Source organism: Bradyrhizobium sp. UFLA05-108 (assembly GCF_059803455.1).
Map to the genome: position 1 here is coordinate 57,672 of NZ_JBANAZ010000018.1, position 54,430 is coordinate 112,101.

60 protein-coding genes and 1 pseudogene (2 of these 61 only partly in view) are annotated in these 54,430 nt (G+C 63.7%); 29 read left to right on the forward strand and 32 right to left on the reverse strand.

Annotated features, from left to right (window positions below; translation table 11 throughout):
- Positions 1-238: the beginning of a transglutaminase-like domain-containing protein gene (locus SO140_RS15545; protein WP_474798491.1), read on the reverse strand. 578 nt of this gene lie to the left of the window's left edge; only the first 238 of its 816 coding nucleotides appear in the window; it begins with the start codon at positions 236-238; its stop codon lies off the left edge, out of view.
- Positions 239-1,150, reverse strand: a complete 912-nt coding sequence (locus SO140_RS15550; protein WP_474798489.1) for a transglutaminase family protein — start codon at positions 1,148-1,150, stop codon at positions 239-241.
- Between the two features lie 92 nt (positions 1,151-1,242).
- Here SO140_RS15550 and SO140_RS15555 point away from each other — a divergent pair, with 92 nt between their 5' ends.
- Positions 1,243-2,046, forward strand: a complete 804-nt coding sequence (locus SO140_RS15555; protein ID WP_474798487.1) for an N-formylglutamate amidohydrolase — start codon at positions 1,243-1,245, stop codon at positions 2,044-2,046.
- 3 nt (positions 2,047-2,049) lie between these two features.
- Here SO140_RS15555 and SO140_RS15560 read toward each other — a convergent pair whose 3' ends face one another.
- The 3 genes from SO140_RS15560 to SO140_RS15570 all read right to left on the reverse strand — a co-directional run bounded on the left by SO140_RS15560 (position 2,050) and on the right by SO140_RS15570 (position 4,896).
- Entirely contained in the window at positions 2,050-2,670 is a 621-nt protein-coding gene (locus tag SO140_RS15560) for a LysE family translocator (protein ID WP_084801570.1), read from the reverse strand.
- Positions 2,671-2,905: 235 nt separating this feature from the next.
- A complete protein-coding gene (locus tag SO140_RS15565) occupies positions 2,906-3,448 on the reverse strand; it encodes a hypothetical protein (RefSeq protein WP_474798485.1) in 543 nt (180 codons plus the stop codon).
- Positions 3,449-3,450: 2 nt separating this feature from the next.
- Positions 3,451-4,896 (reverse strand): LVIVD repeat-containing protein, encoded by a 1,446-nt coding sequence (locus tag SO140_RS15570; RefSeq protein ID WP_449377434.1) that lies wholly within the window; start codon positions 4,894-4,896, stop codon positions 3,451-3,453.
- A gap of 203 nt (positions 4,897-5,099) precedes the next feature.
- On the opposite strand from SO140_RS15570, the gene SO140_RS15575 reads away from it, so the two are divergent.
- From SO140_RS15575 to SO140_RS15585, 3 genes are all read left to right on the forward strand, one after another.
- Positions 5,100-5,414: an ArsR/SmtB family transcription factor gene (locus SO140_RS15575; protein WP_449377578.1), complete on the forward strand. Its 315-nt coding sequence runs from the start codon at positions 5,100-5,102 to the stop codon at positions 5,412-5,414.
- A complete protein-coding gene (locus tag SO140_RS15580; RefSeq protein WP_474798482.1) occupies positions 5,407-5,871 on the forward strand; it encodes an SRPBCC family protein in 465 nt (154 codons plus the stop codon). Before SO140_RS15575 ends, SO140_RS15580 begins: the two co-directional genes overlap by 8 nt.
- A gap of 73 nt (positions 5,872-5,944) precedes the next feature.
- Positions 5,945-6,457: an SRPBCC family protein gene (locus tag SO140_RS15585; RefSeq protein ID WP_449377436.1), complete on the forward strand. Its 513-nt coding sequence runs from the start codon at positions 5,945-5,947 to the stop codon at positions 6,455-6,457.
- A gap of 163 nt (positions 6,458-6,620) precedes the next feature.
- Here the strand turns inward: SO140_RS15585 and SO140_RS15590 are convergent, their stop codons facing one another.
- The 5 genes from SO140_RS15590 to SO140_RS15610 form a co-directional block, all read right to left on the reverse strand.
- Complete coding sequence (locus tag SO140_RS15590) at positions 6,621-7,394, reverse strand: DUF2189 domain-containing protein (RefSeq protein ID WP_449377437.1); 774 nt, start codon at positions 7,392-7,394, stop codon at positions 6,621-6,623.
- 160 nt (positions 7,395-7,554) lie between these two features.
- Positions 7,555-7,995, reverse strand: a complete 441-nt coding sequence (locus SO140_RS15595) for a hypothetical protein (RefSeq protein ID WP_449377438.1) — start codon at positions 7,993-7,995, stop codon at positions 7,555-7,557.
- Positions 7,996-8,149: 154 nt separating this feature from the next.
- Positions 8,150-8,617 (reverse strand): MarR family winged helix-turn-helix transcriptional regulator, encoded by a 468-nt coding sequence (locus SO140_RS15600; RefSeq protein WP_474798479.1) that lies wholly within the window; start codon positions 8,615-8,617, stop codon positions 8,150-8,152.
- Positions 8,618-8,643: 26 nt separating this feature from the next.
- Positions 8,644-9,789, reverse strand: coding sequence for an epoxide hydrolase family protein (locus SO140_RS15605; protein WP_498542772.1), 1,146 nt, complete (start codon positions 9,787-9,789; stop codon positions 8,644-8,646).
- A 135-nt stretch (positions 9,790-9,924) separates the two neighbouring features.
- Positions 9,925-10,380 carry a GatB/YqeY domain-containing protein gene (locus SO140_RS15610; RefSeq protein ID WP_449377439.1) on the reverse strand — a complete coding sequence of 152 codons (456 nt, stop codon included), beginning with the start codon at positions 10,378-10,380 and terminating at the stop codon, positions 9,925-9,927.
- Positions 10,381-10,615: 235 nt separating this feature from the next.
- Between SO140_RS15610 and carA the strand changes: the two genes are divergently transcribed.
- From carA to SO140_RS15630, 4 genes are all read left to right on the forward strand, one after another.
- On the forward strand, positions 10,616-11,806 hold the full coding sequence (carA, locus tag SO140_RS15615) for a glutamine-hydrolyzing carbamoyl-phosphate synthase small subunit (protein WP_474798477.1): 1,191 nt from the start codon (positions 10,616-10,618) through the stop codon (positions 11,804-11,806).
- 158 nt (positions 11,807-11,964) lie between these two features.
- Positions 11,965-12,489 carry a hypothetical protein gene (locus SO140_RS15620; RefSeq protein WP_474798475.1) on the forward strand — a complete coding sequence of 175 codons (525 nt, stop codon included), beginning with the start codon at positions 11,965-11,967 and terminating at the stop codon, positions 12,487-12,489.
- A 55-nt stretch (positions 12,490-12,544) separates the two neighbouring features.
- Positions 12,545-12,970, forward strand: coding sequence for a YeeE/YedE family protein (locus SO140_RS15625; protein WP_449377442.1), 426 nt, complete (start codon positions 12,545-12,547; stop codon positions 12,968-12,970).
- A 9-nt stretch (positions 12,971-12,979) separates the two neighbouring features.
- Positions 12,980-13,432: a DUF6691 family protein gene (locus tag SO140_RS15630; protein WP_449377443.1), complete on the forward strand. Its 453-nt coding sequence runs from the start codon at positions 12,980-12,982 to the stop codon at positions 13,430-13,432.
- A gap of 58 nt (positions 13,433-13,490) precedes the next feature.
- Here the strand turns inward: SO140_RS15630 and SO140_RS15635 are convergent, their stop codons facing one another.
- Entirely contained in the window at positions 13,491-13,802 is a 312-nt protein-coding gene (locus SO140_RS15635) for a helix-turn-helix transcriptional regulator (RefSeq protein ID WP_474798472.1), read from the reverse strand.
- 23 nt (positions 13,803-13,825) lie between these two features.
- Positions 13,826-14,482, reverse strand: coding sequence for an AraC-like ligand-binding domain-containing protein (locus tag SO140_RS15640; RefSeq protein WP_474798470.1), 657 nt, complete (start codon positions 14,480-14,482; stop codon positions 13,826-13,828).
- Between the two features lie 176 nt (positions 14,483-14,658).
- Between SO140_RS15640 and SO140_RS15645 the strand changes: the two genes are divergently transcribed.
- Complete coding sequence (locus SO140_RS15645) at positions 14,659-15,435, forward strand: outer membrane protein (protein ID WP_474798468.1); 777 nt, start codon at positions 14,659-14,661, stop codon at positions 15,433-15,435.
- A gap of 7 nt (positions 15,436-15,442) precedes the next feature.
- Here SO140_RS15645 and SO140_RS15650 read toward each other — a convergent pair whose 3' ends face one another.
- Positions 15,443-15,973 carry a Dps family protein gene (locus SO140_RS15650; RefSeq protein ID WP_449377446.1) on the reverse strand — a complete coding sequence of 177 codons (531 nt, stop codon included), beginning with the start codon at positions 15,971-15,973 and terminating at the stop codon, positions 15,443-15,445.
- Between the two features lie 114 nt (positions 15,974-16,087).
- Here SO140_RS15650 and SO140_RS15655 point away from each other — a divergent pair, with 114 nt between their 5' ends.
- Positions 16,088-16,792 carry a class I SAM-dependent methyltransferase gene (locus tag SO140_RS15655; RefSeq protein WP_474798466.1) on the forward strand — a complete coding sequence of 235 codons (705 nt, stop codon included), beginning with the start codon at positions 16,088-16,090 and terminating at the stop codon, positions 16,790-16,792.
- Between the two features lie 356 nt (positions 16,793-17,148).
- Here the strand turns inward: SO140_RS15655 and SO140_RS15660 are convergent, their stop codons facing one another.
- Positions 17,149-17,526, reverse strand: a complete 378-nt coding sequence (locus SO140_RS15660; RefSeq protein ID WP_474798464.1) for an ArsR/SmtB family transcription factor — start codon at positions 17,524-17,526, stop codon at positions 17,149-17,151.
- Between the two features lie 122 nt (positions 17,527-17,648).
- Here SO140_RS15660 and SO140_RS15665 point away from each other — a divergent pair, with 122 nt between their 5' ends.
- From SO140_RS15665 to SO140_RS15680, 4 genes are all read left to right on the forward strand, one after another.
- Entirely contained in the window at positions 17,649-18,818 is a 1,170-nt protein-coding gene (locus tag SO140_RS15665) for an MFS transporter (RefSeq protein ID WP_474798462.1), read from the forward strand.
- 140 nt (positions 18,819-18,958) lie between these two features.
- Entirely contained in the window at positions 18,959-22,423 is a 3,465-nt protein-coding gene (gene carB / locus SO140_RS15670; protein WP_449377450.1) for a carbamoyl-phosphate synthase large subunit, read from the forward strand.
- A gap of 208 nt (positions 22,424-22,631) precedes the next feature.
- Entirely contained in the window at positions 22,632-23,105 is a 474-nt protein-coding gene (gene greA / locus SO140_RS15675; protein ID WP_027525218.1) for a transcription elongation factor GreA, read from the forward strand.
- 146 nt (positions 23,106-23,251) lie between these two features.
- Positions 23,252-23,650 (forward strand): DoxX family protein, encoded by a 399-nt coding sequence (locus tag SO140_RS15680; RefSeq protein ID WP_449377451.1) that lies wholly within the window; start codon positions 23,252-23,254, stop codon positions 23,648-23,650.
- 8 nt (positions 23,651-23,658) lie between these two features.
- On the opposite strand, the gene SO140_RS15685 is transcribed toward SO140_RS15680, so the two are convergent.
- Positions 23,659-24,138: an Lrp/AsnC family transcriptional regulator gene (locus SO140_RS15685; protein ID WP_027525216.1), complete on the reverse strand. Its 480-nt coding sequence runs from the start codon at positions 24,136-24,138 to the stop codon at positions 23,659-23,661.
- Between the two features lie 270 nt (positions 24,139-24,408).
- Between SO140_RS15685 and trxB the strand changes: the two genes are divergently transcribed.
- The 3 genes from trxB (at position 24,409) to dapA (ending at position 27,730) form a co-directional block, all read left to right on the forward strand.
- Complete coding sequence (trxB, locus tag SO140_RS15690; RefSeq protein ID WP_449377452.1) at positions 24,409-25,374, forward strand: thioredoxin-disulfide reductase; 966 nt, start codon at positions 24,409-24,411, stop codon at positions 25,372-25,374.
- A 5-nt stretch (positions 25,375-25,379) separates the two neighbouring features.
- On the forward strand, positions 25,380-26,303 hold the full coding sequence (locus SO140_RS15695) for a LysR family transcriptional regulator (protein ID WP_449377453.1): 924 nt from the start codon (positions 25,380-25,382) through the stop codon (positions 26,301-26,303).
- A gap of 455 nt (positions 26,304-26,758) precedes the next feature.
- A complete protein-coding gene (gene dapA, locus SO140_RS15700) occupies positions 26,759-27,730 on the forward strand; it encodes a 4-hydroxy-tetrahydrodipicolinate synthase (protein ID WP_449377454.1) in 972 nt (323 codons plus the stop codon).
- 239 nt (positions 27,731-27,969) lie between these two features.
- On the opposite strand, the gene SO140_RS15705 is transcribed toward dapA, so the two are convergent.
- On the reverse strand, positions 27,970-28,491 hold the full coding sequence (locus tag SO140_RS15705) for a hypothetical protein (protein ID WP_449377455.1): 522 nt from the start codon (positions 28,489-28,491) through the stop codon (positions 27,970-27,972).
- A 342-nt stretch (positions 28,492-28,833) separates the two neighbouring features.
- Here SO140_RS15705 and SO140_RS15710 point away from each other — a divergent pair, with 342 nt between their 5' ends.
- The 3 genes from SO140_RS15710 to SO140_RS15720 all read left to right on the forward strand — a co-directional run bounded on the left by SO140_RS15710 (position 28,834) and on the right by SO140_RS15720 (position 32,274).
- Positions 28,834-29,130: a co-chaperone GroES gene (locus SO140_RS15710; protein ID WP_449377456.1), complete on the forward strand. Its 297-nt coding sequence runs from the start codon at positions 28,834-28,836 to the stop codon at positions 29,128-29,130.
- Between the two features lie 161 nt (positions 29,131-29,291).
- A complete protein-coding gene (gene groL, locus SO140_RS15715) occupies positions 29,292-30,920 on the forward strand; it encodes a chaperonin GroEL (protein WP_449377457.1) in 1,629 nt (542 codons plus the stop codon).
- A gap of 142 nt (positions 30,921-31,062) precedes the next feature.
- Complete coding sequence (locus tag SO140_RS15720) at positions 31,063-32,274, forward strand: hypothetical protein (RefSeq protein WP_449377458.1); 1,212 nt, start codon at positions 31,063-31,065, stop codon at positions 32,272-32,274.
- A 131-nt stretch (positions 32,275-32,405) separates the two neighbouring features.
- On the opposite strand, the gene SO140_RS15725 is transcribed toward SO140_RS15720, so the two are convergent.
- Together SO140_RS15725 and SO140_RS15730 are read right to left on the reverse strand one after the other, a co-directional pair.
- Positions 32,406-32,804 carry an META domain-containing protein gene (locus tag SO140_RS15725; protein WP_449377459.1) on the reverse strand — a complete coding sequence of 133 codons (399 nt, stop codon included), beginning with the start codon at positions 32,802-32,804 and terminating at the stop codon, positions 32,406-32,408.
- Between the two features lie 133 nt (positions 32,805-32,937).
- A complete protein-coding gene (locus SO140_RS15730) occupies positions 32,938-34,602 on the reverse strand; it encodes an L-lactate permease (protein ID WP_449377460.1) in 1,665 nt (554 codons plus the stop codon).
- Positions 34,603-34,896: 294 nt separating this feature from the next.
- Between SO140_RS15730 and SO140_RS15735 the strand changes: the two genes are divergently transcribed.
- Positions 34,897-36,660 carry an ABC transporter ATP-binding protein/permease gene (locus tag SO140_RS15735; RefSeq protein ID WP_449377461.1) on the forward strand — a complete coding sequence of 588 codons (1,764 nt, stop codon included), beginning with the start codon at positions 34,897-34,899 and terminating at the stop codon, positions 36,658-36,660.
- A gap of 317 nt (positions 36,661-36,977) precedes the next feature.
- On the opposite strand, the gene SO140_RS15740 is transcribed toward SO140_RS15735, so the two are convergent.
- The 4 genes from SO140_RS15740 to SO140_RS15755 all read right to left on the reverse strand — a co-directional run bounded on the left by SO140_RS15740 (position 36,978) and on the right by SO140_RS15755 (position 41,427).
- Positions 36,978-37,988, reverse strand: a complete 1,011-nt coding sequence (locus SO140_RS15740) for a TorF family putative porin (protein WP_449377462.1) — start codon at positions 37,986-37,988, stop codon at positions 36,978-36,980.
- Positions 37,989-38,373: 385 nt separating this feature from the next.
- Positions 38,374-38,721, reverse strand: coding sequence for a hypothetical protein (locus SO140_RS15745; RefSeq protein ID WP_449377463.1), 348 nt, complete (start codon positions 38,719-38,721; stop codon positions 38,374-38,376).
- Positions 38,722-38,809: 88 nt separating this feature from the next.
- A complete protein-coding gene (gene glcF, locus SO140_RS15750; protein WP_449377464.1) occupies positions 38,810-40,123 on the reverse strand; it encodes a glycolate oxidase subunit GlcF in 1,314 nt (437 codons plus the stop codon).
- Positions 40,120-41,427, reverse strand: coding sequence for an FAD-binding protein (locus SO140_RS15755; protein ID WP_449377465.1), 1,308 nt, complete (start codon positions 41,425-41,427; stop codon positions 40,120-40,122). The genes glcF and SO140_RS15755 overlap by 4 nt, the downstream gene beginning before the upstream one ends.
- 210 nt (positions 41,428-41,637) lie before the next feature.
- On the opposite strand from SO140_RS15755, the gene SO140_RS15760 reads away from it, so the two are divergent.
- Positions 41,638-41,976 (forward strand): putative quinol monooxygenase, encoded by a 339-nt coding sequence (locus SO140_RS15760; protein WP_449377466.1) that lies wholly within the window; start codon positions 41,638-41,640, stop codon positions 41,974-41,976.
- A gap of 25 nt (positions 41,977-42,001) precedes the next feature.
- Here the strand turns inward: SO140_RS15760 and SO140_RS15765 are convergent, their stop codons facing one another.
- Positions 42,002-43,165: an acyltransferase family protein gene (locus SO140_RS15765; RefSeq protein WP_449377467.1), complete on the reverse strand. Its 1,164-nt coding sequence runs from the start codon at positions 43,163-43,165 to the stop codon at positions 42,002-42,004.
- A 29-nt stretch (positions 43,166-43,194) separates the two neighbouring features.
- Entirely contained in the window at positions 43,195-44,688 is a 1,494-nt protein-coding gene (locus SO140_RS15770) for an FAD-linked oxidase C-terminal domain-containing protein (protein WP_449377468.1), read from the reverse strand.
- 228 nt (positions 44,689-44,916) lie between these two features.
- Here SO140_RS15770 and cycA point away from each other — a divergent pair, with 228 nt between their 5' ends.
- Positions 44,917-45,327, forward strand: coding sequence for a cytochrome c-550 CycA (gene cycA / locus SO140_RS15775; protein ID WP_449377469.1), 411 nt, complete (start codon positions 44,917-44,919; stop codon positions 45,325-45,327).
- 21 nt (positions 45,328-45,348) lie between these two features.
- Here the strand turns inward: cycA and SO140_RS15780 are convergent, their stop codons facing one another.
- A complete protein-coding gene (locus tag SO140_RS15780; RefSeq protein WP_449377470.1) occupies positions 45,349-46,305 on the reverse strand; it encodes an alpha/beta fold hydrolase in 957 nt (318 codons plus the stop codon).
- A gap of 317 nt (positions 46,306-46,622) precedes the next feature.
- Here SO140_RS15780 and SO140_RS15785 point away from each other — a divergent pair, with 317 nt between their 5' ends.
- Entirely contained in the window at positions 46,623-46,805 is a 183-nt protein-coding gene (locus SO140_RS15785) for a hypothetical protein (RefSeq protein WP_449377471.1), read from the forward strand.
- 6 nt (positions 46,806-46,811) lie between these two features.
- Here SO140_RS15785 and SO140_RS15790 read toward each other — a convergent pair whose 3' ends face one another.
- The 3 genes from SO140_RS15790 to ykgO all read right to left on the reverse strand — a co-directional run bounded on the left by SO140_RS15790 (position 46,812) and on the right by ykgO (position 48,079).
- Positions 46,812-47,072, reverse strand: coding sequence for a hypothetical protein (locus SO140_RS15790; protein WP_449377472.1), 261 nt, complete (start codon positions 47,070-47,072; stop codon positions 46,812-46,814).
- Positions 47,073-47,205: 133 nt separating this feature from the next.
- Positions 47,206-47,847, reverse strand: coding sequence for a tetratricopeptide repeat protein (locus SO140_RS15795; protein WP_449377473.1), 642 nt, complete (start codon positions 47,845-47,847; stop codon positions 47,206-47,208).
- Between the two features lie 106 nt (positions 47,848-47,953).
- Positions 47,954-48,079, reverse strand: coding sequence for a type B 50S ribosomal protein L36 (gene ykgO / locus SO140_RS15800; RefSeq protein ID WP_006611362.1), 126 nt, complete (start codon positions 48,077-48,079; stop codon positions 47,954-47,956).
- Between the two features lie 297 nt (positions 48,080-48,376).
- On the opposite strand from ykgO, the gene SO140_RS15805 reads away from it, so the two are divergent.
- Genes SO140_RS15805 through SO140_RS15815 form a run of 3 tightly spaced genes read left to right on the forward strand, consistent with a single transcriptional unit; the run spans position 48,377 to position 50,479 of the window.
- Positions 48,377-49,261 carry an amidohydrolase family protein gene (locus SO140_RS15805; protein WP_449377474.1) on the forward strand — a complete coding sequence of 295 codons (885 nt, stop codon included), beginning with the start codon at positions 48,377-48,379 and terminating at the stop codon, positions 49,259-49,261.
- Between the two features lie 13 nt (positions 49,262-49,274).
- Positions 49,275-50,015, forward strand: a complete 741-nt coding sequence (locus SO140_RS15810) for a haloacid dehalogenase type II (protein ID WP_449377475.1) — start codon at positions 49,275-49,277, stop codon at positions 50,013-50,015.
- Complete coding sequence (locus tag SO140_RS15815; RefSeq protein WP_449377476.1) at positions 50,012-50,479, forward strand: YbaK/EbsC family protein; 468 nt, start codon at positions 50,012-50,014, stop codon at positions 50,477-50,479. The genes SO140_RS15810 and SO140_RS15815 overlap by 4 nt, the downstream gene beginning before the upstream one ends.
- Positions 50,480-50,670: 191 nt before the next feature.
- Here the strand turns inward: SO140_RS15815 and SO140_RS15820 are convergent, their stop codons facing one another.
- Together SO140_RS15820 and SO140_RS15825 are read right to left on the reverse strand one after the other, a co-directional pair.
- A complete protein-coding gene (locus SO140_RS15820; protein ID WP_449377477.1) occupies positions 50,671-51,024 on the reverse strand; it encodes a hypothetical protein in 354 nt (117 codons plus the stop codon).
- 96 nt (positions 51,025-51,120) lie between these two features.
- Positions 51,121-52,107 carry a tripartite tricarboxylate transporter substrate binding protein gene (locus SO140_RS15825; protein WP_449377478.1) on the reverse strand — a complete coding sequence of 329 codons (987 nt, stop codon included), beginning with the start codon at positions 52,105-52,107 and terminating at the stop codon, positions 51,121-51,123.
- A gap of 190 nt (positions 52,108-52,297) precedes the next feature.
- On the opposite strand from SO140_RS15825, the gene SO140_RS15830 reads away from it, so the two are divergent.
- A complete protein-coding gene (locus tag SO140_RS15830; protein ID WP_449377581.1) occupies positions 52,298-52,555 on the forward strand; it encodes a hypothetical protein in 258 nt (85 codons plus the stop codon).
- A 41-nt stretch (positions 52,556-52,596) separates the two neighbouring features.
- On the opposite strand, the pseudogene SO140_RS15835 reads toward SO140_RS15830, so the two are convergent.
- Together SO140_RS15835 and SO140_RS15840 are read right to left on the reverse strand one after the other, a co-directional pair.
- Positions 52,597-53,119, reverse strand: a pseudogene (locus tag SO140_RS15835) (REP-associated tyrosine transposase).
- Between the two features lie 194 nt (positions 53,120-53,313).
- Complete coding sequence (locus SO140_RS15840; protein ID WP_449377479.1) at positions 53,314-54,249, reverse strand: LysR family transcriptional regulator; 936 nt, start codon at positions 54,247-54,249, stop codon at positions 53,314-53,316.
- A 117-nt stretch (positions 54,250-54,366) separates the two neighbouring features.
- Between SO140_RS15840 and SO140_RS15845 the strand changes: the two genes are divergently transcribed.
- Positions 54,367-54,430, forward strand: the start of a protein-coding gene (locus SO140_RS15845) for an SDR family NAD(P)-dependent oxidoreductase (RefSeq protein WP_449377480.1). It continues 689 nt past the right edge of the window; only the first 64 of its 753 coding nucleotides appear in the window; its start codon is at positions 54,367-54,369; its stop codon lies beyond the right edge, outside the window.

Consider the following 54,430-nt stretch of genomic DNA (forward strand, 5'->3'; position numbering starts at 1 on the left):
CGGTGTCGCGCACCAGCGCGCTGCCTTTCAGCGTGACGCCACCCGCGGGTGCAACCAGGCGGCCGCAAACATTGCCAAAGCTGTCATGATAGAAGCGGATCGGCACATCTGGCTCGGCCACCACCGTCTCCTTGCCGACGATGTCGGCCTGGCGCGAGGGGTGGATGTTGAGCATGATCACCATCGGCGTCGACTGTGGCGCAGCGTAAGCAATCTCGAAGCCGACCTTGATGTCCATCTACAATACCTCTGGCTCCAGCTCTTCGTCGGTCTCTTGGTCGTCCGAGACCACCTTGATGTTCACCTCCATGGCCTCGAACGCCTCGGCCGAGCCGAGATAGACCCCATGCAGCGGGATCGCCTGGCGCGGATCGCGGGCCACCGCGACGCGGATCAGATCGCGCGTGCCGACGATGCCGTTGGTCGGGTCGAACTCGATCCAGCCCGCGCTCGGCAGGTACACCTGCACCCAGGCATGCGTCGAGCCGCCGCCGACATGGCGCGTCTCGAGATCCTCCGGCACGAAGATGTAGCCGGATACGAATCGCGCGGCGATGCCGAGCCGGCGCAGCGCCTCGATCATGAACAGCGCATAGTCGCGGCAGGTGCCGGTGCCCCTTTGCAGCGTATCGAGCGGATGCTGCGTGCCCTGCTCGTGACGCTTGCGATACTTGAAGGCCTTGCGGATGCCGTGCGTCATGCCGCTCAGGATCTTGAACGTCGGCGTCGGCGCCTCCTCGTCGAGGAAGCTGCGCGCCCATTCCGACAGCCCGCCGTCGGCATCGGCATATTGCGGCGTGATGTAGTGGCCGAGATCGGGGAATTCCTCGTCGTCATAGACGAAGGGATAGAAATAGGCCGGATCGTCCGGCGTCAGCGCGAACTCCTCGACCGGATTGTGCTCGACGGTGACGTGCCAGTCGAACGTCAAGACGTCCGCGCGCTCGTCGAAATTCGCGATCGCGACCGAGTTGCCGAACACGTCGTGGATCCAGTGCAGCGACATCGGCTGAGGCGAGATATGAAGCCGGCTGTCGAGCACGCGCAGATCATGACTGTCGCGCGGGCGCAGCATGATGCGATGCTCGCCGAACGCCACCGGGCGGTTGTAGCGATATTCGGTCTTGTGATGAATCGTGAGCAGCGGCATCGTTAGGCAATCATGGTGATTCTGGACCGGCTAATCTATAGCGTTGGCTGCTCAATTTTAAGAGCGGGGTGCATTTTCCATAGGCAATCAGGATGGTTTTAGAGGCGGCCGGCACGACGAATCAGCTTCTCGGCAAAGGCGATAGTCCGCCGGTGCACGAGACGAATGCGGCAGGAGGCGCGCCCTTCCTGCTCACTTGCGATCATTACGGGCGCGCGCTGCCGCACGCGCTCGGCGATCTCGGCGTCGCCGAAAGCGAGCTGACACGACACATCGCCTGGGACATCGGGATTGCCGGCGTCGCCGAGCGGCTCGCTGGGATGCTTGATGCGCACCTTATCGCACAGCGCTACTCGCGGCTCGTGATCGACTGCAACCGCCCGCCGGGCGTCGCAAGCTCGATCCCCGTGATCTCGGAGGCAACGGCGATCCCGCGCAATGAGGGGATTTCGGAAGGAGAGCGCGAGGCGCGACGCCGCGAGATTTTCGATCCCTATCACGGCCGTATCAATGCGGTGATCGACGCGCGCGTTCATGCAAAGCGCCCGACCGTGCTGGTCGCGCTGCACAGCTTCACGCCGGTCTACGCCGGCGTTGCGCGCCCCTGGCACATCGGCACGCTCTATCACCGCGACACCGTGCTGCCGCACCTCCTGCTCAAACATCTACGCAGCGAGAGCGATCTCGTCGTCGGCGACAACGAGCCTTATGCGGTGAGCGACCTAACCGACTACACCATCCCCGTCCACGGCGAGGCCCGCGGCCTCCTGAACACCGGCATCGAGATCCGCCAGGATTTGATCACGGACCAATCCGGCCAGCAGCGATGGGCGGAACGGCTGGCGAGGATTTTTGCCGAGGTCGAAGCGGAGCTGCGGGCGGAGAGGTTGGTGTAGCCCTCACTTCGCCCTTGTCAGCGCCAGCCAGATACCGCCACCGATCATGAAGCCGCCGGAGACGCGCGACATCATCCGCGTGCGGCGCGCCGAGAAGAATTTTCGCGCGCGGCCGGCAGCCGTGGCATAGAGCGCGTCCGTCATCGCTGCCGTCACCATAAACGTTGCACCCAGCAGCGCGACCTGCGGGAAGTGATCGCGGTTCATGTCCATGAACTGCGGAATGAAGGCGCCGAAAAACACCAGCACCTTGGGGTTCGACAGCAGCACCAAGAAGCCTTGCAGGAAGAAACCGCCGCGCGGCGGCGCCGGCGGCTCGTCGACCTTGACGCCCTCGACCGGCGCCCAGATCAGCTTGATGCCGAGCCAGATCAGATAGGCGGCACCGGCAAAGCGTACCCAGTCGAACCAGTAGCCCATGGTCGCCATCAGTGAGGTCAGCCCGATCGCGACGACGCCGATCACGATCGCCAGCCCCGCCTGCGCGCCCGCAACGTTGGTCAGCGCCGCCCGGGTTCCATGCCTGAGGCCATTGGCGATGACGAGCGTGACGATCGGACCAGGCAACAGCGCCAGCGCAATGCAGGCAGCGACGAAGGCGAGATAGGCTTGCAAGGACATCATGGGGCGGACTCGCTGAGGGAGTTGTCGTCGAATTAATGCACGTTTGGTGCGGCGGCGAAAGCTCGACGTGTGTCGCACGCAGAATCCACAAACGCCACCGTCATACCCCGCGCAGGCGGGGTATCCGGTACGCCGCGGCCCCTCCGTATCCCGTGACCGTCTCTACAATACTGGATCATCCGCTTTCGCGAAAGCGGGTGATGACGGCGGTGCGAGCGGCACGATCGTGCGCCTCTCACCTTCCGTCCAGTGCCGCAATCATCCATCGCTTCATCTCCTGCGTCTCCAAGAACTCAATCGCGGCGCGCTGCATCGCGCGCACCTCGCCTGCGCCCTGCACCACCGCGACCAGCAGATCGCAGCGACGCGACAGGGCAATGCCGATCGCCGTATGGCGCGCACCGTCCGACATGTCGAGATCGTAATGCCCGGCGCGGCCGTACAACTTGCCGACGCGCACCGCTTCGCCCGGCGCTGTCGCTGCAAAATGCGGGTTGATCAAGTCGAGATCGGCCACGCGATCGACCTCGTCATCATCGACGACGCCACGGTCGCAATTGCAGAAGCCGAGCTTTGCGCGGACGTAGAGCTCGGTGCCCGCGCAAGCCCCACCGCAGCGAAACGCACGGCCCGCAGGCCAGCCATCACGCGGGAACGGCCAGGCGGTCTCCCGCCAATGGACCGATGTCTCGGCCGGCACCGGCGCGAGTTGATACGCGCCGACCCCGGACGCGCCGAGCGCGATTGCGGAGGCCAATATGATCGCCGCGCGCCGCATCGTCAGTTCTTCGGCAGGCCGGCGACGGCGCGTGCGGAGCCCGTCAGCTCCAGAATGTGCAGGCCGGTGTTGGCGCGATCGACGATGTAGATGTAGCCGCGGTCATCGGTCTCGACATTGTTGGTCTGGATCGCGACCTTGCAGCGCTCGCCGCCTTCGATCGGGATGCAGCGCTTGTCGGTTGCCTGTGTGATCGCCGGGATGAAATAGCCGACCTCCTTGGGGTGGTAGGGATCGCGGATATCGAGCGCGCGTACGCCGGCATTGAAGAAGGCAATGAAGGCCATCCTCTTGTAGTAGACCGGCGCCATGCTCTCATTCGACGAATGTGAGCCGAAACGGCCCCCGCGCTGGCAGAACTGCCCGCTCGCCTCGGGCACCGTGTAGCTCGAAACGATCATCGGCCGCACTTCGGTCGTAACGTCGGCGAACCACACCATCTGCCGCGCCTCACCGCATTCGTTCAATATCGCCTCGTCGACGATCATCACGATATCACGCGTCTTGCCGTCCTTGTCCTCGGCGAACTCGGCGACGGGCATGTCGAGCATCGGGAACGTCGTATGCGCGCCGTTGAAGGCGGACATCGGCAGGCGCGCGATTTCGGGATAGCGCAGGTTCTCCGGCGTCGGCTCCTTGCCGCCGTTCAAGAGCTTCTCGCGATCGACGATCTGCAAGATGCCGCCCTTATTGGTGCCGTAGCCGAAATAGACGCGGTTGCCCGTGGGCCCGGTCGAAATCGGTCCGTGCAATTCGGTCGGCACCGCGCCGGTCGCGCCGGGCTCCTGGCCAGGCAAGCCGAAGTCGCGGACCTTTTGCGGATGTGCGGGATCGCTGAGATCATAGACCTGTGTCATGCGGCGCGTGCGCCAGTCCGGCGCACCCGAGACGAGATAGGCAATGCCGGTGTCGCATTCCCACCAGCTCTTGTGCGTGTCCTTCAGGCCGCCAAGGCGCGTGACGAGCACAGGATTGGCGGGATCGGCGACGTTCCAGATCTCATGCGCCTCGCTGCCGAAGGTGCGGAGCATGTAGACGGCATTGGCATCGCCCTTGGGCAACGACTTGCCGTCGCACACCCGCACCATCTGCGCGCCACCGGATTCGTACTTGCCCTCCTGACCCGGCAAATGGCGCAGATACTTGGGATGCGCGGGGTCCGTGACGTCGACGATCGAGGTGCCGTTCGGCTCGGCCTGACCCGTCAGCGGATTGACGGGATTGGGCACGTCGTCCGTGCCGCCGTGATGTCCGATATAGGCGATCCAGCGATCGCCCTGGTGATGAATGGTCGGCTGATAGGCGCTGCGCGCCTGGAGGTCGTTATACCCGACCAGCTTCATGTTGGAGGCTTCGGGCGGGGCGCCGATCATCTGCTGCTTCTGGGCGTGGACGGTGCTGCAAGCAAAAAGGACGAGGCAGGCAGCGAGTTGGACGCGACGAAACATGTTTCCCCCCGGAACCAATCTCCGTTGGCTGAGACAGAACGCTAACACAGGGACCGTGCCGAAAACATGATCTCGAGATCAAGGCAGTGATTCCGGAAACCATGCAGCGGTTATCCGGAATTGCGAGATTCCGGGTTCATCGCTGCGATGCCCCGGAATGACGACGCTTGACATGCAACTATTTGGTTGCCTATTATCCCGCCATGGATGAGGTCTTCAAAGCGCTGGCCGACGCCTCGAGACGGTCGCTCTTGGACAGGCTTCACGCCAAAAACGGCCAGACGCTGAACGAGCTCTGCGAGGGCCTGGAGATGACGCGCCAGGCCGTCACCAAGCACCTTGCCATTCTCGAAGAAGCCAACCTGGTCACCACCTTCAGGCACGGCCGCGAGAAGCTGCACTACCTCAACCCGGTGCCGATCCATCAGATCGGCGAACGCTGGATCAAGAAATTCGAGCGCGGGAAACTCGCCGCGCTCAGCGAGTTGAAACGTCAACTGGAGAAGCGCGATGAGTAAGCCGAGTTATGTGTACGTGACCTACATCGAGACCTCGCCCGAGGCGCTGTGGCAGGCGTTGACCGATGGCGATTTCACCGAACGCTACTGGTTCGGCCATCGCATCACCTCGGACTGGAAGCAAGGCGCGCCCTACCGTTTCACCAACAACGGCAATCCGACGGTGGAGGGCGAGGTCATCACCTTCGATCCAACAAGGCGGCTCGCCTATAGCTGGCACAATCGCAAGCCCGAAGCCGCGGGCGAAGGGATCTCGCGCGTCACCTTCGATCTCGAACCTCGCGGCAAGGTCGTCAAGCTGACGGTCACGCATGACCAGCTCGGTGAGGACGGCAAGACCCTGCGCGACATCTCCGGCGGCTGGCCGATGGTGCTGTCGAACCTGAAGAGCTTGCTCGAGAGCGGCCGCACCATCGAGATCGTGCCGCCAGGTTATTCAAAGAAGGACGCCGCGTAATGCCGCGGCCCGAATTCGTCTATGTCACTTATATCGGGACCACGCCGCCGGTGGGCATCGAGGGATTTGAATAATGAACATCGATCAGTTCAAACCGCTCACGGTCTACACCATTTACATCGCATCCACGCCTGAGAAAGTGTGGGAGGCGCTGACCTCGGCCGAGTTCAGCCGGATGTATTTCTTCGGCAATGCGGTCGAGGTCGAGCCACGGCTCGGCGGCGCGTTCACCGTGCGCACGCCGGACGGCGCGTTGCATATCAGCGGCGAGGTCCTCGCATACGAGCCGCCGCGAAAGCTCTCGGTCACCTTCAACGTCAACTGGCCCGAACTGATCGAGAAGCTCGGGCCGACGCTCGTCACCTACGAGATCGAAGAGGCCGGCGACGCCGTCCGGCTCACCATGAGCGAAGGCCACGACCGGCCGCTCAGCGACGACATTCTTGCGGGCGGACGGCAGGGCTGGCCCGCGATCCTGTCGAGCCTCAAGAGCCTGCTCGAGACCGGCAAGCCGCTGGTGGTCAAGATGGGCCCGCCGCAACGAATGCTGGACGCGCTGAAGGCGATGGGCATCAAGACGCCGTAGTGGCCGCAAGCTCCGCCGTCGTCCTGGACAAGCGAAGCAAAGCGGAGCGCTGATCCAGGACCCATTACCCCAGGGAGATATTTGGCGAAGACTCGTTGTTACGACGCGCCACGACTCCTTCCTGGGGTAATGGGTCCTGGCGTTCGCCAGGACGACAGCATGACTACGGCACCGGCGCGACGATGCGGCGGTAGAGATGCCAGGTCGCATGTCCGAGCACCGGCAGCGTCACGACCAGTCCAAGAAAGTACGGCAGCGCCGACACGATCAGGAGCATCACGATCACGGCGGCCCAGCCGATCATCGGCAAGGGGCTGGTGACGACCGCACGCACGCTCGTCACCATCGCGGTGACGAAATCGACATCGCGATCGAGCAGCAGCGGAAACGACACCACCGTTAGCGAGAACAGGATCAACGACAGCGCAGCACCGACCGCATTGCCAATGGCGAGGAACAACAGGCCCTCATTGGTGGTGAGCACTACCGTCATGAATTCCTGCAAGCTCGAGAAGGAAGCGTGCAGCCCGAGCAGCAGCGCGATCAACAGCCGCACCTGGTACATCCAGACCACAAACATGAACAGCGTGACGAAGGCCATCCACCCGATCTCGCTGCGCGAGCGTATCGTCGACCAGATCGCACCGAAAGAAACGGGCTCACCTCGCTCGCGGCGCCGGCTGACTTCGTAAAGACCGATGGCGACGAACGGTCCGATCAGCGCAAAACCTGCTGCAAGCGGATAGACGAGATAGATCAGCCCGAACGCGGTGAGGCAGAGCAGGATGGCGACGCCGCCGGCGGCATAGAGCACGCCGAAGCAAAGCCCGTACAGCGGCAGCGCCTGAAAATCTCGCAGGCCTTCGGCCAGCGCCTCCGCGATGTCGGTCGCGGCCACAGGGCGCACCACCGGATCGACTTTGCCCGAGATGGACATCGGCTTCCTCCGCGAATCCCCCTCGCGCGATCTTTGCCGCGCGCGGTATTCTTGGCGCCAATGATAGTCCGCTCTCGAAGAGCGTGCACGGGAGAGTTGAGCGGTCAGCAGATACCGCAATTGTCTTTCGGGCACTGTGCCGCTTGATCTTCGCCCTTGGTCAGGGGTGCGCCGCGAGCAGGAGCGCCACAGCGAGATTGGCCACGAACAACGCCGCGTCGATGACGAAGATCCTGAGCATCGGCCCCTTCAACACGGGCCAGTAAGCTACCCCGACGCGACCGCCGCGCATCAGGACCGGAAGATTATAAGCGAACTGGCTAAAGTGGCAGGCGGCGAAGAACAGGAACAAGACCAGTTGCGCTTCGATCGGCTGGAAGAACGGCGGCCGAACGACAAGATAGAGCGAAAGAATTCCGATCGGCAGATTGATCCCGCCCAAAAACGCCACGCTGGCCGACAAGGTCGGCGCGATCGGATTGCCCCGCTCCTCGCGCGGCACGAGAATCTTCAGTGTATTGCGCTGCGCTATGCTGAACTGGATGAAGGCACCGCCGAACCAGAGCGCGTTGAAGAGCAGAACGAAATCCGAAAATCGCATGGTTACTTTCCGTACCAATTCGCGCCCATGCCTCGACAGACTCTTCGGCGGCCGCGCGATCCATTGTCTGTCCGCTCTTGGCGCCGCCCTCCCCCGGTTCGCGACCAGGAGATTGGCAAAGGCCGCTTTTCATGTCAACTAAGTTGACTTGATATCAGTTGCTGTCGGCGATCGCCTCCATGACAGCCATCCATGCGGCAGCACCAGGCGCCCCGACGCGCTCGAACGCCTGGCGCAGTACCTTGCGCTCATGGTCCGATGCCCTTTGCTCGATGCGTTGCCCCGCCAGCGTCAGGCGCAACAGTTTGGAGCGATGCTGCTCGGGCGAGCGCTTCGCGGTCAGGAGCTTACGCTCCATCAACAGCTTGAGCGGCCGGTTCAAGGCCTGCTTGGAAATGCCGAGCGTCTCGATCAGCGAGCCGATTGCGATATCGGGCTGGCGGGCCACCACGTAGAGGATACGATGGTGCGGGCGCGACAGGCCCTGCTTCGCAAGATACTCGTCGGCCAGGAGCGTCATTCCGCGCCAGCCGTAATACATGAGCTCAAGCGCCGCATCCAGATCGTGCAGCTTCTCGAGTGAAGCGCGGTGAAGACCCGCGGCATGAGACATCTTTGGCATCATCTGACTGCGTCGATTGAACGAGTTCATCCCCGCATCCGCACCGTCGCGAAGAATTTTCGCACGTCGCGCACGAACAGGTCCGGTTGCTCGAAGGCGGCGAAATGGCCGCCCTTCTCCATCTCGCTCCAGTGCGTGATGTTGTGGAAATTGGGCTCCATCCAGCGGCGCACGGGCGCGATGATCTCCTTGGGGAACACCGCAACGCCCGTCGGCACCTTGACGACCGGCGTCGTGCGGCGCCTGCCAAAGCTCTCCCAATAGAGCCGCGCCGAGGAGGTCGCCGTTTCCGTCGCCCAATAGAGCATGACGTTGTCGAGCAGCTCGTCCTTACTGAAGATGTTTTCGGGATGGCCGTTGCAATCGGTCCAGGCCCAGAACTTTTCGAGGATCCAGGCCGCCTGCCCGCTTGGCGAATCCGTGAGGCCATAGCCGAGCGTCTGCGGCCGCGTCGATTGCTGCTTCGCGTAGCCGGCGTCGAGATCGACATAGTGCTTCAGCCCGGCGAGCGCCCGCTTCTCCTCGGCCGTCGGCTCGCCCTCGACCTTCGGCGCCGAATTGAAGGCGAGCGTGATGTGGATGCCGGCGCAATGCTCACCGTCCTGCGCGCCGAGAGAAGTCGTCACTGCCGAGCCCCAATCGCCGCCCTGCGCGCCGTAACGTGTGTACCCGAGGCGGTCCATCAGTTTCACCCAGGTCGCCGCGATGCGGTCAACGCCCCAGCCGGTCGCCTTGGGTTTCGCCGAGAGGCCGAAGCCCGGCAGCGACGGGCACACCACGTGGAAAGCATCAGCCGGATTGCCGCCGTGTGCGGCGGGATCAACCAACGGCGCTATCACCTTCTGGAATTCGACGATCGAGCCAGGCCAGCCATGCGTGATGATCAGCGGCAGCGCGGCCGGCTCTTTCGAGCGCGCATGGATAAAGTGGATGTCGAGCCCGTCGATCTCGGTGGTGAACTGATCGAAGCGATTGAGCTTTGCCTCCCGCGCACGCCAGTCATAATCGTTGGCCCAGTACCCGCAGATCTCCTTGATCCACGTCAGCGGCGCACCCTGGCTCCAATCGTCGACCAGTTCCGCCTCTGGCCACCGCGTGCGCGCAAGGCGCGATCTGAGGTCGGCGAGGATATCGTCGCTGATAGCGATGCGAAACGGCTTGATCGCGCTGATCATCGGTTGCCTCCCCCAGTTTTTTCATCATTCCGGGCGCGCCTCTTGGCGCGAACCCGGAATCCATTGATCAACGGATTCGGTGGCACGATGGATTCCGGGCTCGACGCTTGGCGTCGCCCCGGGATAACGGTCCTATCCAGTCAGCGCCGCCTTCACGAGTCCACTCGCCTTCGCGAAATCCATCTGCCCGGTGTACTTCGCCTTCAACGCGGCGATCACCTTGCCCATGTCCTTCATGCCGACGGCGCCGGTCTCGGCGATTGCATCGGAAATCGCCCTCTTCACGTCATCATCCGACATCTGCTTGGGCAGATAGGCCGAGATGACGGCGATCTCCTCGCGCTCCTGCGCGGCGAGTTCTGCGCGGCCGCCTTTTTCATAAAGTTCGACCGCCTCCTGACGCTGCTTGATCATCTTCTGGAGCACGCCGAGCAACTCGGCATCGCTAAGCGGCGGCTTGCCGTTGCCGCGCGCCTCGATGTCGGCGTTCTTGATGGTCGAATTGACCATGCGCAGCGTGCCGAGCTTGCGCTCGTCCTTGGCCTTCATGGCCTCTTTCACCGCAGCGTTGATGTCGTCGCGCATCATGGTCCTGGTTCCTTCAATTGTGTCGCGCCTGATTTAGGCCGTTCGCCCCGGGGAGGCCAGACCGGAAGATGAGAGGTTTCGGTCCATTATTTCCCCAGTCGGCGCCAATTTGGCGCAAAATTGCGGTTCGGACGCCGCTCCCGCCCGAGCGGGCCTGCCAAATATGCAAAAACGCATGTGAATCAGCGCTTCTCCGCTTTGACGGCAGCGCCGCGCCGGACTATGTAGCGGGCTCATGACACAATCCGAAAACGATCCCGCCTGGCCGGACCATAAACCGACCGCGCTCCTCGTGCTTGCCGATGGCACGGTGCTCGAAGGCTTTGGCCTCGGCGCCGAAGGACACGCCGTCGGCGAGGTCTGCTTCAACACCGCGATGACCGGCTATGAGGAGATCTTGACCGATCCGTCCTATGCCGGGCAGCTCATCACCTTCACCTTCCCGCATATCGGCAATGTCGGGACCAACGAGGAAGACATCGAGACGGTGAACATGGCCGCGACGCCTGGCGCGCGCGGCGTGATCCTGCGCACCGCCATCACCGATCCCTCGAACTACCGCGCCACCCGCCATCTCGACCAGTGGCTGAAGGCGCGCGGCATCATCGGCCTGTCCGGCATCGACACCCGCGCGCTGACCGCGCTGATCCGCAGCAAGGGCATGCCGAACGCCGTGATCGCGCACGCGAAGAACGGCGAGTTCGACCTGCACGGCCTGAAGGAAGAAGCGCGCGAATGGCCCGGCCTCGAGGGCATGGACCTCGTGCCCTTGGTCACCTCGGGTCAGCGCTTCACCTGGGACGAGACGCCCTGGGAATGGAATCAAGGTTTCGGCCGCCTGGACAATCCTGCGTACAACGTCGTCGCCATCGACTACGGCATCAAGCGCAACATCCTGCGCCTGCTCGCCGGAGTCGGCTGCAAGGTGACTGTTGTGCCGGCGACCACATCGGCCGAAGACATCCTGGCGATGAAGCCGGATGGCGTATTCCTGTCGAACGGCCCGGGCGATCCGGCCGCGACCGGCAAATACGCCGTGCCGGTGATCCGGGAAGTGATCAAATCGGGCACGCCGACGTTCGGCATCTGCCTCGGGCACCAGATGCTCGGCCTCGCCGTCGGCGCCAAGACCAAGAAGATGCATCAGGGCCATCACGGCGCCAACCATCCCGTTAAAGACGAGACCACGGGTAAGGTCGAGATCACCTCGATGAACCACGGCTTTGCCGTGGACGAGAAGACGCTGCCGAAGGGCGCGACGCAGACGCACGTGTCGCTGTTCGATGGCTCCAATTGCGGCATCCAGCTCGACGGCAAGCCGGTGTTCTCGGTGCAGTACCACCCCGAGGCCTCACCCGGCCCACGCGACTCGCACTATCTGTTCCAGCGCTTTGCCGATCTGATGCGCGAGAGAAAACGGGCGTAAGCCCTTCGCGCAATCGCTGCCACGACATCATGCCCGGGCTGGTCCCGGGCATCTTTGTTCCGCCATTCCTCGGCGCACGAAGCGCGAGCCCGGAATGACGAGGGAACGTCAATTCACGCGGGTCGTTGAACCCTGCTATCCCAATGCAGGAGCCCGTCATGTCCGCCGTCCACGACAATGCCGAGCCGCTAGCGATCGTCTTCGAAGACGACGGCCTCGTACCGAACAACATCCTGCCGTTCCTGGTCTATCAGGACGCGGTCAAGCTCGATCCGAAGCGCCCCGAGGAAACCATCGAAGGCCTGTTCGCGGAGAACGGCTGGGGCGGCACGTGGCGTAACGGCGTCTACGATTATCTCCACTATCATTCGACCGTGCATGAGGTGCTCGGCGTCGCGCGCGGCCACGCCCGCGTGCGCTTCGGCGGCGATCACGGTCGCGCGCTGGAGATTTCCGCCGGGGACGTTGCGATCCTGCCGGCCGGCACGGGCCATCAGCGGCTCACCGCGAGCAACGATTTCTGCGTGGTCGGCGCCTATCCGCCGGGGCCGCCGATGGATCTGGTGCGGCCGACGCTGGAGGCGCATGCCAAGGCGCTGAAGACGATTCCGGTGGTCACGGTGCCGAAGACCGATCCGGTGATGGGCGCGAACGGGCCGCTGGTGCGGTTGTGGCAGCGGTGAGCGATCGGGCGTAGAATTACGCCTAGATTGTTCGCGCTGTGACGAGGAACCACCCATGGCCACGACCTTCACTCCGATCGCCGCGCTGATCGGCGGCGTACTGATCGGTCTCTCCGCGGTGATGCTGATGGCGGTCAGCGGCCGGATCGCCGGCGTCAGCGGCATCGCGGCGCGGCTGTTGCCGCCGGTGATCGATCGCGACTGGGCGGGCCGCCTCGCGTTCCTAGCCGGTCTCGTCGCCGCGCCCATGCTTTGGCAGCTCGGGACCGGCGCGCTGCCGGCGCAGGCGATCGCGGCGGGCGGCATCATGCTCGCCAGTGCAGGCTTCCTGGTCGGCTTCGGCTCGGTCTGGGGCAATGGCTGCACCTCGGGCCACGGCGTTTGCGGCATCTCGCGGCTGTCGGTGCGCTCCATCGTCGCGACGCTCACCTTCATGGCCACGGGCGTTGCGACCACCTTCGTTGTCCGGCACCTGTTCTGAGGCGCGCACATGTCGATCCTGATCCAGTTCATCATCGGTCTCGTGTTCGGCGGCGGGCTCCTGATTTCCGGCATGGCCAATCCAGCCAAGGTCCTCAACTTTCTCGATCTCGCAGCCATCGCTGATGGCACGTGGGATCCGAGCCTGATGTTCGTGATGCTTGGCGCGGTCGCGACCGCCTTCATCGGCTTCCGCCTGGTACTGAAGCGGCCGCGGCCGCTGCTCGCCGACAGCTTTCAGCTGCCGACGAAAGCCGATCTCGACCAGCGCATCATCGCCGGTCCGGCGATCTTCGGCATCGGCTGGGGCTTTGCCGGCTTCTGTCCGGGCCCAGCCTTCGTCGCACTCGGCTACGGCACGCGCGCGTCCATGCTGTTCATGATCGGGATGCTGGTCGGCATGGCCGCCGCACGCATGCTCGCCGAGCGACAGCCGACGCTTGCAACGCCATCCTACGAGTGAAAGACAGCGGAGCAATCGTCACGGGCTGTCATGCCACGAACCAATCAGCCACGCGTCGCTACCTCTCGATATCCGAGACCGACATCGCGGCCTTGCGGACATCGGACGGCGTCGCGCCGTGGAGGCGGCGAAACGTCCGATTGAAATAAGACAGGTCGCTGAAACCCGCCTCATAGGCGATCTGCGTGATACTCAGTCGCTTATGTCGCCGGTCGGTCAACATGCGAAGGGCCTTTGCCAATCGTTGGGCAAGGACGAAGGCCGAGAACGAACTGCCGGCCTGCTCGAACAACCTGCGCAAATGACGCGGCGAAATTCCCTGGTTTGCGGCGATCATGCTGGCCGACAGGTCGTGGCGGCCGAGCGCCAACGTGATGTCCGCCCGGATCGCGCTCAAGCGGACGTCCTCCTCGCTGCGTCGCCTTGCGGCGTCCGCGCGATCCCCCCCGCGCCGATCGCGAGCGCTGCGAGGTCCGTGATGTGGGCGGACACACTGTCGGCAAGTTGCGGCGACACGAGATCGCCGCTGGCCTGCAGCAGTTCGACATATCGGCCCAGCAGCCGAAGTGCGGCATTGCCGGCCGGAATGGATCGGCCCAACGTCGACGAGAAATGCGGGACGATCGCTGCGATCAGCGGCCGCGACAGCGCCAATGTGATGAAGCTGCCGCGGTAGTGCAGGGTGCTTGTCGAGGCATCAGTTGAGGTCAGCAGACAGGCGCTGCCGACCCCAATGGCCGTCTCCTTGCCGAACTGCGTGACGGTGGCCGATCCGCCGCGCAGCATCGAGAGAACGATGCTATCCCTGCCCCTGCCCGCCAGCGCCCGTGTGACCTGGTAATGCGCCGCAGAGCGCGAGCCAACGGCGATTCCGACGCCCGGCAACGAATGAAACGTTACGTCGGCGTGGAACGGCCTATTGCCAATCGGCTCGATGTCGAAATTGCCGATATTGCGCCCGTAGATCTCGCGCCACATCGCGAGGCGCTTGTCCTGAGGAAACTCCAGCGTCGAAATGTGGACGGGCCGGAACGGCACCGGATTCGTCAAATCCCTCTCCTGCGATCGATGGTTGTTCCGTTGGGTCGACAGCCAACCGAATTTGGTTCGAACAATCCGTTGGTTGCCGTCTGGTCCGTATTGTCAGGGCCGCACAGTCCAAGCTGAGCGGCACTCGCGCCCCTAATGTCGGACATGCATCCATTTGCGGATGAAAAGGGGTGGGCATGATTGCAAATCGTATGGTCGCAGCGCTGGTTCTGGCCGGCGTCATTGGCGTTGAGGCCGAGGCATTTTCTGCCGATCTGCCGCCGGGGGCGCTGGTGACCAAGGCGCCTGCCGGTGTCGCCTACCGCTGGACCGGTTGTTATGTCGGCGCCAATGTCGGCGGCGGCTCCGGCCGTACGAGCTTCACCGACGTAAGGCCGCACCTTGCATCGCCGCTCGACCTCGGTAGCGAGCGCACCAGCGGCGCGCTCGGCGGCGGCCAGGTCGGTTGCGATTATCAGGCGGGCGGCTGGGTGTTCGGCGTTCAGGGCCTGTACGACGCCGCCGACCTGAAAGGCAGCCATCAGTTCGTCCCCGGACCGGCTCATCCGCTATTTCCCAATGTCTACGATCTCAGCTCGCGAATGTCGTGGTTCGCAACGGCGACCGCACGCATCGGCTACGCCATTCAGCCGCAACTCCTGATCTATGCCAAGGGCGGCGCCGCCTGGACGCAATCGACCGTCGACTATGCCGTTAACGGGATGGGCATCACCAGTCCATATGCGGGGGCCGGATCGCACGCCAGCTGGACGGCGGGAGGCGGGATCGAATACCTGCTCGCGCCGAACTGGTCACTGTTCGCCGAGTATAACTATCTGGATTTCGGATCGACGACGCCCACTCTGCAAGGTACCGGAGCGGCGACTGGCTTCACGACGCCGATCCAGCTGACCCGCCGGATCGACACCGCGATGTTCGGCGTCAACTACCGCTTCGGTCCGTTAGGGCCGTAGCGGGGGTTTACGCCGCGTTGCTGCCCTCCTGACGGCTCGCCTCGAACAGGAACCAGGTGCGGCGCTCGGTCTCATCGATGAAGACTTCGAGCAAGCTCGCGCTTGCGACGTCGCCGGCTTCGTCGCACACCTCGTGGGCTTTGCGCATGGCGGCTGCGACGTGCTTGTTGTCCTGCATCAGCTCGCGCAGCATCTCGCGGGGCGGGACGTAATCCTCGTCGTTGTCCTTGATGGTCTTGAGCTTGGCGACCTGGCCGATCGACTTCAGCGTGGCGCCGCCGATCTTGCGGACGCGCTCGGCGAGTTGGTCGGTGGTGGCGAAGATCGCATCCGACTGCTCGTCCAGCATCAGGTGATAATCGCGGAAGTGGCGGCCGCTGATGTGCCAGTGGAAATTCTTGGTCTTCAGGTACAGCGCGAAGGCATCGGCAAGCAGCACGTTGAGCGCTTCCGAAACCTTGTCGACCGAGGCGGATGCCAAATCGGTCGGGGTGTCGAGATCGGATGAGATCTTGTGGTTATCTGGCTTTTTGCTCACGGGAGACCTTCCTGTTAGGACGCGGACATTGACGACGTGTCGTCGCACCCCTAACGCAGGCGAGCAGCGCCGGTTCCTGCCCCGGGAACCGCTTTGCCGGGACCTTCGAAGACCATGGACGATTGGATCGACTACTACGACTCCACGCACACGATCTATGTCAGCAAGCTGCATCGCGATTTGCACTTCCAGATCATCGCGCGGGACATCATCGGCTATATCTCCTCGCCCGACGCGACGGTGCTGGACTATGCCTGCGGCGAGGCTCTGTCGGCGAGCGAGGTCGCGAATGCCTGCGGCAAGCTGATCCTGGCGGAGCCCGCGCCGGGCGTGCGTGGCCGGCTGATCGCGCGCTTTGCGCCGAACACCAAGATCCGTGTCCGCTCGCTTGAAGACGTGCGCAAGATGGCCGAGCAGTCAATCGACCTCGTGGTGATGAACTCGGTCGTCCAATACATGACGCCGGCGGAGCTGGACTCCGCGCTCTCTGTGATCCGCCGGCTCCTGAAACCTTCAGGCAAGCTGGTGCTCGGCGATATCCTGCAGCCCGAGGTCGGCATGTTCAGAGACGTGCTAGCCCTGCTGAGCTTTGGCGCGCGCCACGGCTTTCTGAAGGATGCCCTGGTCGGACTGGTCTCGACCGCGCTGTCCGACTACCGCCACCTGCGCTCGCGCATTGGACTCCAGCGCTACAGCGAGGACGAGATCACCGCCAAGCTTACGGCGGCGGGGTTTTCCGTGCAGCGCGCGCACGCCAATATCGGTCACAACCGTTGGCGCATGACCTTCATCGCGCGCCCACCCTTTGCACGCAGTTAGGGTTAACAAGGAGTGGAGGTGGCCTGCCCGACTACGATCGGTAATGATCAGGTCGGCCCGGTGGCGGAAGCGTCAACGCGAGGGCGGTGCATCGCTCTTTATCCTGGTTCAAATCCAGGCCGGGTCTCCAGCCTTCGCTGGCTCGGCCAGCTTCGGCTCGGCAAGCCCCATCGTAGCGAAGGTTGCCTCGACGAAGCCCGAAGGGCGAAGGCGGGCACGCTTCGACGGACCGTGCCAAACTCAAAATCTCGAAAACAACCCCATGCACAGTAGCCGGCGACTGCCGAGCGATGCCTCGCTGGATTTTGCGAAGGCTTTGACTCGTCGGGCAAATTGGGCGCTCTCGCGCGATCGGCTCAATTTTGGTCCGCGTCGACCACTTCGCACGCAGAGAGCAGCTGCAGCCGATCGGCATCCTTGGCGGCCGAGTTGATCACGGCATCGAGCAGGCCCGGGAAACGCGCTGCCAGATCCTCGCGGCGCAGCCGCATGAATCGGCTGGTCCCCACCACACGGGTCTGCATCAGCCCGCATTCACGCAGCTTGGCGAAGTGATAGGCGAGATTCGACTTGGCCCCGAGGCCGCTGAAGTCGCCGCAGCGCAGTTCGCTGCTGACACGTTCCTGCTGTGCGAGCTGGTAGACGATCGCCAGCCGGATCGGATCGCTCAAGCAATCGAGAACCATCGGCAGTTCGATCTGCTCGCGCGTGGGATGCAAGGGCGTGCGGCTCATGGCAAGATTATAACCATGCGGCCGATTTGCTCAATAGTTCTTGAACCAATTGACAACGGAATTGGGGCAGCGAATAGTTCAATAAACATTGAACTTAGGACTGAGAATAGGAAGATCGGGACATGAGCATCTTCTGGCTGGCGCTTGCCGCGTTTGCGATCGGGACGGAAGCTTTTGTTATTGCGGGACTTTTGCCGACCATCGCGACGGACCTGTCGATCTCGGTATCGGCGGCCGGGCAGTTGGTCACCGTGTACGCCCTTACCTATGCCGTGGGATCGCCGATCCTGGCGGTGACTTTGAACAATATCGACCGCCGCACCGTGCTGACGCTGGCGCTCTCGACCTTCATTGCCGGCAATCTGCTGGCGGTGGTCGCCACCGGCTTCCCGTCGCTGCTGGCCTCGCGGATGCTGATGGCGCTCGGCGCCGGCCTTTGCATGCCCACCGCGCTCGGCGTTTCTGTCGCAGTTGCCTCTCCTGAGCGCCGCGGACGCGCGGTCGCGCTCGTCACCTCGGGCCTCACGGTCGCGACCGTCGTCGGTGTCCCCCTCGGCAATTTCATCGGCAGCCTGTTCGGCTGGCGCGCGACCTTTGCGATGGTCGCCCTGCTCGGCGCCATCGCGCTTGCAGGCCTGCTGTTCGGCCTGCCGCGGGCCCTGCCGCGAAACACGGCTTCGCTGGCCGATCGGCTGGCGGTGGCGCGTCACAGCAATGTCTTGATCGCCCTTCTGATCACGATTTTATGGGCGCTCGGCGGCTTCACCGTGTTCACCTATTTCGCAGTCCCGTTGCGCGGCCTCGGCTTCGATGCGTCGCAAATCAGCCTTGCGCTGCTGATTTTCGGCGGGGCGGCCGCGATCGGGAACATGCTCGGCGGCATCCTAGCAGACCGGCTCGGCACGCTGACCACTGCAGCGCTCGGGCTCGCGGGCATGGCGACGGCGCTGATCCTGCATTCGGTGGTGCTGAAGCTGATGCCGGACCAGGCGCATTATGCGGTGCTCGGCGCGATCTTCCTCTGGGGCATTTCGGGCTGGGCGTTCTACCCGGCGCAGGTTGCCAGCATCATCCGGATCGAGCCGCAGGCCTCCATGATCGCGCTCTCGCTCAACGCGTCCGCCATGTATCTCGGCTTCGCCATTGGTGGTGCCTTGGGCGGGGCGGTGCTCGCGGCACTCTCGCCGACCGATCTCGGCTGGGTCGGCGGATCGAGCGTTGCGGCATCGCTTCTGGTGCATCTCGCCCGGGGTTGGCAGGCCCGGCCAAAACCCGTGAAAATTGCCGGTTGATGGGCATTTTTCGGGGTTTCGCCGCCCCGAAAACTGGTCTAAGACCCACCCGCGCGCGAGGGAAACCCGCGCTCTCGGCTCAGGGGACGCGCGACCAGCGCGCCCTTTTTTTGTGCCTAAATTCCAGCCCGCGAGCGGTGATGCCCAAACGAACCGACATCTCGACCATCCTGATCATCGGCGCCGGTCCCATCGTGATTGGCCAGGCCTGCGAGTTCGACTATTCCGGTACCCAAGCCTGCAAGACGCTGAAGGAAGAGGGCTACCGCATCGTCCTCGTCAATTCCAATCCGGCCACCATCATGACCGACCCGGAATTGGCCGATGCGACCTATATCGAGCCGATCACGCCTGAGATCGTTGCAAAAATCATCGAGAAGGAACGTCACGTCATTCCCGGCGGCTTCGCGCTGCTGCCGACCATGGGCGGCCAGACCGCGCTGAACTGCGCGCTCTCGCTGCGCCGGCAGGGCACGCTCGACAAGTTCGACATCGAGATGATCGGCGCGACTGCTGACGCCATCGACAAGGCCGAGGATCGCCAGCTATTCCGCAATGCCATGGAGAAGATCGGGCTCCAGACACCGAAGTCGCGGCTTGCCAACGCCTCCGAGCTGAAGAAGTCCTTCCGCGACAAGTATCTCGCCGAGCGCGAGAAGCTGTCCGGCGCAGCGCTGGAACAACTCGACCAGCAGTGGACGCTCGGCGAGAACGAGCGTCGCAAGCGCTACCAGGAATACGCGCTGGGCCAGGCGATGATGGCGCTGTCCGAGATCGGACTGCCCGCGATCATCCGGCCCTCCTTTACGCTGGGCGGCACCGGCGGCGGCATCGCCTACAACAAGGAAGAGTTCCTCGACATCATCGAGCGCGGCCTCGATGCGTCCCCCACCAACGAGGTCCTGATCGAGGAATCCGTTCTCGGCTGGAAAGAGTTCGAGATGGAGGTGGTGCGCGACAAGAAGGACAATTGCATCATCGTCTGCTCGATCGAGAATTTCGATCCGATGGGCGTGCACACCGGCGACTCCATCACGGTGGCGCCGGCGCTGACGCTGACCGACAAGGAATACCAGATCATGCGCGACGCCTCGCTGGCGGTGCTGCGCGAGATCGGGGTCGAGACCGGCGGCTCGAACGTTCAGTTCGGCATCAACCCGGCCGACGGCCGCATGGTCGTGATCGAGATGAACCCGCGTGTTTCTCGTTCTTCGGCGTTGGCGTCGAAGGCGACGGGCTTCCCGATCGCCAAGGTCGCAGCCAAGCTCGCGATCGGCTATACGTTGGACGAGATCGCCAACGACATCACCGGCGGCGCGACGCCGGCCTCGTTCGAGCCGACCATCGACTACGTCGTGACCAAGATCCCACGTTTCGCCTTCGAGAAATTCCCCGGCGCCTCCCACACGCTGACGACCTCGATGAAGTCGGTCGGCGAGGTCATGGCGATCGGCCGCACCTTCCAGGAAAGCCTGCAAAAGGCACTGCGCGGGCTCGAGACCGGGCTGACCGGCCTCGACGAGATCGAGATCGAAGGGCTCGGCCAGGGCGACGACAAGAACGCAATCCGCGCCGCACTCGGCACGCCGACGCCGAACCGGCTGCTCCAGGTCGCGCAGGCGATGCGGCTCGGCTGGTCCAACGACGAGATCTTCAACTCCTGCAAGATCGACCCCTGGTTCCTCGCCGAGATGCGCTGCATCGTCGACATGGAGGACAAGGTTCGCAAGAACGGCCTGCCGCAAAATGCCTTCGGCATGCGCACGCTGAAGGCCATGGGCTTCTCGGACGCGCGACTGGCGGTGCTCTCGGAGAGCACGGAAGCCGACGTGACGGCAAAGCGCCACGCGCTCGGCGTCCGCCCGGTGTTCAAGCGCATCGACACCTGCGCCGCCGAGTTCGCCTCGCCCACCGCCTATATGTATTCGACCTACGAGGCGCCGTTCGCGGGCGCAGTTGCGGACGAAAGCGAGCCGTCGGATCGCAAGAAGGTCATCATCCTCGGCGGCGGCCCGAATCGCATCGGCCAGGGCATCGAGTTCGACTACTGCTGCTGTCACGCCTGCTTCGCGCTGCATGACGCCGGCTACGAATCCATCATGGTCAACTGCAATCCGGAGACGGTGTCGACCGACTACGACACCGCCGACCGGCTGTATTTCGAGCCGCTTACGGCCGAAGACGTGCTTGAGATCATTGCGACCGAGCGCAGCAAGGGAACGCTGCATGGCGTGATCGTGCAGTTCGGCGGCCAGACCCCGCTGAAGCTCGCGCGTGCGCTGGAGGCCGCCGAAGTGCCGATCCTCGGCACCTCGCCCGACGCCATCGATCTCGCCGAGGACCGCGACCGCTTCAAGCGCGTGCTCGACAAGCTTCGTCTCAAGCAGCCGAAGAACGGCATTGCCTATTCGGTCGAGCAGGCGCGGCTCGTCTCCGCCGATCTCGGGCTGCCGCTGGTGGTGCGTCCGTCGTACGTGCTCGGCGGCCGCGCGATGCAGATCATCCGCGAGGAGAACCAGCTCAACGACTATCTGCTCGGCACGCTGCCCGAGCTCGTGCCGTCCGATGTCAAGGCGCGCTACCCGAACGACAAGACCGGGCAGATCAACACCGTGCTCGGCAAGAACCCGCTGCTGTTCGACCGCTACCTCTCCGACGCCACCGAGGTCGATGTCGACTGCCTCTGCGACGGCAAGGACGTCTTCATCGTCGGCATCATGGAGCACATCGAGGAAGCCGGCATCCACTCCGGCGACTCCGCCTGCACGCTGCCGCCCTACTCGCTCGATGCGAAGATGATCGAAGAGCTGGAGCGACAGACCCGCGAGCTCGCGCTCGGCCTCGACGTCGTCGGCCTGATGAACGTGCAATACGCCATCAAGGACGGCGAGATCTACGTGCTCGAGGTCAATCCGCGCGCCTCGCGCACGGTGCCGTTCGTCGCCAAGGTGATCGGCACGCCGGTCGCCAAGATTGCCGCTCGCATCATGGCCGGCGAGAAGCTCGCCGACTTCAACCTGAAGAAGGCCCAGCTCAAGCACGTCGGCGTCAAGGAGTCGGTCTTCCCCTTTGCGCGCTTCCCCGGCGTCGACACGGTGCTCGGCCCTGAGATGCGCTCGACCGGCGAGGTCATGGGCATCGACCGCTCCTTCGAGGTCGCGTTCGCCAAGAGCCAGCTCGGCGGCGGCACCCGCGTGCCACGCAAGGGCACGGTGTTCGTCTCGGTGCGCGACAGCGACAAGAACCGCATCGCAGAGGCGGTGCGGCTGTTGCAGTCCGTCGGCTTCAAGGTGCTGGCGACGTCGGGCACGCAGCGCTTCCTGGCCGACCAGGGCATTCCGACCGAGAAGGTGAACAAGGTGCTGGAGGGCCGGCCGCACATCGTCGACGCCATCACCAATGGCGACATCCAGCTGGTCTTCAACACGACGGAAGGTCCGCAGGCGCTGGCCGACAGCCGTTCGCTGCGGCGCGCGGCCCTCTTGCATAAAGTGCCGTATTACACCACTCTTTCCGGGGCCGTGGCGGCCGCGCAGGGCATCCGCGCTTATCTGGGCGGGGACCTTGAGGTTCGTACCCTGCAGAGCTACTTTTCGGAAACCTGATCGTTAGCGGGGGCGAGACCCTCGCTAAGTGATTGGCAATGAAGCTACAATGACCGGAGGAACTGTCCGGCCATGTGGTTGTTCTGTTCCGGCGCCAGCCCCACATAACGTTCCGGTGGCCGCATGTTCAGCCCCGGGATCACCGACGAATCAAGGTTGCTGCGCCTCACTTTTTTTGGGGGCGCGGGGCCGAAGGACGAGAGAAGAGATGGAAAAGGTTCCGATGACTTCGGCCGGATTTGCCGCGCTCGGAGAAGAATTGAAGCATCGCCAGTCCGTGGATCGTCCGCGGATCATCGAGCATATCGCCGAGGCGCGCTCACACGGAGACCTGTCGGAGAACGCGGAATATCATGCCGCGAAGGAAGAGCAGTCCCATAATGAGGGCCGCATCGCCGAGCTCGAGGACAAGCTCGCGCGCGCCGACATCATCGACATCTCCAAACTGTCCGGCGATACCATCAAGTTTGGCGCCACCGTGACGTTGGTCGACGAGGACACCGAGAAGAAGACGGTGTGGCAGATCGTCGGCGAGGTCGAGGCTGATGCCAAGAAGGGCCGCATCTCCATCACCTCACCGCTCGCCCGCGCGCTGATCGGCAAGAAGAAGGGCGCCTCCGTCGAGGTCAACACGCCAGGCGGCGCCAAGGCCTACGAGATCACCAAGGTCGAGTGGCGGTAACCCGTGCCGCAATAGATACCGATGCAAAAGCCGCGCGGCCAGCGCGGCTTTTTTGTCTCGCGCTCGTTATGCGATTGTGAACGGCCGCGATTGTGAACGATGACGTCCTCCGTCATGCTCTCTTGGCTGCATCAAGGGAGGACACGATGGACGTCGATCGTATCGCCGCGCAGAGCCAGCCCTATCTGCTCAGCCTGTTCCGCTTCATCACCGGACTTCTGCTGTTCCAGTTCGGCGTGGCAAAACTGTTCAAGTTTCCGCCCGTCGAGATGTTCGCCGACGTCACGCCGCTGTCGCTCTGGGGCATCGCCGGCATGATCGAACTGGTGTTCGGCGGGCTGTTGATGCTGGGCCTCTTCACACGCCTCGTCGCCTTCATTCTGTCGGGCGAGATGGCGTTCGCCTATTTCATCGAGCATCTGCCGCACAGCTTCTTCCCGCTCGTCAATGAGGGGACGCTGGCGATCCTGTTCTGCTTTGCCTGCCTTTATCTTGCGTCAGCCGGCGGCGGTCCGATCAGCGTGGATGCGATGCGGCGAGGATGAGTCTCGCTTCAGCGCCGCCCCTTCACCTCCAGCGGCACGGCGGCTTCGTATTTCGAATTGTGCAGCACCAATGAGGTCCGGACGTTGCGCACATGCGGAGCCGCGGTGAGATGCGTGACGAAATCCTGGAACGTCGCCATGTCCGGCGCGACGCATTTCAGGATGAAATCGACCTCGCCCGACAGCATCCAGCATTCGCGCACCAGCGGTTCGGCGCGCACGAACTGCTCGAAGGCGCGCAAGTCCGCCTCCGCCTGGCTCGACAAATGAACGGCAGCGAACACCGTCACGTCGAAGCCGAGCTTTCGCGAATCGAGCAGCCCGCGATAGCCGTGGATATAGCCCTCCTCCTCGAGCGCCCGGACACGCCGCAGGCAGGGCGGCGGCGAAATGCCGACACGCTTGGCCAGTTCGACATTGGTGATTCGACCGTCGGCCTGGATTTCGGCGAGAATTTTGAGATCGATCTCGTCTAGGTTCCGCGACACGTGATTGGAACTCCTGGCCTTGTCTGCGGTATCGGGTGGGTTCGTCGCAATCCTCATACCCAGTCCCGCCGAGATGCGCAATTTTATTGCGCGTGCAGCGCAATGATCTTTTGTTCCCGGGGGGAAAAATCCGCCGACATGGGCTGCAATTCTTGCATAGCTCGCCAGAAGGCTTAGATTAGTACTGACATTTCAGCGCCTCCGCGGCGCCTTCCCAGGCACTATCCGCGCCCGCGCTGCAACTCCCCCAAGAGAGAGGCACCGGTCCACATGCGCGCGCCCATCCATGCCAAGGTCGTCATCATCGGCTCCGGCCCCGCCGGCTACACCGCGGCGATCTACGCCGCGCGTGCGATGCTTGAGCCGATCCTGATCCAGGGCATCCAGCCGGGCGGCCAGCTCACCATCACGACCGACGTCGAGAACTATCCCGGCTTTGCCGACGTGATCCAGGGCCCCTGGTTGATGGAGCAGATGGAGAAGCAGGCGGTCCATGTCGGCACCAGGATCGTCACCGACCTGGTCACCAAGCTGGAAACCGCGCAGCGGCCGTTCCGCCTTACCTGCGACAGCGGCGACGTCTACCTCGCCGACACCGTGATCCTCGCCACAGGCGCGCAAGCGCGCTGGCTCGGGCTGCCCTCCGAAGGGAAATTCCAGGGCGGCGGCGTGTCGGCCTGCGCCACCTGCGACGGCTTCTTCTACCGCGGCAAGGAAGTCGTGGTCGTCGGCGGCGGCAATACCGCGGTCGAGGAAGCGTTATACCTGACCAACCATGCCTCGCAGGTCACCATCGTGCATCGTCGCGACCACTTCCGCGCCGAGCGCATCCTGCAGGAGCGTCTGTTCAAGCACCCGAAGATCAAGGTGGTCTGGGACTCGGCTGTCGACGAGATCTGCGGCACCGAGAACCCGAACAAGGTCACGCATGTCCGTCTCAAGAACGTCAAGACCGGCGCGCTCACGGAACTGAAGGCCGACGGCATCTTCATCGCCATCGGCCACGCGCCGGCGACCGAGCTCGTGAAGGGCCAGGTGAAACTCAAACCGTCGGGCTATGTCGAGGTCGCCCCGAACTCGACCGCCACCTCGGTGCCCGGCCTGTTCGCGGCCGGCGACGTCGCCGATGAAACCTATCGCCAGGCCGTCACGGCCGCAGGCCTCGGCTGCATGGCCGCACTCGAAGCCGAACGTTTCTTGGCCCTGCGCGCCAGCGAGCGCGCGGCAGCGGAATAACGACCATGCCTCGAACACGCGACGGATTTACCGATATGGACTGGGACAAGCTGAAGGTCTTTCACGCGGCAGCGGAAGCGGGCAGCTTCACGCATGCGGGCGAGCAGCTCGGCCTGTCGCAGTCGGCGGTGTCACGCCAGGTCTCGGCGCTGGAGCAGGAGCTCTCGGTCTCGCTCTTCCACCGCCATGCCCGCGGCCTGATCCTCACCGAGCAGGGCGACCTGTTGTTCCGCACCGCGCATGACGTGTTCATGCAGCTCCAGGCGGCGCGCGCGAAACTGACCGACAGCCGCGAGCGGCCGAGCGGCGACCTCAAGATCACGACCACGCCCGGCGTCGGCATCAACTGGCTGATCCCGCGGCTCGGTGAGTTCACCTCGCTCTATCCGGAGATCCGCATCTCCCTGATCGTCACCGACGAGGAGCTCGACCTGTCGATGCGCGAGGCTGACGTTGCGATCCGCACCCGCAAGCCGACGCAGCCGGATCTCATCCAGCGCAAGCTTTTTGCGATGGGCTTCCACGCCTATTGCTCGCCGGAATACATCAAGCGCTTCGGTACGCCGCGTACGCTGGAGGAGCTCGACTCCCACCGCATCATCACGCTCAGCGACGGCAACTTCGCCCCGCATTTGCAGAACCGCAACTGGCTTGTCGAAGCTGCGCGTAACGGTTCGGGCCCGCGCGAGGCTTACTTCAAGGTCAACAACATCCTCGGTCTCGTGCGCGCGTGTCAGCAGGGCCTCGGGATTGCGGCGCTGCCGGATTATCTCGTCGAAGAAAACAGCCGTCTCGTGCAGCTGTTCGGCGAATCGGACTCGATTCAACTCGATACGTATTTCGTCTATCCCGAGGAGTTGAAGACGGTCGCGCGCGTGCAGGTGTTCCGCGACTTCGTGGTGAGCAAGGCGCAACGCTGGCCGTCCTGATTTCCGCATGACTGACATGCGACCTCGGCTGTTGCTGCAGGGCGCTCGGCAAGCCCATACTGTTTGCACGCTGAGCCTTCGCGTTGCGCATTTGTCCCCCTCCTCCAGTGGCGCGGGAGTTCAGTAATCCCTCTTGGAAGGTGATTGTGTCGGCCTCACGTGGCCAATACCTAAGCCGGGCCCTTCGGGTCCGGCTTTTTTTCTGCCAATTTGGTCTTCGCTTTCCGCGTGTATTGACAGTTCCACATATCCCACGCATCATTTGCACACCATGATCACGAATTCGTGCGCAATCCTCTCGAAGGCGATCGCCTCGAAAAAAGCCCCCCACCCGGGGCCAAGGGATATTTGCGCGCGCTAGACCTTCTCGTCGTCGCGATCCCGAAAAACCCCGCCGTCTGGACGGGGTTTTTTCATGTGCCTCCGTCTCAGACCTCAACTGAAGGAGATGGAACATGACCGACCTAAGACAACGATTGCAGGGCCTCTGGCTGCCTCTGGTGACGCCGTTTCGCGACGGCCATCTCGACGAGCGCTCGCTCCGGCAGCTCGCGCGACACTACGCGTGCGAGGCCATCGACGGCTTCATCCTCGGCGCGACCTCCGGTGAAGGCATGACGCTGAAGGGCGCCGAGCTCGAGCGCCTCGTCGCAACCGTGCGCGAGGAGCTCGCCGCGCAACGTCGCAGCGTTCCGATCGTTCTTGGCCTCTCCGGCGCGGACACCGCGCGGCTGAAGGAAAGCCTGGATGAAACCGCGGACTGGCCGATCGACGGTTATCTGATCGCGAGCCCCTACTACCTGCGGCCATCGCAGCGCGGCCTATGTGCGCATTTCGAGGCGCTCGCCGATCACGCTGCCTGGCCGATCGTGCTCTACAACATTCCCTATCGCACCTCGGTCAATCTCACCAACCAGACGCTGCTCCGCCTTGCCGAGCATCCGAACATCGTTGGCCTGAAGGATTGCTCCGCGAACCGCGAGCAATCGATCGCGCTGCTCCGCGACAAGCCGGACCACTTTCGTGTGCTGACCGGCGAGGACGCGCACACTCATGAAGCGCTGAGCGACGGCGCGGATGGCGCCATCTTGCTCTCCGCCCACATCGAGACCGCAACCTTTGCTGCGATTCATACCGAGCTGAAGCGCGGCAATGCCGACACCGCGCTCGCGCGCTGGCAGGAGGTTTCGGAGTTGACGCGGCTGTTGTTCGCCGAGCCGAGTCCGGCGCCGGCAAAGTACTGGCTGTGGCGATGCGGCCTCATCGACAGTCCGGAGGTGCGCCTGCCGATGGTCGAGGTCGGAAGCGAACTCGCCGCCGCGCTCGATAGCGAGATCGCGCGGAGGTTGGAAAAATCCGCCTATGGGGAATCGTCGGTGGCTCCGCGCCCTGACGGCCGCATGGCAACGCCTTTCATGCAGACCTGAGCACGGACGCGTCGAGACGTATCCGATGTCCGATTGGCTGCGCCGTGATATCGGCCTGACCGAAGACGTCGTGACATCGGCATTGGAGCGGCTTGACGGCATCAAGCGGAGGCACTGCGGATGGGTCTGATGGCTGCGAGGTCGTGCGGAAGACGCAGTCTCTTCGCCTCGCCCTGCGCACACGAAGCTACCCTCTCCCACACGGGAGAGGGTGCATCACAAGCTTGGCTCGATCTCGATCACGCCCGCGGCGCGCAGCGGACGTAGACCATGTTGCCGTAGCGGGTGGCGGCGTCCTTGTCGATGAATCGGGTGACCATGACGCGGCCGTCGAAGGAGACGATCTCGCGGTCCTGCTCGCCGGGAGTCGGTCCGGCCGGTCCGATATAGTTCTTGCCGCTTGGTGAGCCCTTCAGCCGCAGCTCCTGCGGCGTCGCCTGGTCGGCCAGGTGCATGATCACGCCGCCGCTCGATCCGGCGCCGATCACATAGGGATTCTTGCACTGCGCGCGGGCCGCAGCCTCGGTGCGGGCGCGGTCGGACGGGTTCTGGAACGAGGCAAGGCCCCAGCGGCCGACGATCTCGTCGGCGCGGATCGACGCCGGCATTTCCGGCCCAGTGCCGGGCTCGGCCTCCGGCGCCGGCGAGGACGATGAGAACGACGGCAGGCTCATGCCGCCGCCACATGCACCCAGCAGCAGCGCCAAGGCTGCGGCGGCGCCCAGCTTGGCAACCGTCCGCGCGTGAGCTGAACTGATCATGGCATTCCCCCGAGCAAAGCGCCCCCCAAACACGAGCCTGACAGCCCCCTCCCGCAGCCAAGCGCAAAACCGCTGCCGGGGCAATGACGTCGTAGAATACGCCAGCGTCCCCAATTCGTTTCGATCGTCAACATCCTATATCCGTCTCACCAATGGCTTAACCACCCTTTGCTTGACAGGATCGCGGCCAAGCCATATTTCCGGGCGCACTATTAGCACTCGGGAAGCCCGATTGCTAAAGCGCGCCGTTCGATCCCGGCATTCGATCCGGAGGTCGGACGGGGGCGCAGGCCCCTCTCCTAGTTCCGTCGCTTCCGAAGCGAGCTTCCAAAGGGAAACGTCATGGCTAAGTCCAAATTTCGTCCGCTGCATGACCGTGTCGTGGTCAAACGTATCGATGCCGAGGAAAAGACCAAGGGCGGCATCATCATTCCCGACACCGCCAAGGAGAAGCCGTCCCAGGGCGAAATCGTCGCCGTCGGCCTCGGCGGCCGCGACGAGGCGGGCAAGCTGATCCCGATCGACCTCAAGGTCGGCGACCGCGTGCTGTTCGGCAAGTGGTCGGGCACCGAGGTCAAGATCGACAATGAAGATCTCCTGATCATGAAGGAGTCGGACATCATGGGCGTGCTGGCCTAAGGCCACAACGTCCCTTCAAACGCCGCCGCGCTTCCCTCTTGTCATGCCCGGGCTTGAGCCGGGCATCCATCCTGCTTCGAAAGATGATGGATTGCCGGGTCAAGCCCGGCAATGACGATTAGGGTGCGCGGCCCATTTCCACATCATGCCAGGAGCAAAAAATGGCTGCCAAGGACGTCAAGTTTTCCGGAGAAGCGCGCGAACGCATGCTGCGCGGCGTCGACATTCTCGCCAACGCCGTCAAGGTGACGCTCGGCCCGAAGGGCCGCAACGTCGTCATCGAGAAGAGCTTCGGCGCGCCCCGCATCACCAAGGACGGCGTCACCGTCGCCAAGGAGATCGAGCTCGAGGACAAGTTCGAGAACATGGGCGCCCAGATGGTGCGTGAGGTCGCCTCCAAGACCAACGACCTTGCTGGCGACGGCACCACCACCGCGACCGTGCTGGCTCAGGCCATCGTGCGCGAAGGCGCCAAGGCGGTTGCCGCCGGCATGAACCCGATGGACCTCAAGCGCGGCATCGACACCGCGGTTGCGGCTGTCATCAAGGACATCGAGAAGCGCGCCAAGCCCGTCGCCGCCTCGTCCGAGGTCGCCCAGGTCGGCACCATCTCGGCCAATGGCGATGCCGCCATCGGCAAGATGATCGCGCAGGCGATGCAGAAGGTCGGCAACGAGGGCGTCATCACCGTCGAGGAGAACAAGTCGCTCGACACCGAAGTCGACATCGTCGAGGGCATGAAGTTCGACCGCGGCTATCTGTCGCCCTACTTCGTCACCAACGCCGAGAAGATGACCGCCGAGCTCGAGGACGCCTACATCCTCTTGCACGAGAAGAAGCTCTCGGGCCTGCAGGCCATGCTGCCGGTGCTGGAAGCCGTGGTGCAGTCCGGCAAGCCGCTCGTCATCATCGCAGAGGACGTCGAGGGTGAGGCGTTGGCCACGCTGGTCGTGAACCGTCTCCGCGGCGGCCTGAAGGTTGCCGCCGTCAAGGCCCCGGGCTTCGGTGATCGCCGCAAGGCCATGCTCGAGGACCTCGCGATCCTCACCGGCGGCCAGCTGATCTCCGAAGAGCTTGGCATCAAGCTCGAGAACGTCACGGTGAAGATGCTCGGCCGCGCCAAGAAGGTCGTGATCGACAAGGAGAACACCACGATCGTCAACGGCGCCGGCAAGAAGCCGGACATCGAGGCCCGCGTCGGCCAGATCAAGGCCCAGATCGAGGAAACCACCTCGGACTACGACCGTGAAAAGCTCCAGGAGCGTCTGGCCAAGCTCGCCGGCGGCGTCGCGGTGATCCGCGTCGGCGGCGCGACCGAGATCGAGGTCAAGGAGAAGAAGGACCGCGTCGAGGACGCGCTCAACGCCACCCGCGCGGCCGTGCAGGAAGGCATCGTCCCCGGCGGCGGCGTCGCGCTGCTCCGCGCCAAGAAGGCGGTGGGCCGTCTCACCAACGCCAATGCCGACGTGCAGGCCGGCATCAACATCGTGCTGAAGGCGCTCGAAGCCCCGGTCCGCCAGATCTCCGAGAACGCCGGCCTCGAAGGCTCGGTCGTCGTCGGCAAGATCCTGGAGAACAAGTCCGAGACCTTCGGCTTCGACGCCCAGACCGAGCAGTACGTCGACCTGGTCGAGAAGGGCATCATCGACCCCGCCAAGGTGGTGCGCACCGCGCTTCAGGACGCCTCCTCCGTGGCCGGCCTGCTGGTGACCACCGAAGCCATGGTCGCCGAGCTGCCGAAGAAGGAAGCAGCCCCCGCGATGCCGGCCGGCGGCGGCATGGGCTTCTGAGCCCGTCGCAGCAAAAAAATCGCGCGAAGGCCGCCTCCGGGCGGCCTTCTTTTTTGCCCAGAATGGCCTGCGCTTTCCGATTCAACCTCCGGCCAAAACCCACTACGGTGGCGCCGATTCTGATCTCTTGAGGGTTTCGTCGATGCGCGCGCTTTCGTTCTGCTCGATTGGTTTTTTGGCGGCATTGCTTGCAGTTTCGCCTGAGGTCGCGTCCGCCCAGATGAAGCTGTCGCCAAAGGCCGCCGCGCCCAGTGGAACCGAGACGCGCTATTTCACCTCGATCGACGGGCTCATGGACGGCAATGCCGATGTGATCCTGAAGGAGACCCGCCAGGGCAAGACGGTCACCGCGGCCGTGCTCGACGTCTGCTATCCCGCAGCGAAGAATTCCGACCGCAAGGACCGCTTCGTCGTCAACCTCACGGTCGCCGGCCAGCTCTTGTCGGGCACGACGCAGAGTCTCGGCGACAAGGCGCCGGTCACCGTCAAGCTGACGCGCAAGCCGACCAGCGATACCTTCGAATTCCGTGGCCAGATCTCGATCGGCGGCAACGTGACCGAGGTCGCCTCGCCCGACAATTCCGATCTCAGCGAGAAGGAGTTTCTGGACAACCAGACCTCCGACGACGGCATCACGCCACAGCCGAAGGATTTCACCGAGGTCTCGCCGGAAGCGATCGCGGTCAAGGTCAAGTTAGAGGCGGCGACCGACTTCCTGAAGAGCCTGAAGGGCCAGGATGTCGAGGTGACGCTGGCAAGCCTGTCGGTCGGCTGCGACGCGCTGCGCGCCGGCGAGCAGACCATCAACATGTCGGTCGATCCGGAACGGGCAGCTGCGCTGCTCGCCAAGTTCAAGGCGATGCCGGGCGTCACCGCAGTGGGCTGGACCGCCGGCATGATGGAGATGGACCGCACCATCCGCTTCGCCGCCGCCGACTGGCGCGACGGCGACAAGATCAGCCGGGACCGGCTCGCCGGCACCGTCGCCAACGTGCTGGCGAGGACGCTGACGGCAAAAACCGTCTCGCAAAGCTTCGACCCCGTCACCGGCAAGCTCAAGGTCGTCTTGAAGCGGCCGAACCAGGATTTCCCAGCGCTCGAGCTCACCGATACGATCGAGGTCGCGGGCCTGGTCTCGACCGACAAGCCCGGCAGCAGCGACCGCCTCCTGCTCTGGGTCGGCAGCCCCGCGATCACAACGGCCGACGAGAGCACCGGCGCCAAGCTCAACCTGTCGGATGAAGCCGGCACCGATGAAGAGGGCGATCAGACCGACGACAACGGCGCGATCGAGGCGCTGACGAAGGAATTGAAGGGCCAGCGCTGGGACGCCGACAAGTCGGTGTGGAAGTAGTCCGTACACCAACTCTTGGTCATCGCCCGGCTTGACCGGGCGATCCAGTACGCCGAGGCGGTCGTGATTGAATCGATGGGCCGCGGCGTACTGGGTGCCCCGGTCGAGCCGGGGCACGACAGCGAGTTGGTTTAATTCCCGTTCATCCGGAAGCGCAGCGGCTTGGGGCCGATCAGCGTGAGAAAGTCACCCTGGCGCTTCCAGGTCTCGACGCTGGCGAGCGCCGCGACGAGGTCGTCATCGGCCTGGGCCTTGGCCGGCGGACAGGAACGGTCCTGGATCTGGCCGGGTACGAAGATCACCGTGTTGCCGGCGACCGAGAACTGACCTTTGCCGCCCTTGCACCAGAGCTCCAACACCACCTCGCCATTGTCGCCGATCTCGATGTTGGGAATGCGCTTCGAGCCCTGCTGCGGCAAGGCTTCGAGCGTCATCTCGGATCCGAAGGGAAAGCCGTCCTCGGCGTGGCTTGCGCCCGCCATCAGCACCACCGCGGCCGCCGCGCACACCATCTGCTTGACCGAAACCATGAGACCTCTCGACCGTCCTTGAACCGCCGCACCTTCTATAAGACGGGAACGACGTTGAGAAGGTTCGCCGCACACGCAAAATCCCCGCGGGGTTTTTCCCGCGGGGATGTCGTTACGTTGAGAATGCGTCGCGCTACTTCAACACCAGCGCCGTGAACGGCCATACGTAGGCCTGGAGCGTCACGAGCACGCCGACCAAGCAGGCCAGCACGATCGAGTGCCAGAACACGAAGCGCAGGATCGTGCCCTCGTGGCCGTACCACCGCGTGGCGGTGGAGGCGACCACGATCGACTGCGCATCGATCATCTTGCCCATCACGCCGCCGGAGGAGTTCGCCGCCGCCATCAGGATGGGCGACAATCCGATCTGTTGCGACGTGATCTTCTGGAGGTTGCCGAACAGGATGTTCGAGGCGGTATCCGATCCCGTCAGCGCGACACCCAACCAGCCGAGCAGCGTGCCGAAGAAGGGATAGAGCACGCCAGTCGCCGCAAAGGCGAGACCGAGCGTCGCGTCGACGCCCGAAAGGCGGGTGAGCGTGCCGATCGCGAGCATCGCCGAGATCGTGATCAGCGAGATCGCGCAGAGCCGGATCGTGCGGCCATATTCGACCAGCAGCCGGCCGGGACCGACGCCCATCAGGAAGCCCGAGATGATCGCCGCGATCAGCATGCCCGTGCCGGTGAAGGACAGATAGGTAAAGTTGAACACCGCACCTTCCGGCGTGGGGCCAGCCGCAACCGGCGGCATCTTGTTGATCATCTTGTCGAGATCGGGAACTGCATACTTCCAGACGAACAACGAGTCCGCCCAGGACTTGAACCATCCACTGCCCCAGATCAGCATCACGACGCAGACGATGATCCACGGCAACAGCGCGCTCCACAGCTCGGCCTGCGTGAGCGGCGTCTTGTCGAGCGGTGCAGTCTTGCCCATTTCCGACACCGATTCATCGCGGCCGCGCAGCGCCGGCGACAGCCAGAGCTGCTTGGGTTGCCACACTTTCAGGAACAGGATCAGCGCCCCCATCGAAATCAGCGACGCCCCGATGTCGACGATCCAGGGATTGATGAAGTTGGAGATCACGAATTGCGGGATTGCGAAGGACACGCCGGTGACAAGGATCGCCGGCCAGATATCCTTCATGCCGCGCCAGCCCGCGAACGCCCAGACCACCCAGAATGGCACGATCAGCGAGAAGAACGGCAACTGCCGTCCGACCATCGCGCCGAGGATATACGGATCAAGTCCGGTGACGGAGGCAAGGCCCTGGATCGGCGTGCCAAGTGCGCCATAGGCGACCGGCGCGGTGTTTGCGATCAGCGACAGGCCGGAGGCGGCGAGCGGCGAGAAGCCGAGACCGATCAGCACGGCGCCGGTGATCGCGACAGGCGTGCCGAAACCCGAGGCGCCTTCGAAGAAGGCGCCGAAGGAGAACGCGACCAGCAGGAGTTGCAGGCGCCGGTCCTCGGTGACGCCGCCGACCGCGCGCTTCAACAGCTCGAAGCGCCCCGTCGTGACCGTCACCTGGTAGAGGAAGATGACGTTGAGGACGATCCATCCGATCGGGAAGAAACCGGTGACGACGCCGAGTGCGGAGGCGCGGACCGACATGTTCACCGGCATGGTGAAGATGACGATCGTGATCAGGTTGGTGATGATGACGGCAATCACGGCCGCGATGTGCGCTTTCACGCGCCCGCTTGCGATCATGATCAACAGCGAGACCACCGGGACCGCCGCCGCGATGGTCGACAACGCCGCATTGTTCAGTGGGTTATAAACTTGATTCCACATGCTCGTCCTCCCCCACGCATTGGTGCGGCAGGGCGGCCAGCGTGGATAGCCGAACCTGCTTGATGCGAGTCGCGATAGTCCCTGAGCCTGAGGCGGTCATGTCGCGAGTGCGGCGGTTCCCATCCGCTCACAAGCTCGCGAAGTTCCGAAGGCCCCCACCCCGCGCCGTTATGCCCATGCTAGGGTTGCCGGCCCGGACAACGCAAATCGCCGGATTTGCAACTTTAGTCTAAGCGCGCTTATTTGCGCCGTTGCATCAGGCGCTTGCGCCTACCCCGCAGGAGACCCCTATCTGTGAAGAACATCCGCGCGACGCTCGCGACCGTTTGGCGAATCGCCATCCCCTACTTCCGGTCCGAGGACAAATGGGCCGGCCGCGGCCTGCTCGCCGCAGTGATCGCGATCGAGCTGGCGCTGGTCGCGATCGACGTGCTCGTGAACCAGTGGCAGAACCGTTTCTACAGTGCGCTCCAGGCCTATGATCTGGACAGCTTCGTGCGCGAGATCTGGATCTTCATCGGCCTCGCCTCGGCCTTCGTCGCACTGGCCGTCTATCAGCTCTATCTGAACCAATGGCTCCAGATCCGCTGGCGGCAATGGCTGACGCGGCACTATCTCGGCGAATGGCTCGATGACGCCACGCACTACCGCATGCAGCTCACCGGCGACGCCGCCGACAATCCGGACCAGCGCATCACCGACGACGTCAAGAATTTCGTCGAGCAGACCCTGAGCATCGGCGTCGGCCTGCTGTCCTCGATCGTGACGCTGTTCTCCTTCGTGATCATTCTTTGGGGCCTCTCCAACGCCGCCCCCCTGCATCTCTTCGGCAGCGACTTCGCGATCCCCGGCTATCTGTGCTGGGGTGCCCTGATCTACGCGATCCTCGGCACCGCCCTGACGCACTGGATTGGTGTGCCGCTGGTCAATCTCAATTTCGAGCAGCAGCGCTTTGAAGCCGACTTCCGCTTCAACCTGGTCCGGGTGCGCGAGAATTCCGAACAGATCGCGCTGCTCAAGGGCGAGAGCGCCGAGCGCGGACGCCTCCTGCACCGCTTCAGCTTCGTGATCGGCAACTGGTACGCGATCATGAGCCGCACCAAGCGCCTCACCGCGTTCACGGCGAGCTATCAGCAGGCTGCCGTGATCTTTCCCTACGTGTTGGTGGCGCCGGCCTATTTCGCCAAGAAGATCCAGCTCGGTGACATGATGCAGACCGGCTCGGCCTTCTCGAGCGTGCAGCGCGCGCTGTCGTTCTTCGTGACGACCTACCGCTCGCTCGCCGAATGGCGCGCGGTGGTTGCCCGTCTCGACGGCTTCGAGATGTCGGTCAGCTCGGCCGCCAATCTCCCCGCGCACGAGCCGACCATCGGCGTCACGCCATCCACGGGCAGCGAGGCCATCGCGCTCGAGCAGTTGCTGGTGAAGCTGCCGAACGGCAAGCCGCTGGTCGCAGCCAACGCCTTTGCGATCCAGCACCCCGAGCGCGTGCTGGTGACGGGACCGTCGGGCTCGGGCAAGTCGACGCTGTTCCGCGCCATCGCCGGGGTCTGGCCGTTCGGCACTGGCAAGATCGCCATCCCCGGGAAATCCAGCCTGATGATGCTGCCGCAGCGGCCTTATTTCCCGATTGGCCCGCTCGGCGACGCCGTGATCTACCCGGCCGAGCACGGCACGGTTGCGCCCGACAAGATCAAGGACGCGCTGAGAGCGGTCGGCATGCCGCGGCTTGCCGAGCAGCTCGACGAGGAAGCGCACTGGAACAGGACGCTGTCGCTCGGCGAGCAGCAGCGGTTAGGGGTGGCACGGGCGCTGCTGCATGCGCCGGATTACCTGTTCCTCGACGAGGCGACTGCCTCGCTCGATGAGCCGTCCGAGGCCCTGCTCTACCGCCTCATGGAGGAAAGGCTGCCGTCGACCACGATCGTGTCGATCGGCCACCGCTCGACGCTCGATGCCTTCCACAGCCGCCATGTCAGGCTGGTCCAGGACGGCGAGATCCACGTGCTCGGCGGGGTCGGCGCACCGGCCTGGGCGGAGCCGAGCGAAGCGCGCTGAATGCTTCCACAGTGACCGTGCACTCCCTCTCCCGCTTGCGGGAGAGGGCTATCGCATTGATGTGAGAGCTTGAGGCGCTGAAGCTTCCATATCGTCATGGCCGGGCATAGCCGTCCGAAGGACGGCGTCGCTTCCGCTCGCCTATGTCCCGGCCATCCACGCCTTGCCTAACGGCACAAGGAACGTGGATGCCCGGGACAGGCCCGGGCATGACGCAGTTATCCGTGTAGCGCCCACGGGAGACGTTCACGCCCCCACAAAAGCAAAAGGGCGGCAGGTTTGTCCTGCCGCCCCTTCAGCCAGTCTCGGGATGAAACTTACTTCAGGTTGGTCATCGCCGTCAGGTCGAACGACAGCTTGGCGATGCCGGCCGCGCCGCACCAGTTGGAGCCGACGCCCGACGGGTTGATCGGGGTCACGAAGGTACCGGTGGAGGCGGTGATGTTACCGCGGGCCGACCAGTCGCTGGTGAAGGCGTTACAGTCACCCTTGGAGAGGTTGGTGTCGGAGTAGCGCAGATCCAGCGTGAAGACCTTGTAGGTGAAGCCGATGCCGACGTTCCAGGTGTTGTAGTCGGCATATTTGATGCCGTTCGGGAACGCGAGCGTGCCGTAGAAGCTGTCGGAGGTGCCCAGCCATTGACGGCCGAACTCACCCGACACGTACATGCCGACGCCGCTCGAGCCAAAGATCGTGCTGGGCGCGGTGTACTTGCCGGTGATCGAGGCGTAGTTGCCCCAGGCGCCCGAGTTCAGGTAGCTCGGAGTGTAGTACTCGGTGAAGCCGAACGCCCAGTTGTCGTTCACCGTATAGGTCCCCTTGCCATAGACTTCGAAGAAGCTCAGGTCCTTCTTGATCACGTTGGCATTGAGCAGGGCCTTCTCGGCGCACTCGGCGCCCTGGAAGTTGCCGGCGAAGTCGATGCCGGGCGCGCCGAAATAGCAGGTGCCGCCCGGATACAGGTAGCCCCAGACACCGATGTCGAGCGCGAACGCGCCGAAGGTCGGGCGGATACCGCCGTAGACGTCGACTTCTGCTGCGGCGCGGTTCGGGAATGAGATGCTCTCGGCCGAGACGCCGACATAGAGCTGGAGGTCCTTGGTGACGTTGTAGCGCGGCTCGAAATAAGCCGTGACCGACGGCTTGTGGTTCGACTGGGTGATGCCGCGGAAGATGTAATCGCTCATGATGCCGCCGCCGAAGGCGACGTCCCACGGGTCAAAGGCGGGCGGCGGAGGAGCCTTCACAGCCTTCACCGGCATATCTGCCGCCAGAGCCGAACCCGTCACCATTGCCAGCGCCGTTGCCAACAAAGCCACTTTCTTCATTTCGTTCCCCATCACCTTCCTAAGGCCAGTCCGATCCCGGCGCCCCCCGGGGCATGCGACCCTGACTGAAAAACTCTCGTAACAGCCGCAATCTGGAGTGCGACGCCCAAGCAGTGAAGCAAAAAACACGGGCATCTGCCGACTTTTTGGGCGTAATGGCAATTTCACGAAAGGTTGTCAGCGTGTGTTGCATCTCGAACACAATGATTTCGAGCCGAGGTGCCCCTGACCACGTGATGCTACGGGGAGATTGCCAGGCTGAGGCTTGGCCGCCACGCGTAGGCTCCCCGCGATTCGGCTTGGCTTCGGCCGATGCAAAAAGGCCGCAGCATCAGTGCCGCGGCCTTCCTGCTTGCAGGTTCGCAATTGAGGCCAGGAAGAGCGCCTAGCCCTGCCCGTCAGCAGCTGCGGACGGACCATCGCCGCTCGACGGAGTCGCCCAGCTCGCTTCCGGCGCGGGCTCGGGGGCGGGAGCTTCCACGGGGGCCGGTGGCTTGGGAGCCGGAGCCGCCCTCTTCGCGCTCTTCTTGGGAGCCGCCTTCTTCGCGGATTTCTTCGCGGCCTTCTTGGCCGCCTTCTTCGGTGCGGCTTTCTTTGCCGACTTCTTCGCTGCCTTCTTGGCGGATTTCTTCGCCGACTTCTTCTTGCCGGCCTTCTTCGCAGTCTTCTTCGCCGCTACGGCTTTCTTGGCCTTTTTGGCCTTCTTGCTTTTCTTCTTCTTCGCTTTCGCCATCGTGATCCTCCTGTTGCCGCCGAACAATGTCGATCGGGCCTTCAGTCGTCCACCTCCGGGCGCGGCGCAGTCGGCTAGCTTAATTCGACTAGTTCAATGCCGGCTGCGCGCCGCCCGTCGCCCAATCGAGAAGCTCAATCGTGTGCACGACCGGCACTGATGTCCCGCTGGCAATCTGCACCATGCAGCCGATATTGCCTGCGGCAATCATGTCCGGCTTGACGCTTGCGATGTTGGCGACCTTGCGATCGCGCAACCTGCCCGCAAGGTCGGGCTGGAGAATGTTGTAGGTCCCCGCCGAACCGCAACACAAATGGCTCTCTGGGATATCTTTCACCACGAATCCGTTCTTGGAAAGCAATTCTTTCGGAAGTCCAGTGATTTTCTGCCCGTGCTGCAGTGAACAAGCGGAATGATAGGCGACGACGATGTCGTCGTGTCGCCTCAAGGGCTGAAGCGCGAGACCTGCGACATACTCCGTGATGTCCTTGGCGAGAGCGGAGACGTTGGCCGCATCGCTCGCGAGCTCGCGGTCCTCGCGCAGCAGATAGCCGTAGTCCTTGATGACCGTGCCGCAGCCGGACGTCGTCACCAGGATGGCATCGAGACCGTCCTTTGCCGCCTCGCGACGCCATGCCGCAACGTTCGCCCGCGCCCGCGCGAGCGCATCGTCGTCACGTCCGAGGTGATGGGTCAGAGCGCCGCAGCATTGCTCGTCCCGGACCAGCACGACCTCGATGCCGTGGCGGGTCAGCAGGTTGATGGCGGCCTGGTTGATCCGCGGCGCGAGCACCTGCTGGGCGCAGCCCTGGAGCAGCGCCACCCGCCCCCGCCTCTTGCCGAGCGGCGCAAAGACGCTGCCCGCGGCGGGCCCCGGAGCCGGCAGCCGGCCTGGCGCGAGCGCCAGCATCGCCTTGATCCGCTGCGTCAGGCCGGGCGTAGCCGACGGCCGCGGCGTCGGCAGCAAAGCCGCGAGCGGCCGGGCAAGCCGCGCCAGCGACATGCTGACGCGAAAGCGCTGCGGGTCAGGCAGGACGAACGCCAGCACGGTGCGGAGCAGACGCTCGGCAAGCGGCCGCTCGTAACGCTCTTCGATCCGGACGCGGGCCTGGTCGACCAGGTGCATGTAGTTCACCCCGGACGGACACGTGGTCATGCAGGCAAGGCACGACAGGCAGCGGTCGACATGCTTGACGACCTCCGATGTCGGCGCCTGGTCCTTCTCCAGCATCTCCTTGATCAGGTAGATGCGGCCGCGCGGGCTATCGAGCTCGTCGCCGAGCAGCACATAGGTCGGACAGGTCGCGGTGCAGAAGCCGCAATGCACGCAGGCACGCAGGATCTTGTCTGCTTCCGCGATATCGGGATCGGCGAGCTGGGTGAGCGAAAATTCGGTCTTCATGCCGCGCCCCGCTTCAGCCGCCCGCGATTGAGGATGGTCTTCGGATCGAAGCTGACGCGAACCCGCTCGCTGAGCGCGGCGACACCCGGTGCTTGCGGATGGAACACGTCCACATTGCGCCGCACCTCCTCAGGTGCCCGGACCAGCATGGCGTGCCCGCCGACGGCTTCCGTGCGCCGGCGCACGATGGCGGCTTGCGCATCGTCCTTGGGCGGCACCGCCGCCCAGATCAGCCCGCCACCCCAGTCGTAGATCACGTCGCCGCCGGTGTCCTGCGCAAGCTGCCGGCCGACCGCGGCGCCAGAGGCCGGCGGACACACGATCCGCCACACCGGCCAGGCGCCAAGCGCGCCATCGGCCGCGAACGGCAGCACGTCCCGTATCGCAGTCCACAATGCGGCCGAGGCGCCATCCTCCACGATGGTGGCGGTTCCGAATGGCGCGAGCGTCTCGCGCAGCGCGACCGCGCGGTGAGCGGCCGAGGCGGTGATGCCCTCCAGCCGCAGCACGGTAAGCGGCTCGCCTCGAGTGGCGACGTCGCCGAGCCCTTCGGCTCTCTCCCGGACAGCGGATTTCGGCAGATGCGCCGCGCCCGATACGTCGAAGGGCGAACCGAGCGCCACGGTCATGGCCTTGTTGGCGCTACCGTCATCCAGCCCGCGCAACAGCAGCGTCCGCTCGCTCTCCGGCTTCGGCATGACCTTCAGCGTCACCTCGGTCATGACCGACAGTGTGCCCCAGGAACCGGCGAGCAGCTTGCAGAGGTCGTAGCCGGTAACGTTCTTCACCACCTTGCCGCCGGTCTTGAAGCTGTCGCCGAAGCCCGAGACGGCGTGCGCGCCGAGCAGATGGTCGCGCACCGCCCCCGCCTTGATACGGCGTGGCCCGGCGAGGCCCGCCGCGATCATCCCACCGATGGTGCCGAGCCCGGGCATTGTGCCGAGCCCGGGCATCGTGCCGAGCCCGGGCATCGTGCCGAGCCCGGGCATCGTGCCGAGCCCGGGCGTCCCGAGCAGGGGCGCGGTGTTCATCGGCTCGAAGGCGAACTGCTGGCTCTTGGCATCGATCAGCGACAGCACGTCGGCCAGCGGCGCGCCGGCCTGGAGCGTGATGATCAGCTCGTTGGGCTCATAGGAGGTGATCGCGTTTAGCGCGGAGACGTCGAGCACGGCGTTGGTCGCCATCACATGGCCGATGCCGCGCTTGGAGCCATGGCCGATGATCTCGAGCGGCTGCTCATTGGCAATCGCCGCGCGCACCACCTCTTCGACGTCTTTGGCGTCTCTGACCTTGAGCGTATCCACGGGAAAAGGCGGTAGCGAAATTCGCGTCGGAAATCAATTCGCGCGGGGCTCGCACACCTCATCCCAAAGAAGGTGCAGCCTTTCACCATGCGGTGCGCGGGCCGGTTTGCACCACCCTGCAAGGCACGATCTCACTTCGATCATCATCGAAACATTATCGCCCAAACTTCGCTATTGATCGAACAGTTCTCTCCCCAATGGAGTTCCAACATGAACCAACAGGCGATGAACCAACAAGCCATCCACCAGGCGATCAGTAGCGGGGGTCTTCTGGTCGTGGCGCAATGGGAAGCCAGGGCTGAAGAGGCCGACCACGTGGCCGAGATCCTGCGCACCTTCCTCCCGCAGGCGCAAAGCGAGCCGGGCGTGAAACTGTTCCTGATCAGTCGCGCCAAGGACAATCCGGCGCAGTTCCTGTTCTACGAGCTGTTCCGCGACGAAGCCGCCTTCAGAGCGCATCAGGACAGCGCGCACTTCAAGAGCCATATCGCAGGACAGGCGCTGCCATTGCTGGCAAAGCGCGAGCGCACCCAATACGCGTTGATGTAAGAAGCTCCTCGCACGCTGCGCGCGACTAGATGATCGCGCGCAGCGGCGACCTCCGCAGGATCAGCGCTGAGACGGCGAAGCTACCGGCCGCCGCCAGCATCGTCAGCAACAGTGCCTTCGTGAGTGCGAAGAGCGGTAGCCCATGCAGGAGCATGGCGAAGCCGATCAGGATCGGCGGGTGGATCAGGTAGACCCCGAACGCATTGTCCGAGAGCCACTTGGCGACCGGCCCCTGCCAGTCGAAATGGCGGCGATAGATGGCCAGAATGACAAGACCCATGCCCACACAGACGAGCGCCTCCCACAGGCACTTCCCCGCGCTGACGAGATTGAAGCCGCCGGAATAGAGCGACGTCTCGCCCTCGAGGCCGCCGCCAAGCAGCACCAGCGCCGCGAACAGCGGAACGGAGAGCATGAGCGCCAGCGCTCCCCAGCGCAGACAGGCCCCCTCGGCAAGTCCCGTCATCCAGTTACCGCGATAGCCATAGGCTCCGACCGCGAACATCAGGACGTATTGCGGCAGGTCACCGGGATGAACATTGAGCACCGAGGTGCCGGCCTGCACGACGATGCGCACGGCAAAGGTGGCCCCGGCCATCACCATCACGAAGGCGACGACCATCGGCCAACGCAGCACGACGTTGCGCTCTCGCCAGCCCGACAGGCGGATCATGCCGTAGGCAACCGAGAACAGGAGCAGGACGGCGCAGAACCACATCGGGCCGGTCTCGGACAACCACTCGCCATCCCCGAGATGAACCAGCCACTGATGGCCGAAGCCGCCGCGTCCCCAGGTCCGTGACAGGAAATACTGCGTGAGCGGGCCGATCACGAACATGTAGAGCAGGGTCGGCAAGCCCAGCCGGACGAAGCGGTCGCGGGCGAAGATCGGAAATTCCTTCCGGTCGCAGGATGCGGCGGCGAAATAACCGGCGATGAAGAACAGCACCGCCATGAAGAAGGCCTGGAGGAAGCTCTGGTAGACGCCGAAGAACAGCGCCGTGCCAAAGCCGGTCGCCTGCCGGTCGATGTAGTACCAATTGCCGAACGGGCTGTAGGTGTCGGCCGCGTGCATGCTCAGCACGAGGATGATCATCGACCAGCGGATGTTGTCGATGAACAGGAGCCGTGACTGGGCGTGCGCCCCCGCAGGTGCAGTCGTCGCCGCGCCTACCGGAATGTCCGCCATGCCGCCACCTCGACCGACATGCCAGATCCTCAGAACCGCGGAATGTCCGGAAACGCCAGCTTGCCCGCATGCACATGCATGCGGCCGAGCTCGGCGCAGCGGTGCAGGGTCGGGAACACCTTTCCGGGATTGAGCAGGCCCTGCGCGTCGAAGGCGCATTTCAGCCGCTGCTGCTGGTTGAGGTCGATCTCGTTGAACATATCCGGCATCAGGTCGCGCTTCTCGATGCCGACGCCGTGCTCACCGGTGAGCACGCCGCCGAACTCGACGCAGGCGCGCAAGATGTCGGCGCCGAACGACTCGGCGCGCTCGATCTCCCCGGGCTTGTTGGCATCGTAGAGGATGAGGGGATGCAGATTACCGTCGCCGGCGTGGAACACGTTGGCGCAGCCGAGGTGGTATTTCTCCGACAGCTCGCGGATGCGCGCCAGCGCCTTCGGCAGCGCGCCGCGCGGAATGGTGCCGTCCATGCAGAGATAGTCGGGCGAGATCCGACCGACGGCGGGGAACGCCGCCTTGCGGCCGGCCCAGAACAGATTGCGCTCGGCCTCCGAAGTCGAGATCTGGCAGGTGGTCGAGCCGCAGCCTTGCGCGATCGCCTCGACGCGCTTGATCAACTCGTCGACCTCGACGCCGGGACCGTCGAGCTCGATGATCAGGAGCGCCTCCACATCGAGTGGATAGCCGGCATGGACGAAGGCTTCGGCGGCGTGGATCGCGGGCTTGTCCATCATCTCCATGCCGCCGGGAATGATGCCGGCGCCGATGATCCGCGCCACGCATTCGCCGGCCGCCTCGACCTGCGCAAACCCGACCATCAGCGCGCGCCCCGTCTCGGGCTTTTGCAGAATGCGCACCGTGATCTCGGTGATGACGCCGAGCAGGCCTTCCGAGCCCGTGATCACGCCCATCAGATCGTAGCCTGGATTCTCCGCCGCCTTGCCGCCGATGCGCAGGATCTCGCCGCTCATCAGCACGAACTCGCAGCCGAGCACGTTGTTGGTGGTCATGCCGTATTTCAGGCAGTGCACGCCGCCGGAATTTTCAGCGACGTTGCCGCCAATCGAGCAGGCGATCTGCGACGAGGGATCGGGTGCGTAATAGAAGCCAGCATGCGCGACCGCCTGGCTGATCGCGAGGTTGGTGACGCCGGGCTCGGTGACGACGACGCGGTTGTCGAAATCGATCTCGCGGATGCGCTTGAACTTGCCGAGCCCCAAGAGCACGCCGTCTTCCAGCGGCAACGCACCGCCAGACAGCGAGGTGCCTGACCCGCGCGGCACCACCTTGATACCGTGCTCGGCACAATATTTCAGGACCAGCGAGACCTGCTCGGTGGTATCGGGCAGCACCACGACCATCGGCGGCTGCCGATAAGCGGTCAGCCCGTCGGACTCATAGACCCGCATCTCGGCGGCGCTGTCGATCACGCCCTCGCCGGGGACGATCGCGCGCAAGGCGGCGACGATCTCGCTGCGACGCGCCAGCACGGCCTGGTCGGATGCGGGCATCATGATGGCCATGTTACGAACCTTCGTCAGACGCTGGAAAATGTCCCGCCAAATCAATCATGTCCTGCCGGCTTTGGGTAGGTCCTCCGAAGGTCGCATTGCTTTGTTGCAGCGCAAGTTCTCTCTGGGGCAAGTCTGCTATCGCGAAACCTGTCAAACTTTCGCGGCTTGTCCACCTGCACCGGACCTGCCAAAACCACGACACTCAATCTGACCCCGGGAAGAGACGAAGAGCATCCTATGACAAAACTGACTTTCGGCGCGCTGGTTGCCCTCGCCATGACTGCCGCAGCGTCCACCGCCATATCTTCCACCGCCATGGCGCAGGACGCCGCAGCCGGCAAGACGTCGTTCAACAAGTGCCTCGCCTGCCACGCGATCGGCGAAGGCGCGAAGAACAAGGTCGGACCGGAGCTCAACGGCCTCGACGGCCGCAAATCCGGCACCGCGCCGGACTACAATTATTCAGACGCCAACAAGAATTCCGGCATCACCTGGGGTGAGGCGGTATTCAAGGAATATATCAAGGATCCGAAGGCCAAGATCCCCGGCACCAAGATGGCGTTCGCCGGCATCAAGAACGAGAAGGAGATCAACGATCTCTGGGCCTTCGTCTCCCAGTTCGACAAGGACGGCAAGGTCAAGCAATAACGCAGCGAGATTTGGCGGCCGCTAATCGGCGGCCGCCTTCTCGGCCATGATCGCGGCGATCAGCGCCTCGATCTCGGTCTTCACCAGGTCCGGCTCCGTGGTCTGCACCATGTGGCCGAGATTGGGCAGCACGATCAGCTTCGCATTCGGCACGGTCGCGGCGAACGGGCGGGCGTGGATATTGGTGGATACCGTCTTGTCGGGCTCGCCGGCGATAACCACGGTCGGCGCAAAAATCTCGCCATAGCGCGGAGCTTGCGCGGCCACCGACGCCTTCAGCGTCACCAGATCATAGGCATTGGCGATGAACTCGCGCGGGCGCAGCAGCAGCGGCGTCGCGGAGTCCTGCACGAAGCCGTCCGGCATCGTCTGCGGCAGGAAGACGTTCCGCGCGCCGGGCGTTGCAAGCAGATAGCCGAGCGGCAGCGTGATGGTGTAGGCGAGCAGCGGACCGATCACCGGCATTGCGATGATCTCATTGTAACGCCCGACGCCGCCGCGCCAGGGATGGGTGACCGGCGCAAGCATGACGAGACCTGCGACACGACCGGCATGATCGAGTGCAAGCCGCGCGCCGAGCGCACCGCTCCAGGAATGCACCACGAACACCGCGCGATCGATGCCGAGCTTGGCAAGCGCCTCGTCGACCATCCGCGCCTGCACCTCGGCCGTCGAATCCTCGAGTCGCGCCCGCGTGCTCCAGCCGTGGCCGGGGCGATCGATCAGGATCACGCGATGGTTTTCGGCGAGGAGATCGCCCAGCGGACGCCGCATCACCTCCAGATTCGAACTCGCACCATGCAGCATGACGATCGGCAAGGTAGCATCGCGCGGGCCGAGATCGACGACGTGCAGCGTTGCGCCGGCGACCTCGATCATCTCGCCCTGCGGCGGGAAGGCGCGCTCGACCGCCCAAACGCCGACCAGCGTGACGGCGACAAGCGCTACGAGCGCCGTCACGACGAGAAACACGATCATGAAGATGGTCCGGGCGATCCAGGGCACATGGCAGTTACGGTCTCAACGTCCGGCAGTTTCTTTTCGGCTTGCGCGCGCGGGTACGTCCTGCCTGTGGATATCAATAGAATTCAATTTGGGAAAATATCAACAAAATCAATGATGGCCTGAACGCATGGCACCAATCGGGCCGCTTCATGCAGCCGTCATCGCCGCCTCCATATAATCGCCACGGTCGGTTCCGCCTCTAAGCACGGGCGGGCGCCGATCCTCCACGCAATCCACAGGAACGCGGGAAAGACCGGCAGATTGTTCTGTTTTGGATTGGAGGTATTTCGATGAGTCTGCGATCTAAAGATGCTGCGATCGACGAGATCGTCGCGAGCTGCAGTGGTGATCTGCGCGGCGCGGTACGGGCGCTGCTACTGATCAACGAGCATCTCGAAGCCGAGCTTGCAAAACTCTATGCCGCTGCCGCGGACCGGAGCCTCGTCGAGCGCGGCGACCACATCCTGCATTAGGTGAACCTAGTTCTCGCTGTCGTCATCCTTGTCTTCGCCGGCATCTGGCCTCGGACAGGCACGGATCGTCGACCGCGCAAGCTTGGCGTCGGCCTTGGACTTGTAGGGACCGTCGCCGAACCAGATGTCGCCGATGATGACGGGATTGCTGGTCACGATCTCGCATTTGCCGGTGGCACGGTTGCCCACCACCCAGAATAGCCCGTCGGCAAGACAGACCGTCGCGGACGCCAGCACCAACGCACCCGCAAGGATCACGCGTTTCATCGCACGGCTCCACTTGTGGCTGTCATGCAGCTAATCCCGAAGGCGCGGGAAAAACATCCCCTCGCGGCGAGGCAACTCGACGCGTGGTTAATGGCCGCGCTCCGCAGTCGCTCAAAACAACATCGAGTTGGGGCTAGATATCCCGGCCTTCGACCTTCTCGGTCAGTGACTTGACCTGATCGGGGATCTTGTCGAGGTGCGGATTGATGGCGAGCGCCTTGCGGTAGGCATCGAGCGCACGCTTCTCGTCGCCGATCTCCTGCATGATCATGCCGAGACCTGCGAGCGCGCCGAAATGCCTCGGCTCCCGGATCAGTACCTCGCGAATGTCGGCGAGCGACCGGCCATAGTCGTTTTGCATGTAGTAGAGCGTGGCGCGCCGGTTCCAGGCCTCGATATAGTCGGGGCGAAGCTTGATGACGGCATCGAGCAGCTTGATCGCGACGTCGACCTTCTGCGCATCCACGGCCGCCTTGGCCCGCGTCATCAGGAGCGCTGCCGTATCGCTGGGGGTCTGGAGCCAGATCGCCCAGATCCGCGCCTCGACATGCTTGGCGCTGATATCATCGGGCGCGGCCTTCAGCGCGCCGAACAGGAAGTCGAGATTCTTGGTGCGGTCGACCTTGGGCAGCTTGGCCGGCGCCTCGGGTAGCTTCTTCTGCTTCACGGGCGGACCTGAGGGGTCATCCTGTGCGAAAGCCGGGGCGACGACCGCCAGCGCGGCCAGAAGGGCGGCCAGACGGAGGGAGTGCGCGGACAAGAATCTCACTGCCATGGCGAAAGTCTAAACGCGCAAAGCCGCCCTTGGGAAGCAAGGACGGCGTCAAAGTCGTGTGAGACCGTGGTCTTGCGGGGCCGCGCGCGAGGCCCTCGGCAGGGTCTTAGCCCTGGCGAGCCTTGAAGCGGCGCTGCACCTTGTTGATCACATAGACCCGGCCCTTGCGGCGGACCAGGCGATTGGCGCGGTGGCGACCGCGCAGCGATTTCAGCGAGTTACGGACCTTCATGGCAGAATCCTGAACGTTCGAAAGGCCGTGTTCGGCACTACCGTTTCGGCACGCGCGAATGTGGCAAAATGAGATTTTTCCCGCTGGCGGACTGACCGCCCGGGACGGGGCGGTTCTTAAGGCATGGCGGGAGGTGATGTCAATCTTAACTGCCCCGTTCCGCCCCACCAAATTCTTGAAAACAATCCCATGCAAAGTAGAAAGCGGCCGGATCGGCCCAAATCTATACCTCCTGCGACGCCTTGCCAAATTCGTTATATGATATAATCAATTTGGCAACCCTTCGGGAGGAAACCAATGCCCAAGCTGAAGCTGCCAAATATCGACGACGTCGTCGCGATCGACATCCACACCCACGCGGAGGAGCCCTGCGGCTGCCACCCCGACGACGGCTATGACGATTTCCAGGCGCAGATGGCGGAATACTTCAAGTCGCCGAACAAGCATCCGCCGACTGTGCCCGAGACCGCGGCCTACTACCGCGCCAAGAACATCGCCGCCGTGATCTTCCCGGTCGATGCCGAGCGCGAGACCGGCTTCCGCCGCTACAACAATTACGAGATGCTCGAGGTCGCCTCCGACCATCTCGACGTCCTCATTCCCTTCGTCTCGATCGATCCGCACAAGGGCAAGCTGGGCGTGCGCGAGGCGCGCAAGCTGATCGAGGAATACGGCGTCCGCGGCTTCAAATTCCACCCGACCATGCAGGGCTTCTACGCCAACGACCGCATGGCCTACCCGCTCTACGAAGAGATCAACAATGGCGGCGCGATCGCGCTGTTTCACACCGGCCAGACCGGCGTCGGCTCGGGCATGCCCGGCGGCATGGGAATGCGGCTGAAATATTCCAACCCGATGTACATGGACGACGTCGCGGCTGACTTCCCCGACCTCAAGATCATCCTCGCCCACCCCTCCTTCCCCTGGCAGGAAGAAGCGCTGTCGGTCGCGACCCACAAGCCGAACGTCTATATCGACCTGTCCGGCTGGTCGCCGAAATATTTCCCGCCGATCCTGGTGCGCTATATCAACTCGATCCTGCAGGATAAGATGCTGTTCGGCTCGGACTGGCCGGTGATCACACCAGACCGGTGGCTGGCCGACTTCGCCAAGATCGATATCCGCGACGAGATCCGGCCGAAGGTGCTCAAGGCTAACGCGCGCAAGCTGTTGGGGATCTAACGAAGAGGTCAGCGTGACGATCAAAGCCGTCGTCTTCGACGCCTACGGAACGCTCTACGACATCCAGTCGGTCGCAGAGATCACAGAGGATGCGTTCCCGGGCTACGGCGAGATCATCACGCAGGTGTGGCGGATCAAGCAGCTCGAATACACCTGGTTGCGCTCGCTGATGCAGCGCTACCAGGATTTCGCCGCCGTCACGCGCGACTCGCTTACCTATACGCTGCGTGTGCTTGGGCTCGCCTATGAGAGCGACGCCTTCGAGCGCGTGATCGCGAAATATCTGCATCTCGAGCTCTATCCGGACGCGGCCGACGCGCTTGCAGCGCTGAAGCCGCGCAAGCTCGCCATCCTCTCCAACGGCAGCCCGGACATGCTCGACGCGCTGGTGCACAATTCCGGTCTCGACAAGCTGCTCGACGCCACGATCAGCGTCGATGCGAAGAAGGTCTTCAAGCCGAGCCCGCAGGCCTATGCGCTGATCAGCGAGGTGTTCGGCACCAGGCCCGACGAGGTGCTGTTCATCTCGTCAAATCCGTGGGACGTCGCCGGCGCCAAGGCGTTCGGACTGAACGTCGCCTGGATCGAGCGGGTGACACCGGAAGCCATGGCACTGGCTTGCGTCGAAAGCGATCTCGTGGCACCGCTGACGATGTTCAAGGCGATCCGGACCCAGATGGACGAGCTGGGCCTTGCGCCGGATCATCGCGTCCGCTCACTTTCCGAACTGTCCGAGATTGCCGCCCGCCTATGAGCATTCAATCCGTTCGCGACTTCTTCGCCGAGAAAGCTCCAGACATCACCGTGATCGAATCGCCGATCAGCTCGGCGACGGTGACGCTCGCCGCCGAGGCCTATGGCGTCGAGCCCGGCCGCATCGCCAAGACGCTGTCCTTGCGGATCGGCGAGCGCGTCGTCCTGATCGTCGCCAGCGGCACCTCGCGCATGGACAATAAGAAGGTGAAGGCGCAGTTCGGCGGCAAGCCGAAGATGCTGGGGCTCGAAGAGGTCGCCGACATCACTGGCCACGAGGTCGGCGGCGTCTGTCCGTTCGGGCTGAAGGCGCCGCTGCCGATCTATTGCGACGTGTCGCTGAAAGCATTCGACGTCGTGGTGCCGGCCGCGGGCTCAACCCACAGCGCGGTGCGCATTGCACCCGATCGCATGGCCGAGCTGGTCGGCGCCGAATGGGTCGACGTCTGCGAGCACCGACCTTAGGCCGCGCTAATGCTTGCCGGTTCACCTCTCCCGAAGGGAGAGCTCGGATCGCAGCGACAGATGCGATCCGCGTGAATGGTTACGGCCTCTCTGAACGCTGCGGCCCTCACCCGGATTGCTTCGCAATCCGACCTCTCCCCGCTGGGGAGAGGTGAATTCGAGGCGATCGACCGCACTTTATCTCATCGGCTTTAATAGTTGTCATCGTAGTAAGGCCGCGGCGGGGGGACTGCAGGAGGCGGCGGCATATTGTCGTAGCGCGGCGGTGCGGGCCGGCCGCGCGGCAGCACTTGTGGCGGCTGCGCCTGGTTGTTGGTTTCAAACACCGCGCGGCATCCGCTGGAAAGCTGCGGCGTGTTGTGCCGCAGGCAGGCGACGATCCGGTTCACGTCAGGAATCTGGTCGCTGCACAGGCGCCAGACATCCGGCGTGCAGGCCATCTGTTGTTCCATGGTGCCGCGATATTCCTGAGCTGAGACGGCGCTCGCGGCGACCGTGCCGCCGATCGCAAGCGCCACACCGAGCGCAATCGGCCCTGTTCGCATGTCTCGATCCTTCTCATTTTCTCTCAAACGCTCCTCAATCAATGAGGCGCGCGAAGGTTCTGGACCAACAACAAAATGTGAAAGCCGGAACGGAACCTATTCCACCTTGCCGATCTTCTTGACCGCTGCGATCAGCCGCGCGCTGTCGGCCGCGACGAACTGTGAAAACTCGGGCGCGTCCTGATAGGCGACGAGACTGCCCGAGGCCGCGAATGTCTTGAGGACATCCGCGCTCTTCATCACCTGCTCCATCGCCTCGCGCAGACGACTGACGATCGGCTGCGGCAGCGCGCTCTGCCCGAACAGGCCGGCCCAGATGTACATCTCGACATCTCCAAAGCCGATCTCCCTGAAGGTCGGGATGTCGGGAAAGCTCGCGATGCGCTGCGCACCCCAGTTCGCCAGCACGCGTAGCTTGCCGTCATCGACCTGCGGCTTCAGCGTGCCGGGCGCCGCCGCGATTGCCTGCACCGTGCCACTTAGAATCGCGGTCAGCGCTGGACCGGCGCCGCGGAACGGCACATGCAGCAGCTTGATGTCGGCGCTGACGGCAAACATCTCCATCGCGACGTGCAGTGTCCCGTAAGGCCCCGACGAGCCGTAGGTGATCTGCCCCGGACGCTTCTTCGCATCGTCGACGAACTCCTGCACCGTCTTCCACGGTGCCGATGCCGGCACAGCAAGCAACGTTGGATCGGCGAGCACGCGCGCGATCGGCGTGAACTGCGAGACCTCGTAGGCGACGGGCCGGTTGAACAGCCGGTCCGCTTCCGGCAGCACCGCGAGCGAGGACAGCGTCATCAGCAGCGTGTGTCCATCCGGCTCGGCGCGCGCGGCAGCCGCATTGCCGACCGATCCGCCGGCGCCGCCAGCACGATTGTCGACGATGACCGACTTGCCGAGGATGCGCTCGAGCGCCATCGCAACGGGACGCGCCGCGAGATCGGCCTGGCCGCCGGCCGGAAACGGCACGATCATGGTGATGTTGCGCGAGGGATAGGCTTGCGCAAAGGCGACGCGCGTCAGCGCTGTCTGTGCAAGCGGTGTAAACGCCGCGGCGCGCAAGAGATCGCGTCGGTTCATAGCCAGCCCTCCCCGTCTTTGTTGTTCCCAGCAGAGTAGCGCGGCGATGCGAATGAACAAAGGTATCACCGTGCCGCATCTGTGCATTTTAGGCCGGACACAGCGCAACATTTGCGAACTGTTATCCCTGCATCTCAAAGTGCAGGAACGGATCCCGCCGCGCGTGATTGAATTGGCGGGAGACCACGGGATGAACGAGATTCGCACGATCGATGGTGCGCTGGACGAGATGCTGGTGAATCTCGCCGGCATTGTGCTGCGGCTGGCAAAACCGGATCTGACACGAACGCCGGAGGCGCGGCGCGCGCTGGTGTTATCGGTCAATCAATACTCAGCCTGCGCCGCGCGATCGAGCGATCCGCGGGTGCATGAGCTGAAGGCGCAGCTGAAAGAGACGCTGAAGCCAAGCCTGCAGGTGATCGCCAGCGACGGGATGAAGTCGTCGTAGGCGCAGTGTCGTAGGGTGGGCAAAGCGAAGCGTGCCCACCATCATTCGCCAAAATCTCCCGCGATTTCCCGCACGTTCCCTCCCCAATCGGGAGGGCGAATGCCTTGCGCGACGTAACGATGGAAGCTGCTGGGCAACCAATCGCCTACTCGCGCAACTGGTCCATGTTTCACAGGATTTGAAGTGGGTGTAGTCAATATGCCGTTCCAAATCCGCCTCGTCTCGAATCGCGTGCTCCCAATAGCGGCGTTGCCAGATCCCTTTTTCGCGCTTGGCAACCTTGCTTGCCGAACTCGGCCGTGAGTCCAAGCCTCGCGAAAAGGTGCCTTTGACCAGATTCCATCGGGACGAAAAGTCGGCATCGTCCTCTGGCAGTTCCCAAATGGCATGCACATGATCAGGCAAGATGCAGATTGCCACGGTCTCAAATGGGCGACGCTGCTGAACAGTGCGGTAGGCCCGCCTCAGACGATCAATCTCATCAATCAGTAACGTGCTCGAACGATCGGCAAGAACAACAGTGAAGAAGAATACCTTGCCGGTTGCTCGACGATACTGAGGCATTTGCAACTCTCTCACCGAAAGTGGTGGGCACGCTTCGCTTTGCCCACCCTACGAGAATCATTGCTCGTTCGCCAGAGAGCTACGACTTGCAAGAGACGCTGAAGCCGAACCTGCGCGTGGTTGTGCGTGATGTGGCTAAGGTACCACGGGCGAAGATGCAGTAGGGTGGGCAAAGCGAAGCGTGCCCACCGAAACTAACCCGCCTTCGCGCGCTTCTTCGTCTGCCGCTTGCATGTGCCCGGCAATTTCGCCGCAAGAAACTCGGCAAGCACCTCGACACGCGCAGGGCGCGGGCCGCCGGGTGGGGTGACGAGATGCACGGCGCCTTCGGCCTGCTTCCAGTCCTTCAGGATCACCTCGACCTCACCGGATGCGATGGCCTCACCGACGATGAATTCGGGAAGATCGGCAATGCCGAGCCCTGCGAGCAGCGCCGGCATCACGGCCTCGCCATTGTTGACGCGCAATTGTCCGGCCGGGCGCACGCTCGCCTGCTCGCCCGCGCTGTTGGTGTAATGCCAGACGTTCGGCGTGGTGAGATAGGCGTAGCTGAAGCATTTGTGCTCGGCGAGGTGCATCGGATGTGTCGGCCGGCCGTGGCGCTTGAGGTATGACGGCGCAGCGACCGTGTAGCGCGGCATGGTGAAGAGCCGCCGCGCGATCAGCGAGGAATCCGGCAGCCGCGCGATGCGCAGTGCGGCATCAAAACCCTCGCCGATCAGATCGACGGTGGCATCGCTCAAATGCAGGTCGACCGAGACCTCCGGATAGGTCTGGAAGAACTCCGGCAACAGCGGCGCGACCGCTTTGACGCCGAAGGTCATGGGCACCGCGAGGCGCACGAGGCCGCGCGGCGCGACGGATTGCGCCAAGGCCTCGTTCTCCGCCGCCTCGCCGTCGGCGAGCAGACGCGTCGCCCGATCGGCGAGCTTGTGGCCGGCGTCGGTGAGCGCGAGCCGGCGCGAGGTGCGATTGAACAGCCGCGCGCCAAGCCGCTCCTCCAGCCGGGTCACCGCCTTGGAGACGGTCGCCTTCGACATCGCAAGCTCGCCTGCGGCGGCCGCAAATGACCGTAATTCCACGACTTTTGCGAAGATCGCGAGTGCCTCGAAATCCGGGAGTTTTGCCATGGGAGCGCCCCGTCAGTCACGTTTATGGAAACAATGTGTTTCGACAGTTTCTATTTCTATACCACAAGCGGAAGCATATCAAAGGGGCATCAGACATTCAGGGAATGGAGAAATCCAATGACCAAGAAGCTCTCAGGCAAGGTTGCTCTCGTCACCGGCGGCTCGCGCGGCATCGGCGCGG

Excerpts from the sequence above, each read along its gene's own strand:
- carA (WP_474798477.1), top strand. The coding sequence starts at position 10,616 with ATGACACAATCCGAAAACGATCCCGCCTGGCCGGACCATAAACCGACC.
- SO140_RS15620 (WP_474798475.1), top strand. The coding sequence starts at position 11,965 with ATGTCCGCCGTCCACGACAATGCCGAGCCGCTAGCGATCGTCTTCGAA.
- SO140_RS15815 (WP_449377476.1), top strand. The coding sequence starts at position 50,012 with ATGAGCATTCAATCCGTTCGCGACTTCTTCGCCGAGAAAGCTCCAGAC.
- groL (WP_449377457.1), top strand. The coding sequence starts at position 29,292 with ATGGCTGCCAAGGACGTCAAGTTTTCCGGAGAAGCGCGCGAACGCATG.
- SO140_RS15710 (WP_449377456.1), top strand. The coding sequence starts at position 28,834 with ATGGCTAAGTCCAAATTTCGTCCGCTGCATGACCGTGTCGTGGTCAAA.
- SO140_RS15645 (WP_474798468.1), top strand. The coding sequence starts at position 14,659 with ATGATTGCAAATCGTATGGTCGCAGCGCTGGTTCTGGCCGGCGTCATT.
- carB (WP_449377450.1), top strand. The coding sequence starts at position 18,959 with ATGCCCAAACGAACCGACATCTCGACCATCCTGATCATCGGCGCCGGT.
- greA (WP_027525218.1), top strand. The coding sequence starts at position 22,632 with ATGGAAAAGGTTCCGATGACTTCGGCCGGATTTGCCGCGCTCGGAGAA.
- SO140_RS15725 (WP_449377459.1), bottom strand. The coding sequence starts at position 32,804 with ATGGTTTCGGTCAAGCAGATGGTGTGCGCGGCGGCCGCGGTGGTGCTG.
- dapA (WP_449377454.1), top strand. The coding sequence starts at position 26,759 with ATGACCGACCTAAGACAACGATTGCAGGGCCTCTGGCTGCCTCTGGTG.
- SO140_RS15705 (WP_449377455.1), bottom strand. The coding sequence starts at position 28,491 with ATGATCAGTTCAGCTCACGCGCGGACGGTTGCCAAGCTGGGCGCCGCC.
- SO140_RS15555 (WP_474798487.1), top strand. The coding sequence starts at position 1,243 with ATGGTTTTAGAGGCGGCCGGCACGACGAATCAGCTTCTCGGCAAAGGC.
- trxB (WP_449377452.1), top strand. The coding sequence starts at position 24,409 with ATGCGCGCGCCCATCCATGCCAAGGTCGTCATCATCGGCTCCGGCCCC.
- SO140_RS15595 (WP_449377438.1), bottom strand. The coding sequence starts at position 7,995 with ATGCGATTTTCGGATTTCGTTCTGCTCTTCAACGCGCTCTGGTTCGGC.
- SO140_RS15785 (WP_449377471.1), top strand. The coding sequence starts at position 46,623 with ATGAGTCTGCGATCTAAAGATGCTGCGATCGACGAGATCGTCGCGAGC.
- SO140_RS15680 (WP_449377451.1), top strand. The coding sequence starts at position 23,252 with ATGGACGTCGATCGTATCGCCGCGCAGAGCCAGCCCTATCTGCTCAGC.
- SO140_RS15560 (WP_084801570.1), bottom strand. The coding sequence starts at position 2,670 with ATGATGTCCTTGCAAGCCTATCTCGCCTTCGTCGCTGCCTGCATTGCG.
- SO140_RS15820 (WP_449377477.1), bottom strand. The coding sequence starts at position 51,024 with ATGCGAACAGGGCCGATTGCGCTCGGTGTGGCGCTTGCGATCGGCGGC.
- SO140_RS15740 (WP_449377462.1), bottom strand. The coding sequence starts at position 37,988 with ATGAAGAAAGTGGCTTTGTTGGCAACGGCGCTGGCAATGGTGACGGGT.
- SO140_RS15760 (WP_449377466.1), top strand. The coding sequence starts at position 41,638 with ATGAACCAACAGGCGATGAACCAACAAGCCATCCACCAGGCGATCAGT.
- SO140_RS15655 (WP_474798466.1), top strand. The coding sequence starts at position 16,088 with ATGGACGATTGGATCGACTACTACGACTCCACGCACACGATCTATGTC.
- SO140_RS15600 (WP_474798479.1), bottom strand. The coding sequence starts at position 8,617 with ATGCCAAAGATGTCTCATGCCGCGGGTCTTCACCGCGCTTCACTCGAG.
- SO140_RS15730 (WP_449377460.1), bottom strand. The coding sequence starts at position 34,602 with ATGTGGAATCAAGTTTATAACCCACTGAACAATGCGGCGTTGTCGACC.
- SO140_RS15660 (WP_474798464.1), bottom strand. The coding sequence starts at position 17,526 with ATGAGCCGCACGCCCTTGCATCCCACGCGCGAGCAGATCGAACTGCCG.
- glcF (WP_449377464.1), bottom strand. The coding sequence starts at position 40,123 with ATGAAGACCGAATTTTCGCTCACCCAGCTCGCCGATCCCGATATCGCG.
- SO140_RS15795 (WP_449377473.1), bottom strand. The coding sequence starts at position 47,847 with ATGGCAGTGAGATTCTTGTCCGCGCACTCCCTCCGTCTGGCCGCCCTT.
- ykgO (WP_006611362.1), bottom strand. The coding sequence starts at position 48,079 with ATGAAGGTCCGTAACTCGCTGAAATCGCTGCGCGGTCGCCACCGCGCC.
- SO140_RS15575 (WP_449377578.1), top strand. The coding sequence starts at position 5,100 with ATGGATGAGGTCTTCAAAGCGCTGGCCGACGCCTCGAGACGGTCGCTC.
- SO140_RS15610 (WP_449377439.1), bottom strand. The coding sequence starts at position 10,380 with ATGATGCGCGACGACATCAACGCTGCGGTGAAAGAGGCCATGAAGGCC.
- SO140_RS15830 (WP_449377581.1), top strand. The coding sequence starts at position 52,298 with ATGAACGAGATTCGCACGATCGATGGTGCGCTGGACGAGATGCTGGTG.
- SO140_RS15780 (WP_449377470.1), bottom strand. The coding sequence starts at position 46,305 with ATGATCGTGTTTCTCGTCGTGACGGCGCTCGTAGCGCTTGTCGCCGTC.
- SO140_RS15570 (WP_449377434.1), bottom strand. The coding sequence starts at position 4,896 with ATGTTTCGTCGCGTCCAACTCGCTGCCTGCCTCGTCCTTTTTGCTTGC.
- SO140_RS15825 (WP_449377478.1), bottom strand. The coding sequence starts at position 52,107 with ATGAACCGACGCGATCTCTTGCGCGCCGCGGCGTTTACACCGCTTGCA.
- SO140_RS15765 (WP_449377467.1), bottom strand. The coding sequence starts at position 43,165 with ATGGCGGACATTCCGGTAGGCGCGGCGACGACTGCACCTGCGGGGGCG.
- SO140_RS15790 (WP_449377472.1), bottom strand. The coding sequence starts at position 47,072 with ATGAAACGCGTGATCCTTGCGGGTGCGTTGGTGCTGGCGTCCGCGACG.
- SO140_RS15745 (WP_449377463.1), bottom strand. The coding sequence starts at position 38,721 with ATGGCGAAAGCGAAGAAGAAGAAAAGCAAGAAGGCCAAAAAGGCCAAG.
- SO140_RS15695 (WP_449377453.1), top strand. The coding sequence starts at position 25,380 with ATGCCTCGAACACGCGACGGATTTACCGATATGGACTGGGACAAGCTG.
- cycA (WP_449377469.1), top strand. The coding sequence starts at position 44,917 with ATGACAAAACTGACTTTCGGCGCGCTGGTTGCCCTCGCCATGACTGCC.
- SO140_RS15840 (WP_449377479.1), bottom strand. The coding sequence starts at position 54,249 with ATGGCAAAACTCCCGGATTTCGAGGCACTCGCGATCTTCGCAAAAGTC.
- SO140_RS15585 (WP_449377436.1), top strand. The coding sequence starts at position 5,945 with ATGAACATCGATCAGTTCAAACCGCTCACGGTCTACACCATTTACATC.
- SO140_RS15770 (WP_449377468.1), bottom strand. The coding sequence starts at position 44,688 with ATGGCCATCATGATGCCCGCATCCGACCAGGCCGTGCTGGCGCGTCGC.
- SO140_RS15805 (WP_449377474.1), top strand. The coding sequence starts at position 48,377 with ATGCCCAAGCTGAAGCTGCCAAATATCGACGACGTCGTCGCGATCGAC.
- SO140_RS15625 (WP_449377442.1), top strand. The coding sequence starts at position 12,545 with ATGGCCACGACCTTCACTCCGATCGCCGCGCTGATCGGCGGCGTACTG.
- SO140_RS15665 (WP_474798462.1), top strand. The coding sequence starts at position 17,649 with ATGAGCATCTTCTGGCTGGCGCTTGCCGCGTTTGCGATCGGGACGGAA.
- SO140_RS15580 (WP_474798482.1), top strand. The coding sequence starts at position 5,407 with ATGAGTAAGCCGAGTTATGTGTACGTGACCTACATCGAGACCTCGCCC.
- SO140_RS15550 (WP_474798489.1), bottom strand. The coding sequence starts at position 1,150 with ATGCCGCTGCTCACGATTCATCACAAGACCGAATATCGCTACAACCGC.
- SO140_RS15590 (WP_449377437.1), bottom strand. The coding sequence starts at position 7,394 with ATGTCCATCTCGGGCAAAGTCGATCCGGTGGTGCGCCCTGTGGCCGCG.
- SO140_RS15630 (WP_449377443.1), top strand. The coding sequence starts at position 12,980 with ATGTCGATCCTGATCCAGTTCATCATCGGTCTCGTGTTCGGCGGCGGG.
- SO140_RS15565 (WP_474798485.1), bottom strand. The coding sequence starts at position 3,448 with ATGCGGCGCGCGGCGATCATATTGGCCTCCGCAATCGCGCTCGGCGCG.
- SO140_RS15720 (WP_449377458.1), top strand. The coding sequence starts at position 31,063 with ATGCGCGCGCTTTCGTTCTGCTCGATTGGTTTTTTGGCGGCATTGCTT.